Raw genomic sequence first — 57,671 nt, 5'->3', positions numbered from 1 at the left:
GAATCGGACCGAACCCTTCTGCCGGGTGTCGCCGCTGGTGGTACGCCAGGTGATCCGCTCGTCGGGAAGCTGGTCGACGATCTCGGTGTCGAACTCCCGCCGCACTCCGCCGATCTTGGTGGTCCAGTGGTTGTGGCGGTCGTCGAGCTGCGTGACCTCCTCGACTCCCTCCATGAAGTTCGGGAACTCCTCGAACTGCGTCCACTGGTTGTAGGCAGCGCGAACCGGAACCTCGACTTCGACCGTTTCCTTGACCGTGCTCATCTGCGCCTCCTTCTCACTGATCGACCGCGGCGGGGTGTCGGCCCGCCGCATGGATCTCGGCACATTGCGGCGGGTACCCAAGGTCCGTCCGTTTACAGCTGCGGGATGAGATCGGTACGCGGGGCGCGGTGAGCGGCATGCGGTGGCCGGCCCACCGGGGGCGAGGCAGGGTGGAAGTCATGGGTCCCCGCCTGGACCTCGCCGGCCTGCGGCAGCAGTGGCACTCGAGCCATGCGCTGCTGTTGCTCCCGATCGCGCTCATCGTGGTCATCACGGTGGCGGACATCCACTCACCCACAAACGTCCACCTGGGACCGGCACTGGTGATCGCCCCGGCGCTCACCCTGTCGTTCGCCGGCCCCCGGCTGACGGGCCTCGTCGGGGCGCTGGCGGTGGCTGCACAGTTCCTCATCGCCGTTCTGCACGGCGGGCTGACCACCACCAACCACATCGTGCAGCTGCTCACCCTCGCGGTGCTGTCCACGCTGACCGTGATCTACGGCGCGATCCGCGACCGGCGACGCGCGCAGCTGGCCCAGGTCAGATCCGTGGCCGAGGCGGCGCAGCACGTGCTGCTGTGGCCGCTGCCGGAGCAGATCGGCTCCCTGAGGGTCGCCTGCCTGTACCTGGCCGCCGAGGACGAGGCGCAGATCGGCGGCGACCTGTACGCGGCGACGCGCACCGACGCCGCGGTACGCCTCCTGATCGGCGATGTACGCGGCAAGGGCCTGTCGGCGATCGGCGAGGCCGCGCTGTTGCTCGGCGCGTTCCGGGAGGCCGCCCACCGGCAGGCCTCCCTGCTGGAGCTGGCCGCCTCCCTGGAACACAGCGTGACCCGGTACCTCGCCGACTTCGAACCCCCCGAGGAGTTCGGGGAACGGTTCGCCACCGCCCTGCTGATGGAGATCTCCGACACGGACCCGATGACGTGGATGACCAGCTGCGGGCACCCCCCGCCGCTGCTGCTCAGTCCCGGGCATGTCGTCACGGTGCCGAGCGTGCACCCCGCTCCCCCGATGGGCATCGGCGGGCGGCCGGCGGACTACACGCTGGACGTGTTCTCCTTCGAACCCGGTGACACCCTCCTGCTGTACACCGACGGCGTGATCGAGGCGCGGGATGCGCACAACCTCTTCTATCCGCTGGCGGAACGCGTCGCCCAGTGGACGCAGACCAGCCCCGAGACGCTGCTGCACCACGTCCGGCGCGACCTCCTCGCCCATGCCGGCGGACGCCTCGACGACGACGCCGCCCTCATCGCCCTGCAACGCGCCCCCGTCACCCACCGGGGCAACCGACAGGGGCGGATCGTCCATGCCGACGGCTTCCGTCACCGCCCGGGACCGCGGACGGACGGGTGAAGGGACGGGTGAAGGGACCGCGCGTCGCAGGGCCCACCCGGCAGCCCCCCTTCGCCTCTTTGCGCGCACCGATGCGTTTCTTGGGCTGGGCACGGTGCGGAAGCCCCCTTCTGTACACGTTCTCCCTCTCCGATATCGGTGCACGGTCCGCAGACTTCCCCGTGCTCCGTACAGCTCGAGGAGAACCCTTGTTCAGACGTCCTGCCCGTCCCGTCACGGCGGTCGCCGCCGCACTCGCCGCCGTCGGTGCGCTCACGGCCACGGCCACCGCACCCGCCTCGGCGCACACCCCCGTCGCCCGCGCGGGCGCCACGGCCCGGCATGTCCTGCTGCTGTCGGTCGACGGGCTGCACCAGTCCGACCTGGCCTGGTACGTCGCCCACCACCCCGACTCGGCACTCGCACGGCTCGCCACGGGCGGTGTGGAGTACACCCACGCGAGCACCACCGTCCCCTCCGACTCGTTCCCCGGCATGATCGGCCAGCTCACGGGCGGGAATCCCGGCACCACGGGCGTCTACTACGACGACACCTACAGCAACGCCCTCCTCCCTGCCGGGACCACCGGCTGCACGGGTGCCAAGCCCGGCGCCGAGGTGGACCTCACCGAGGACCTCGACCGGAACAAGGACTCCCTGGACGCCGGACAGGGGCTCTCAGGACTGCCCGGCAGCATCCTGAACATGACCGGTGACGCCAGCTCGCTGACAGACCCGTCGAAGCTGCCGGTCGACCCGAAGACGTGCAAGCCCGTCTACCCGCACAGCTATCTGAAGGTGAACACGGTCTTCGACGTGGCCCGCAAGGCCGGGCTGCGGACCGCCTGGTCGGACAAGCACGTGGCGTACGAGATTCTGGACGGGCCCTCCGGCACCGGTGTCCAGGACTTGTTCGCCCCCGAGATCAACAGCGCGGCGACCGGCTATCCGGCGGGCGACGACTGGACGAAGGACAACGCGGCGACCGAGCAGTACGACGGCTACAAGGTGCGGGCCGTCCTCAATGAGATCGACGGCTACGACCACAGCCGTACGCACGAGGTGGGCACCCCGGCGGTCTTCGGCATGAACTTCCAGTCCGTGTCGACCGCCCAGAAGCTGCCCGGATCCGACGGCCTGACGGGTGGTTACCTGGCGAAGGGGGTGCCCGGCCCGCTTCTGGTGAAGAACCTCGCGTTCGTCGACAAGGAGGTCGGGGCGTTCCTCGCGGAACTCCGCCGGCGGCATCTGGACGGCAGTACGACGGTCATCCTGTCGGCCAAGCACGGGCAGTCGCCGACCGACCCGAAGGCGCTGACGCGGATCGATGACGGCCCGCTCCTCGACGGCCTGAACGCCGCGTGGAAGGCCGCGCATCCGGGCGCCGGTGACCTGGTCGCGCACGCCGTGGACGACGACGCGATGCTCCTGTGGCTCACCGACCGGTCCACGGCCGCGACCGAATTCGCCAAGGCGTACCTGCTCGCCCGGTCCGGCACCGGCAACGGGATCGACGGCACGGCCAAGCCCTTCACCGCGAGCGGGCTGAAGACGCTGTACGCCGGTGCGGCGGCTGCCCGCTACTTCCACGTCCTGCCGGGCGACGCGCGTGTGCCGGACCTGTTCGGCGTGACTCAGTACGGCGTCGTGTACACCGGCGGCAAGGGCAAGATCGCCGAGCACGGGGGCGCCCACGCCGACGACCTGGACGTCCCGCTCGTCGTCTCCGGCGCCGGCGCACCGCGGGGTGTGCGGGTCGGCGGCTCGGTGGAGACCACGCAGATCGCGCCGACGATCCTGCGGCTGCTCGGGCTCAATCCCGAGGCCCTGGACGCGGTACGGGTGGAACACACCCGCGTGCTGCCGACGCGCTGACCTGAGCCGGATGGGGTCGTGGTGTCCGCGGCCCCACCCGGGGGCGTTCTCCGTTTGTTCACCCAAGCGACATCAGAAGTGCGCCTCTATGGCACCCATTGCGACGGAAGGGCCTGCATTGTCGGATATCGGACACCCGCACCCGAGCACAGAAAGTCGACCGACATGGGCCAGATTCTTGTAGCCGTGGCGACGAAGATCGGCGCCGCGCTGGCCGAGGCGCTCATCCTGCGCCTTGCATGGCAACTGTGGGCCGCATACGCACGGCACCAGCGCACGGCCACGGCACCGGCCGCCGCCTGACACACAACGACCACCACGGCCCACCGCCGACAAGCGTCGGTGCCCGGCGGTGCCACCGCCGGGCACCGTGGGCCGGGTCGTATCAGGCCGTCCTCCTCACCGAGGCACGGCTCCCACCGTTGTGCCCGGCCGCCGTTTCGGCGCCCCGTTCGCCCTTCCTGCCGCCGCGCAGCAGCCAGGTGGCTCCGCCGACGGCCAGCGCCACCGGCCATTCCAGCGCCCCCGCGACGGCCATCGCGGTCAGCCCCCCGTAGAACACGAGGTCCTTGCCGGACGGTGCGCCGGGCATCCGCGACGTCGCCTCCCTGGCGGTGCTGGTCAGGTCGTCCCTCGTGATGTACGGAATCCTCAGCGAGGGGTGCACCGTACGCGTGTGAAGGTGCAGGCCACCGCCCTCGTGCGCATGGGTCTCCGCCGGCTGCCTCCGGGTCTCTTCCTGCGGTGTCGTTGCCGCTGTTCTGGCCATCCCCCTGTCCTCCTCTCACGGAGTCGGTGTGGTGTGCCACTTCAATTCTCGCGCGCTCCATCCGGCGTGCGCTCTGCGATCTGGTGGAAATAGGAGGTTTATCAGCATTTCGGTTCAAGTAGGTGGTTTGTGGCTACTCGCGTCATTCGGAGCGGGTGTCGGGCCGCAGGGAGCGGGTGATGCACTGTGGCACTGCCGGGACGGCGACTGCTGCGGTCCGTCGTGTCCTCCGCCACCGCCTCGCTGTGGGACGGCACACGCAAACGGGTGCGCCGGTTCGAGGGGCGTCTCCACATCGCCGTACGCGGCCTGAGCCACGGTGAGCTGCCCCATGCCTCGGCGGCGAAGCTGGCCGAGGAGGTGGAGCGGCGGCTCACCGGGCTGCCGGGCGTGACCTGGGCCGTGGTGAACACCGTGCTGGGGCATGCCGTCGTCGGCACGGACGACTCCTTCGACCTCGAGGAACTGGTGCCGGCCCTGATCGACGCGGTCGAGGAGGTCGAGCAGGCCCACGGACTCGAGAACCCGCTGCCCGACCATCCGACCTCCGGCCGTACGACCCGGCGAGCGGCCCTGGCCGTGGCCGTGCAGGTGGCGGCCGCCCCGCTGGCCGCCGTAACGGGTCTGGCCCGCCGGGCGCCGCTCCCGTCGTCGGTCACGGCTCTCATCCCGCTCATCGACGTCCACCCGAGGCTTCGGGCGATGGTGGACCGGGCGATCGGCACCGACAACGCCAATCTGCTGCTGCCGCTGCTGGCGGCGGTGGGCCATGCGGGCTCCGGAGGTATGGTCGGGGTCGTCGTGGACACCGTCCGGCACACCCTGCGGGTGCTGGAGACGAACGCGGAAGCCGCCGCCTGGACCGCGGCCGAGCCCCGCCTGGCCGGCAGTTCCGCGGCCGGGTCCCACGGCCCGGTGCACGACCCACCTCCCCGTGAGGCACCGCTGCGGCCGGGACCGGTCGAGCGCTACGCCGACCAGTCCTCCCTGGTGGCGGCGGCGTCGTTCGCCGGATCGCTGCTGGTCACCCGACGCCCGGCCAGGGCCGCCGGCGGTGCGCTCGCGGCGATCCCCAAGGCACCCCTGCTGGCCCGCGAAGGCTTCGCCTGTGCCCTCGGCCGGGGGCTGGCCCGCAGGGGCGTTCTCGTGGCGGACTCCGGTGCGCTGCGCCGGCTGGACCGTATCGGCACCGTGCTCCTCGACACCGGCGTTCTGGCCACCGGGTCCCATGTGCTGGCCGATCTGGTGCCCCTTGACGACGACGCGCCCGTGGGCGACCTCGCCGCGCGGGCCCACCGGCTCTTCGACGGCTCCGCGCCCGAGAAGCCGGCTCGTGACGGCGATTGGGCCCTGGGCCCGGTCGAGCAGCTGTCCTTGCAGGGGCGCGCCGGAGCACGCGAGCGGGATCGGCTGCACCGCGGCGGGGCACGGCTCGTGCTGGGGCTGGCACACGGGCGGCGGCTGCTCGCCGTGATCAGTGCGGTGCCGCAGATGCACGACGTCGCCGGCACCTTCGTCCCCACGGCCCATGCCGCCAGGCTGCGCGTCGTGGCCGCCGGGGCGCACACCGCAGACCCGGCCCTACGCGAGGCCGACGCGGTGCGCGCGGCGGACGAACGACTGGTGGACTGCGTACGGGACCTCCAGCGTGAGGGAGAAGGGGTGCTGCTCATCTCCCGGGACCGGGCGGCCCTCGCCGCGGCCGATGTCGGGGTCGGTGTCGCCGGCCCGGACGGGACGCCGCCCTGGGGCGCGCATCTTTACGTGGGCGCCGATCCGGCGGCGGCCGTCGTCATCGTGCGGGCCTGCCGCGGTGCCCGCGACAGTGCGCGGCGCGGGGTCCGGATCGCCGAGGCGGCCGCCGCCGTCGGCGCGACGGCGGCGCTGGCGGGGCGGTCGGGGCGGCCCGCGGCGCGCGGCGTGACGGCGTTCAACGTGGCGGGCGCCCTCGCCACCTGCACCGGAGTCTGGTCGGCCGTACGCCTGCTGCGGCGCCCTCCACCGGTGACCGCCGCGTCCCGCGGCCCCTGGCACGCGATGGACCCGGGCACCGTGCTGGAGCGGACCGGGAGCGCCGAGGCCGGGCTGACGGACGAGGAGGCGCAGGCGCGGAGCACCGCACCCGGCGAGCGGGCCCCCACGTCGTCGCCCGTGCGGGCGTACCTCACCGAGATGGCCAACCCGCTCACGCCCGTGCTCGGTGCCGGGGCGGCCATGTCGGCGTCGGTGGGCGCCGTCCTCGACGCCGTCGTCATCGTGGCGGTCACCGCCGTGTCCGGCCTCGTCGGCGGGTTCCAGCGCTACCGGACCGACCGGGCGGTGGCCCGGCTGCGCCGCGAGTCGGGTGTGATGGCCCGGGTGCTGCGGGACGAGCGGGAGACCACTGTGCCCGCCCAGCAGCTGGTCGTGGGCGATGTCGTCGTCCTGAGCGCCGGCGACGTCGTACCCGCGGACGCGCGCCTGCTGGAGGCGCACCACCTGGAGACCGACGAGTCGGCGCTCACCGGCGAGTCGCTGCCCGTGGCCAAGGCCGTCGCGCCGGTGCTGGCCTCGGACGTCGCGGAGCGCACGTCCATGGTGTACGAGGGCACCACCGTCGCGGCCGGCCGCTGCCGCGCGGTCGTCGTCGCGACCGGCACGGCGACGGAGGCGAGCCGGGCCGCGGTGATGGGCCGGGGTGCGGCCGCGCCCGCCGTCGGGGTGGAGCGCAGGCTGGCACGGATCACCCGCGGCACACTGCCCGTGGCCCTCGGCTCGGCCGCCGCGGTGATGGTGGCCGGGACGCTGCGCGGGCGCTCGACACGGGAGACGGTGGGCGCGGGCGTGGGGCTGGCCGTGGCCAGCGTCCCGGAGGGACTGCCGTTCCTGGTGTCGGCGGCCCAACTCGCCTCCGCCCGCAGGCTTTCCGCACGGGGCGCCCTGGTCAGGGATCCCCGTACGATCGAGGCGGCCGGCCGTACGGACGTCCTGTGCTTCGACAAGACCGGAACCCTCACCTATGGACGGATCTCCCTCGTCGCCGTCTCGGCGGACGGCGACAGCCGGCCCCTGGAGTCGCTCGGCGACGAGCAACGCGCCGTTCTCGCCGCCGCGTTGCGGGCCACCCCTCACCCGCACGGCGGCGCCGGGTTCGAGCACGCCACGGACGGGGCCGTCACCGCCGGCGCCGAGGAGGCGGGCGTGCGACGGACGACGGACGTGCCCGGCTGGCGGCGTGTCTCCGGTCTGCCGTTCGAGCCGAGCCGGGGCTTCCACGCCACGATCGGCCGGTTCGGGGAACGCCGGATCCTGTCGGTGAAGGGTGCGCCGGAGGAGGTCGTCGAGCGCTGCGCCACCCGTGGCGGCCGACCGCTGGACCAGCGGGAACGCGCGGACGTGCTCGCCGCCGGCGAGAAACTGGCGGCCGAGGGCCATCGCATCCTCGCGGTCGCGGAGCTGCGGGGCGCGGCCGGCGAGGAGTTGAGGGACGAGACGGTGCGGGGGCTGGACTTCGTCGGGTTCCTCGCCTTCGCCGACCGGGTGCGCGGCACCGCCGCCGAGGCGGTGCGCCACCTGGTGGACGCCGGGGTGCACATCGTGATGATCACCGGGGACCACCCGGGCACGGCCGGCGCGATGGCCGCCGAACTGGGCGTCCTGGACGGCAGGCGGGTGGTGACCGGCACCGAACTCGACGACCTGGACGACCGGGCGCTCGATGCCCTGCTCCCCGAGGTCGGGGTCGTCGCGCGCGGTACCCCCGTGCACAAGGTGCGCGTGGTGCAGGCGTTCCAGCGACTGGGACGCACCGTCGCGATGACCGGGGACGGCGCCAACGACGCGCCCGCGATCCGGCTCGCGGACGTCGGCATCGCGTTCGGGACGCGCGCCACGCCGGCGGCGCGCGCGGCGGCCGACCTGGTGGTCACGGACGACCGGCTGGAGACGGTGCTCGCCGCGCTGGTGGAGGGCCGCGCCATGTGGGCGTCCGTGCGGCAGGCGCTGGCGATCCTGGTCGGCGGCAACCTGGGCGAGATCGCCTTCACCCTCCTCGGCGCGGCCGCGACCGGGACCTCCCCCCTGACAGCCCGTCAACTGCTGCTGGTGAACCTGTTCACGGACCTGGCGCCGGCCATGGCGGTCGCCCTGCGCCCGCCGCGCCCCGAGGCCGCCGAGCGGATGCTGCACGAGGGACCGGAGGTCTCGCTGGGCACGGCCCTGACCGAGGAGACCGTGTGCCGGGCCGTCGCCACCGCCCTCGGTGCGACCGCCGCCTGGATCGTCGCCCGGTTCACGGGCCGCGCGGTGCGCCGTACGGTCGCCCTCGTCGCGCTGGTGGGCACACAGCTCGGGCAGACGCTGCTGGCCGGCGGCCGGAGCGGGGCGATCGTCGGATCCTCCCTCGGCTCGCTGGCGGCGCTGGCGGCCGTGGTGCAGACACCGGTGCTCAGCCAGTTCTTCGGCTGCACGCCGCTCGGCCCGCTCGCCTGGGGCATCGCGCTGTCCACCGCGGCGGCGGCGACGGTGAGTTCGCTGTTCCTTCCGCCGCTGATCGGCCGGATCCGGACCGCGCTTCCGCTGCCGACCCTCGCCAGGGCGTAGACGGTAGCCGACAGAACACCTTCCGGAACGTCAAAACACTTTCTTGAAAGACAAGATGAAAATCACACTGACGTCTCGGACATTTCACAGCTCAATCTTCACGCGAGGCACACAAGTTGGCTAGGTTGTCCGACAGGCCGCACGACTCCCTCCGGCGAACCTCGCCGGGTCGCACGGCCTCCGCCGAGGGCACGGGCCACAGGGCACGCCTTCCGGAGCCTCCAGCCCGAACCCTCCCCCAGCGCCCCGAACGGCCTGGGGGCGCTGCACGGCCGACCCGGCAGGCGGAGCACGGAAGGAGTACGTCCCCATGGCGCAGCGCGACTCCGAGGGGCCGAGCCGCGACGAGGTCCAGCGGCGGATCCAGAGCCTCTACGACCGGGCCGAGACCGCCACCGGGAACTTCAATGCGACCCGCGCGATGTCGACGGGGACCCGCAGGCGCACCGACCCGGCCCTCGGCAGGCAGCGCAGGCGCAGCGATCCCGCGCTCGACGACGTCGCCCGGGAGTGGTTCGACGCGGCGCGCGCGAAGCTGGGTCCGACCGTCCCGGCGGTGCTGCCGACGGACAGGATGCCGGACGGGGCGGCCGGGGACCGGCCCGTGATCCCGGCGAGGCGGCCGGGGAAGGAACTGCCCGCCCTCGAGCGGGCGAACCCGGACCGGCCGGTGCGGGAACTGACCGCCGGGCCGGCTTCCGGGTCGGACCGTACGGTCCGGGAGTTGACCGCCGGGCCGGTGGCGGAGCTGACGGCCGGTCCCACGGCCACGTTGCCTGACGCGCCGGCGTCGTGGCAGGAGACGCCGCGGGCCCTGCCGGGGGCTCCCGCCGAGTCGGGACGCTCCACGCCGACCACCGCCAAGGAGCGGAGTCGGCGCAAGCTCGCCGCGGCCCGGGAGATGCTGGACCGGCATGCGGCGCAGCAGGGCCCGGCGGGTGGCGGCTGGGGCACGCCGCAAGCGCTCGGTGACGGCGGGCAGGCCTGGCAGCGGGGGCAGACGGCCGGTGTCGCGGCGGTCCTGCCGGGTACGTCCCCGGCCGCGGACCTCGCCCTCACCGCCGTTCCTTCTGCCGTGGGGCCGTCGCCCATCGCGCCGTCCCTGGACACGTCGACCGCGCTCGCCGTGCCGGCGCCCCCGGCCACCACGCCGAGCCCAGCCACATCCACGGCATTCGCCGTGCCGGCGCCGTCGGCCACCGAGCCCGTCCCGACCGCCACGAACGCCTTCGCCGTGCCGGCACCACCGGCCACCGAGCCCGTCCCGACCGCCACGACCGCCTTCGCCGTGCCGGCACCACCGGCCACCGAGCCCGCCTTCGCCATGCCCGCACCACCGGCCACCGAGCCCGCCTTCGCCATGCCCGCACCACCGGCCACCGCGCCCGTCCCGGCCGCCTCGATGCCGCTCAACGGTCCGGACGCCCTCGCCGCCACGACCCCGCTCGCCGCCACGGCACCCGGAGCAGTCCCGGCGCCCGTCGCGCCCACGCTTCCTGTCGCCGACGCCTTCGTCGGCCTGCCCGACACGGGGTACGGCACCAAGGCCGCGAAGGCGCTCGCCTTCGCCCGGGCGCAGATCGGCAAACCGTGTGTGTGGGGTGCCACCGGGCCCGACTCCTACGACGCCTCGGGCCTGATCCAGGCCGCCTGGAAGGCCGCCGGGGTCGTGCTCCCCCGCACCGCACCCGACCAGGCGGCCATGGGCACGCCGGTCTCCCTCACCGCTCTCCAGCCGGGGGACCTGGTCTTCTTCCATGACGGCGCCGGCCATGTCGGCATCTGCACCGGCAACGGCATGATGATCCACGCGCCGGGCCCGGGTGCCTACATCCGCGAGGAGTCCCTCCACTACGCCGACCAGTCGGCGATCCACGGGGCGGTACGGCCCGCCTGAGGCCGGGGCGCCCTGACCTCAGCGTGCCCGGCGTTGCCGTCGCCAGGTCTCGTAGTGGTCCAGCAGCGTCTCCTCGATCGGGCGGTAGGTGATGCCCAGTTCCCGCACGCTCCTGCTGTTGTCCACGCGGAAGCGGATGCCGAGGTGCTTGCGGATGTAGTCCTGGGTCAGGCCGAAGGCCGGGCCCAGGACGCGTACCGGCCAGTGCGGCAGCGCGGTGCGGGGCAGGCGCGGGTCGCGGGGGTACCGGGTGCGGATGATGCGGGACATCTCGTGGAAGGACGTCATCGTCTCGGCGCCGACGATGTACCGGCCCTTCGCCGCGGGGTGCTCCGCGGCTGCGATGTGCGCGTCGGCCACGTCGCGGACGTCGGCCGTGGTGAAACTGAAGTCGGGGGCGCCGTAGAAGAAGTAGCCCTTGAACAGCTCGTCGAGCAGGAACAGACTGCCGGATTCCGAGGCGGGGGTCAGTGACGGGCCGAGGATCAGGCCGGGGTTCACCGACACCATCCGCCAGCGGCTCTGGGCCGCCTCCGCCGCCCGGGCCTCGCGTTCGGCGAGCGTCTTCGCGTAGTGGTAGGGGTTGTTCTCCACGGTGCTGGTGGTGTTGACGTACTTCTCGGCGAGTGTCCGGTCGTCCATGGCCAGTACGTCGATGTAGTCGCCGAAGATCGCGCCCACGGTGGACGTGAGGACCAGCCTCTCGACGGTCGCGGCCCGCTCCACGCTCGCCAGCACGTTGCGGGTGCCGTCCACCGCCGGTTCGACCATGTCCTTGCGGCCGTCCTTGATCTTCTCCGGCATGCGGAACGGCGACGCGACGTGGAAGACCACACGGCAGCCGCTCATCGCCTCGTCGAAGGAGCCCGGCCGGAGCAGGTCCGCCTCGAAGAGGGTCAGCCGGCCGGGGAACTCCTGCTGGAGCCTGTGCAACGGCAGCACCTTGGCCGAGTGCGCGGCGCTGCGTACCGTGGCGTGCACCTGGTAGTCCCGCTCCAGCAGCCGTCGTACCAGATGGCTTCCGACGAATCCGCTGCCGCCGGTCACCACAGCCGTCCTCGCCCCGTCCGCGCTCACGCTGTCACCTCTCGACGCCTGCCCTGACGCATCGGACGGCGGAACGATACGCGCAGCCCGGCGCATCCACGAGACCCTGCGCCGACGTGCGGCGGGCCGCTCGGCGTAGGAGCGTTGGGGGTGTGCGAAGCGTGCGTGCCGTGCCGGGGCGCCGGGAGGCCGACAGCCGGAGCTGGCTGCGCGGGGCGCCGCCCCCGCGGTCGGTGCGGGCGCTGCCGCTGGTGCTGCTGGTCTTCGTGTGTGTCGTCACGCTCGTCGCCCCCGAGCCCCTGGACATCGGCTTCCTGCTCGGCGCCATTCCGCCGCTCGCCGTGCTGTCCTACGGGCCGTTGACGACCGCCGTGCTCGGCGTCCTGGTCATCGCCCTCCAGCACGTCCGGGTCTTCCATCTGGACCACCCCGGCAACACCGACCTGCTCACCATCAGCTTCGTGGCGCTGCTGAGCGTGTTCGTGTCGTATGTGCGCAGCCGCCGCGACGCCCAGCTCGACCTCGAACGCACCGTCGCGGAGGCCGCCCAGCGCGCCGTCGCGCCCCCGCTGCCGCCACGGGTCGGACCCGTCCGCTGCACCGGGCTGTACCGGGCCGCGCAGCGCGGGACGCTCGTCGGGGGCGACTTCTACGACGTACGCGCGGGCCGTGTCGGGATACGGGCGGTGATGGGCGATGTGCAGGGTCACGGACTGTCGGCCGTGGCGACGGTCGCGTCACTGCTCGGCGCGTTCCGGGAGGCCGTCCTCGACCAGCCCGACCTGCCGTCGGTCGCCGCGTGCCTCGACCGCAGGCTCCTGGTGGACTCGGGGGACGCCCGGCTCGGGGAGCTGTTCGCGACCGTGGTGCTGCTCGAGTTCGCCCCCGACGCCCGTACGGTGCGGATCATCGTCTGCGGCAGTCCCGCGCCGGTTCTGCTCCAGGACGGCAAGGCCACGGAGGTGCAGGTCACACCGGGAACACCACTGGGGCTCGGCCTGCCCCAGGGAGGCGGGTACGACGAGACCACCTGTCGACTCCAGCGGGGGGACCGGTTGTTCCTGGCCTCCGACGGCATCTGGGAGGCCCGGGACTCCACCGGCGCGTTCTATCCACTGGTCGACCGGCTTCCCCGTCTCGCCGACGACGACCCCGAGGTCATGACCGAGCGCGTGTGGACCGATCTCGTGGAACACTGCGGCAGTGTCCGGGACGATGTGACGATGCTCCTGCTGGCCCCGGAACCGAAGCCATAAGTCCGCCTTATGGGGTCATAGAGCGGACCCGCGTACCAAGTTAGGATTGCCTTAGCTTAGGGTTCCCGACGAGCCGTCCATCCCCGCTCGAAGGGAACCTGATCATGCCCCGCCCCCTGCGGGTAGCCATCGTCGGAGCCGGTCCCGCCGGCATCTACGCCGCCGACGCCCTGCTGAAGTCCGAGGTGGCCGCCGAACCCGGTGTGTCCATCGACCTCTTCGAGCGGATGCCCGCCCCGTTCGGCCTCATCCGGTACGGCGTCGCCCCCGACCACCCGCGCATCAAGGGCATCGTCACGGCCCTGCACCAGGTGCTCGACAAGCCGCAGATCCGCCTGTTCGGCAACGTCGCGTACCCGTCCGACATCAGCCTGGACGACCTGCGCGCCTTCTACGACGCCGTGATCTTCTCCACCGGCGCCATGGCCGACCGGCCCCTCGACATACCGGGCATCGACCTCGACGGCTCCTACGGAGCGGCGGACTTCGTCTCCTGGTACGACGGGCACCCGGACGTGCCGCGGACCTGGCCGCTCGAAGCCGAGAAGGTCGCCGTCCTCGGCGTCGGCAACGTCGCCCTGGACGTGGCCCGTGTCCTGGCCAAGACGGCGGACGAGCTGCTGCCGACCGAGATACCGCCGAACGTCCACGAGGGCCTGAAGGCCAACAAGGCCCTGGAGATCCACGTCTTCGGCCGCCGTGGCCCGGCCCAGGCGAAGTTCAGCCCGATGGAGCTGCGCGAGCTGGACCACTCCCCCAACATCGAGGTCGTCGTCGATCCCGAGGACATCGACTACGACGAGGGCTCGATCGAGACCCGGCGCGGCAACAAGCAGGCCGACATGGTCGCCAAGACGCTGGAGAACTGGGCCATCCGCGACGTCGGCGACCGGCCGCACAAGCTGTTCCTGCACTTCTTCGAGTCCCCGACCGAGATCCTCGGCGAGGACGGCCGGGTGGTCGGCCTGCGTACCGAGCGCACGGCCCTGGACGGCACCGGCAACGTCAAGGGGACCGGCACGTTCCGGGACTGGGACGTCACCGCCGTCTACCGTGCCGTGGGCTACCTCTCCGACCCCCTGCCGAAGCTGCCGTGGGACGTCGAGTCGGGCACGGTCCCGGACGAGGGCGGGCGGGTCATCGAGGACAGCGGCACGCATCTGCAGTCGACGTACGTGACCGGCTGGATCCGCCGCGGCCCCGTGGGCCTCATCGGCCACACCAAGGGCGACGCCAACGAGACGGTGGCCAACCTGCTCGACGACCACGCGAACGGGCGTCTGCACACGCCGGCTTCGCCCGCGCCCGAGGCCGTGGACGCGTTCCTCGCCGAGCGGAACGTCCGTTTCACCACCTGGGAGGGCTGGTACCGCCTGGACGCCGCGGAGAAGGCGCTCGGTGAACCCCAGGGCCGGGAACGAGTGAAGATCGTCGAGCGGGAGGACATGCTCCGCGAGAGCGGCGCATAGACGCACGCACCGACGGCGGAAGCGGCCCGGCATCCGGCCGGAGCAGTCCCGCGCGACAGCCGGGCGCGGTCGTACGAGGGTGGAGGGCATGATCGAGGCCCATTCCCTCACCAAGCGCTTCGGCGAGCGCACCGCCGTCGACGACCTGAGCTTCACCGTGCGGCCCGGCATCGTGACCGGGTTCCTCGGGCCGAACGGCGCCGGCAAGTCCACGACCATGCGGATGCTGCTCGGCCTGGACGCGCCCACCTCCGGCCGGGCCGTGGTCAACGGCAGGCACTACGCCGATCACCGGGCGCCCCTGCACGAGGTGGGGGCCATGCTGGAGGCGCGCTCGGTGCACACCGGGCGCAGTGCCCACCACCACTTGCTGGCGCTCGCCGCGACCCACGGGATCTCCCGGCGGCGGGTCGAGGAGGTGATCGACCTGGTGGGACTGCGCGCGGTGGCACGCAAACGGGTCGGCAGCTTCTCCCTCGGCATGGGGCAGCGGCTGGGCATCGCCGGGGCGCTGCTCGGCGACCCGGCGACGGTGATCCTCGACGAGCCGGTCAACGGCCTCGATCCGGAGGGGATCCGGTGGATCCGCGATCTGCTCAAGGCGCTGGCCGCCGAGGGGCGTACGGTCCTCGTCTCCTCACATCTGATGTCGGAGATGGCGCTCACGGCCGAGCATCTGATCGTGATCGGCCGGGGACGGCTGATCGCGGACACGTCGGTCGCGGAGTTCGTCGCGCGGGCCGCCGGTGAGGTGGTGCGGGTCCGCACCGAGGAGGCGGAGCGGCTGCACGGCCTGCTGGCCGGCCCGGACGTGTCCGTCACGACCGAGGAACCGGGCGTGCTGACGGTGACCGGGCTCGGCAGTGAGCGGATCGGCCGGATCGCGGCCGAGAACAGTATCGCGCTGGCCGAACTCACGCCGCAGCAGGCCTCGTTGGAGGAGGCGTTCATGCAACTCACGGGAGACGCCGTGGAGTACCGGACACCGGCGGCGCACCTGGTCGGCGCGGAAGGGCGTGCGGCATGACGACCGCATCGGTGATCCCCGCCACGGAGCGGGGCGAGGTCACCCAGCTGCGGGTGATCCGCTCGGAGTGGATCAAGCTGCGGTCGCTGCGGTCCACCCTGTTCACGCTCCTCGCGGCCGTCGTCGCGATGGTCGGACTCGGCTGTGTGTTCAGCTACTTCACCGCCCACCGGTGGGACGAGCTGCCGCCGCAGGAGCGGTTCGCCTTCGATCCGACGCTGGTCAGTCTGCGCGGCTTCTTCCTGGCCCAGCTGGCCGTCGGCGTGCTGGGGGTTCTGGTGATGAGCGGGGAGTACGCGACGGGCATGATCCGCGCCTCGCTGGCCGCGGTGCCGCGCCGCCTTCCGGTGCTGTGGGCGAAGGCCCTGGTGTACGCCGTGGTGGCGTGGGTGCTGATGACGGGGGCCGCATTGGCCGCCTTCCTGCTGGGTCAGGCCACGCTGTCCGGACGTCACCTGGGAACCTCGCTGAGCGCACCCGGAGTGCTGCGCGCGGTCCTCGGCGCGGGTCTGTATCTGACGGTGGTGGGTCTGATCGGGGTGGCGCTCGGTGCGCTGATCCGCAACACGGCGGGCGGGATCGCCACCCTCTTCGCCGTCCTGCTGGTGCTTCCCGTGCTCGCCCAGGCGCTGCCGTCGTCCTGGCTCGACGCGATCAACCCGTATCTGCCGAGCACGGCGGGCCAGGGTCTCGTCCACGTCCAGCAGCAGCCGCACACCCTGGCGCCGTGGGCCGGGTTCGCGGTGTTCTGCCTCTACGCGCTGGCGACGCTGGCCGGGGCGGCGGTGACGCTCCGGCGCCGCGACGCCTGATGCGATGTGCCCGGACCGCCCTCAGCTGCTCGTTCACGTGCGTGCAACGATCACCTGCGAGAATCGGACACAGCACCGGCGTACGGCAGACATGCCACGGACCCTGGAGGAAGCCCTGTGCCGCCGACCTCGCAACCGTTGCGGAAGCTGGGCTTCCTGACCATCGGCCTGTTCGACGAGGCGGATCCGGGCCGCGGGCACGATTCGACGCTGGAGATCATCGAACTGGGTGAGCGGCTGGGGTTCGACAGCGCGTGGGTGCGGCACCGGCATCTGCAGTACGGCATATCCTCGCCCGTCGCCGTGCTGGCGGCGGCCTCCCAGCGTACGAGCCGGATCGAGCTCGGCACCGCGGTCATCCCGCTCGGCTGGGAGAACCCGCTGCGCCTCGCCGAGGACCTGGCGACGGTCGACATCCTCTCCGGGGGCCGGCTGAACCCCGGTGTGAGCGTCGGCCCGCCGATGCACTACGAGCAGGTGAAGCAGGCGCTCTACCCGGACACCGCCGACGTCGAGGACTTCAGCCACGAGCGGGTGCAGCGGCTGCTGGACTTCGTGCGCGGCAAGCCCGCCAGCGACTTCAGCGGCGTCACGGGCTTCGAAGTGTTCTCGAACCGTGTGCAGCCCCACTCCCCCGGCCTGGGCAGGCGCCTGTGGTACGGCGGCGGGAGCCTGCGCTCGGCCCAGTGGGCGGGCGAGCACGGGATGAACCTGCTCACCTCCAGCGTCGTCAAGGCGGAGGAGTCGGAGGACTTCGCCGAGGTCCAGCTCTCCCACATCCGCACGTTCCGCGCCCACCACCCGGACGGTGAGCGTGCCCGCGTCTCACAGGGGCTGGTGGTCATCCCCACCGACAGCGCCACGGCGGAGCAGCGCGCCAAGTACGAGGCGTACGCGGCGAAGCGGCTGCCGCGCACGGCGACGCCGCAGGGCCCGGCGCGGATGATGTTCGCGCCGGACCTCGTGGGGCCGTCCGACCGGATCGCCGAACAGCTATACGCTCACGCCGCGTTCCGCGAGGTGGACGAGGTGGCGTTCGCGCTGCCGTTCACCTTCGAGCACGAGGACTACGTGCAGATCCTCAGCGACATGGCGACGCGCCTGGGGCCCGCGCTGGGCTGGCGGCCGGCCGGTTGACCACCCGGCGGCGGGGGCCGTCAGGCGGACATGAGCCCCCGCCCGAGCCAGTCCGAGGAGTCCTTCACACCGGGCAGGGCGAAGAAGTAGCCGCCGCCGGTCGGGGAGATGTAGTCCACGAGGGGCTCGTCGATCAGCCGGGTCTGGGTGGCCTCGAACTGGCGCTGCACGTCCTGCTGGTAGCAGCAGAAGACGAGCCCCATGTCGAGGTTGCCGATGCTGTCGACGCCCCGGTCGTAGTTGTAGCCGCGGCGCAGGATGCGGGAGTTGTCGGTCTTCGCGGTGCGGGGGTTGGCGAGCCGTATGTGGGCGTCGAGCGGGATCGCCGTGCCCTGCGGGTCCTTGGCGTAGTTGGGGACGTCGGTCTCCTGGGCGCCGTCCAGCGGGGCACCGGTGTCCTTGCGGCGGCCGAACATCTTCTCCTGCTCGGTCAGCGAGACCCGGTCCCAGAACTCCACGAGCATCCGGATGATGCGGATGACCTGGTAGCTGCCGCCGGTCGCCCAGGCGGGCTCGCCCAGTCCCTCGTCGACCCAGACGAGACGGCTCATCTCGCGGGACGACGTGACGTCGGGGTTGGCTATGCCGTCCTTGAAGCCGAGCAGGTTGCGCTGGGCGCCGCTCGGGCGCGGCGTGTTCTGGAAGCCGTCGATGCGCCACTTGATCTGCATGGCGCCGCGGGTGTGCCGGGCGATGTCGCGCAGCGCGTGCAGCACGGTGTCCTGCCGGTTGGCGCAGATCTGCAGCGACAGGTCACCGTGGCACTCGGCCGGCTGCAGGCTGTCGTTGGGGAACGTGCGCATGGGGGTGAGGCGGCGCGGTTTGGCCTTGGCGAGGCCGTAGCGGTCGTCGAACAGGGAGGCGCCGACCCCTACGGTGACGGTGAGCGCGTCGGCGGGGACCTCGGGGCCGAGGATGCCGTTGTCGGAGGGCGGCGCACCCACGCCGAGGTCCTCCGGTGTGCCGCCGGAGGTGAGGAAGCGGGCCCGCTCGGTGATCGTCCGCAGCAGGTCGGTGAGGCCCTTGCGGTCCTCGGCTATGACGTTGAAGGAGACGAAGGTGGCGGCGGCCGGGGCGGGGGTGATGATGCCCGCCTGGTGGGCCCCGTGGAAGGGGACCTTCGTGGTGTTCGTGTCGTCCGCCGCGTGCGCCTCGCCGGTGCCGGCCTGGCTGAGGGCGAGGCCGCCGCCGACCAGGACCGCGCCCGCGGCCCCTGCGCCCAGGGCCGTCTTCACGAAGGAGCGGCGACCGTGACCGGCGGGGCAGCCGCCCTGAGGGGCGGGCGTTTCGGCGGACGGCATGGAGCGGTTCCCTTCGGCGTGTGCGTTCTCGGCTTCGGTACGGGCGTTGGCGGCGCGCTCCCGCCCCATCAGGCGGACTTCCGGATCTCGAGCAGGTCCGGGATGGGGGCGAGGTCCTCCAGGAGCTGTCCGGTGGCCCCGTTCAGCCGGTCACGGGCGGTCTCGTCGAGCCGGTCGACGGGGGTCCAGGAGTCGCCGTGGTGGGCGGCGTCGAGCAGCTTCTGCACCCGGGCGACGTCCGCGTCCACGGTGGGCAGCAGCTTCGGGGCGCGGGTGGTCAGCAGCGGCTTGAGGACGGTGAGGAGCTCGCGCGTGCCGGCCAGGTTGGCGTCCGCGGTGGCCAGTTCGGTGCCGCTGCCCTGGTCGGCGTCGCCGCTCAGCTCGAACTGGAGCGTGTTCTCCAGGATCTCGTGGGCACGCAGGGGCAGGTCGCCCGGGTCGAAGGTCTGGGTGGGGAACGCCTTCCGCAGTCCGGCGGCATCGTCGGCGAGCTGCTGGGCGGGGGCCTTGAGCCGGTCCGCGGACTGGCCGTGCCACAGCCCGTACTCCAGGCGGTGGAAGCCTGTGAAGTCCTTGTCGTTCACCCCGCCGGGCAGGCCGTCGGGACGGCCGTTGATCTTCTGGTCGAAGTCCTCGAAGGTGCCGTAGGCGGCGCCCAGCGAGGAGTACGTGCGGTGGGCCGTCAGCCAGTCGGCGCGGGCCGCGTCGAGGTGGCCCGCGGAGACGTCGTCGCTGAGCTTGCGGGTCTGGGTGACGAGGGTGGCCAGGCCCTGTTCGACGTACGTCCGGTACGCGGCCAGGGGCGCGGCGAGGTCCTTCTCGGAGACGGGGACGACGGCCTTGGCGCCGGCGCCGCCGCTCACGCGGACCGCCTTGGAGGTGACGGCCTTGCCACCGGTGGGCACGCAGCGCCAGGCGTAGCTGCCGCCCGCGACGGTGGCGACGAGGTCGCGCGTGGTGCCGGGGGCAAGGCCCTCGATCTCGCCGTACACCGCGTTGGTGGCCGGGTCGACCAGGTACACCTCGGAGGTCTTGTCGCCGGTGTTGTGCATCTGGAAGGTCTGCCGGCCGGGCTCGGGCGGGGTGAAGCCCTTGCCGCACTCGGTCTCGGACACGGCGACGGTCTGGCTGCCGCCGGGCTCGGAGCCGCTGACGGCGACGATCAGCCCTGCCACGACGGAGGGGACGGCGACGACGGCGACGGGGACGGCCCAGACGGGGCGGCGGCGGGCCGGGGTGTCGGACGGGGTTTGCGGTGCCTTGGCGGCGGGCCCCGGCCGCCCTCCTCCGCCTTGAGGTCCTCCTTCGCCTTCACCGCGGGCTTCGCCCGGTCGGCCGGCGTGGGCTTCGCCCGGGTGGCCGTGGCCCCGGCCCCGCGCACGCCGCGTACGAACAGCGTCATCACCACGGCGAGGTATCCGGCGTAGGCGACGACCTGCAGCCACGTCATCGTCGGCGTCAGGTTGAACACGCCCTGGATCAGGGTGCTGTACCAGGAACCGGCGTCGACGCTGCCGCCGAGGTCCACGGCATAGGCGGTGCCGCCCGGCAGGACCCCGCCCTCCTGCAGATCGCGCAGGCCGTAGCCCAGCACCCCGGCGGCTATGACGATGAGGACGGCGCCGGTCGCGGTGAAGAACCTGGTCAGGTTGATCTTCAGGACGCGGCGGTACAGACCCCAGCACAGGCCGGCCGCGAGGACGAGGCCGATCCCGGCGCCCGCCATCGGACCCGCCGACTCCCCGGCCGCGCGCGCCGTGGTCCACAGGAACAGAGCCGTCTCCAGGCCCTCGCGGCCCACCGCGAGGAACGAGGTGAGGATCAGCATGCCGGCGCCCATCGCGAGCGCGCCGGTGACCTTCTCCTTGATCTCGCCGGAGAGACTGCGGGCCGAGCGGCGCATCCAGAAGACCATCGCGGTGACGAACGCGACGGCGATCACGCTGAGGGTGCCGCCGAACGCCTCCTGGGCGGTCGCGGACAGGGATGCCGCGGTGAACGTCAACACAGCGCCGAAGCTCATCGCGAGCGCGATCGCGGCGAGGACTCCGGTCCACACCTGGGGCAGCCGGGACTTCGCACCGGCTCTCACGAGGGTCGCGACGAGGATGGAGACGATGAGTCCGCCTTCGAGCCCTTCCCTCAGTCCGATGAGAAAGCTCGGAAACGCGTCATCCCACATGCGGCCCTCCCCGGCATGCCCCCCGCCGTCGGTCGTGCAGGTTAGCGAAGGCATGCCTTACCAATGCCGAACCATCATGACGACAGCCGTGTCGCCAATTGCCCATGGGACGGCAATGGGACGGCAAAAGGACCGACATGGCGAGGGCTGACGGGTCACTCGTACGCAGCCTGTGTGATCTTTCGCACGAGCCGGCGGCGGGCGATGCTTGCCCCGTGAGGTCCTGACCCACCACGGACGGAGCCCGTATGACGACGGACAGTGGTACCGCGGTCGAGGTGAGGCCCGTCGCGGGCCACATCGGTGCCGAGATCACCGGGGTCGACCTGGCCGGCGACCTGCCGGACGCGGCGGTCTCCACGATCAGGTCGGCCGTGCTGCGCTGGAAGGTGGTGTTCTTCCGGGACCAGAAACTGGACCACACGGCGCACGTCGCGCTCGCCCGGCGGTTCGGCGAGCCCGTCGTCCTGGGCAGGCGCGGCAGTGCCTCACCGCGGGACTTCCCGGAGGTGGAGACCACGGCCGACCGGCTGGAGCTGGGCGGGCGCTACGGCATGGACCACGACGAGTGGCTGCGGCGCAGGCGCCACTCGCTGTTGCGGGGCTGGCACTGCGACCACGGCGCCCGCGTCGATCCGCCCGCCGCGACCATCCTGCGCGCCGAGAGCGTGCCCCCGTACGGCGGGGACACCCAGTGGTCCAACCTCGCAGCCGCCTACGCGGGTCTGTCGGAGCCCGTCCGGCGTTTCGCCGACAGCCTGCGCGCCGAGCACCGGCTCGGCGTCGGATACCAGCCTCGGCCCGGCGACGACGCGTACCTGCGTCATCTGCTGGACCACCAGGTGGCCACGGAGCATCCACTGGTCCGGGTGCACCCGGAGACGGGCGAACGGGTGCTGTTCGTGAACGGCTACTACGTCGAGCAGATCCTCGGCCTGTCACGCGCGGAGAGCGCGCACATCCTGCAGATGCTCCTGGAGCAGGCCACGCGCCCGGAGTACACGGTCCGTTTCCGCTGGGAGGCCGGCAGCGTGGCCTTCTGGGACAACCGGGCCACCGTTCATCTGGCCCCGAGCGACCTCGTCGGCCCCGAGCATCCGCGGATCATGCACCGGGTGATGCTCGCCGGGGACGTCCCGGTCGGCCCGGACGGCCGGCCCTCGTCCCCGATCACCGGTACGTCACCCGGCCGCTGGTGACGCGACGGCGCCCGGAAACTCACCCGGCACGCCGCCCTCGGCGAGGACCCACCCCGGATACGGCGCGGGGAAACCCGGCGAGGACGCCCGCGTACGGCGCGGCGGGGACCCGCACGCCCTGCGGGTCCCCGCAGGCCTTCTCCCTGCGCCGCTATCCGCGGTCCGCCCTCGCGTACTCCTGTGCCATGGGACCCGCGAAGTCCAGGACCACGACGGGATCGTCGCCCTCGACCCACGCGTCGTGCCCGGCCGAGCAGACGAAGACGTCGCCGGGCCCGAGCTCCTCCTCGGCCCCGTCGTCCATGCGGATGTGCATCCGCCCCCGGACGACATAGCCGTTGTGGTGGAACTGGCAGCTCTGCGTGCCGGCGATCGGGGCGACGGACTCCGACCAGCGCCAGCCGGGCTCGAAGGTCCCGACCGCGAAGTCGAGTCCGGTCAGATGGACGGCCTCCAGGTGGCCCCGGGGGAAATCACGCCGCTCGTCAGGCTTGTCCGCTGCCTTCACTTCGAGCATGACCGCTCCCTCCGCAGTCAACGGCTCCTTCCACTTCATCGTCCGCCCGTCCATCCGGCACCGCCAGAGCGGGACCGGCGGGTTCGTCGCCGTTTCCGGCACGTCCGGCGGAAACCTGGGCTACATTCGAGCACCGCCGATGCCGCAACCATCGGCGATCAAGCAGGAAAGCCTCGGGGGGCGGCGCATGCGCGACTTTGGGAACGCCCGTCCGGCCGCCCCGGACCCGGTGTCAGGGCCGGTGATGACGGGCGGACTCGCCGACAGCGTCTTCGACACGGCAAGCCGGAACCCGGACCTTCCCCTGGTGGCACGCCGCAGCGACGACGGATCCTGGATCCCCATGACGGCGGCCGAACTGCGTGACGAAGTGGTCGATCTGGCGAGGGGACTCATCGCCTGCGGCATCCGCCCCGGCAACCGCGTGGCCATCATGGCGCGCACCCGCTACGAGTGGACTCTGCTCAGCTGCGCGCTGTGGGCGATCGGCGCCGAGGTGGTGCCGGTCCATCCCACGTCCTCGCACGAGCAGGTCGAGTGGATCCTGAGGGACGCCGGCTGCGTCGCCGTGGTCGTCGAGGACGAGCACGGCGTGATGACCGTGGGGTCGGTGTGCGGCTCGCTGCCCCGGCTGCGCCACGTCTGGCAACTGGACGTGGGCGCGCTGGACGATCTCGTGGAGCGCGGTCGTCCGGTCCCGGCCACGACCGTCGACTCGCTGCGCCGGATCGTGCTGCCGGAGTCGACCGCGATCGTCGCCTACACCTCCGGCACGAGCGGGCACCCCCGCGGATGCGCGCTCAGCCACCGCAACCTGGCGAGCCCCTGCGACACGCTGCTGGCCGGTTGGCGGCACACCGCGGCACCGCCCGGTGAGCAGCCCTCCATCCTCGTCTTCCTGCCCTTCTCGCATGTGTACGGGCTGATGCTCCAGGGGCTGTGTCTGCGCGGCGGCATCCTCATGGGCCACGAACCCGAGCTGTCCGCGGAGGCCCTGGCCTCGTCGTTGCTGACGTTCCGGCCCACGTACCTGTACGCGGTGCCGTACGTCTTCGAGAAGCTGTACAAGAAGTTCCTCCAAACCGCCCAGCAGGCGGGCCGGGGTGCCCTGTTCGAGCGGGCCGTCCGCACCGCGCAGGACTACGCGCTCGCGGCCGAACGGCAGCGGCTGGGCACCGGGCCCGGCCCCGGCTTCGACCTGAGGCTGCAGCACGCTCTCTACGACAAGGCCGTGTACCGCAAGCTGCGCGCCGCGCTGGGCGGGCGGGTGTGCGGGGCGGTGTCCGGGGGATCGCCCCTGAACCGCGAACTCGCCCTCTTCTTCGCGGGCATCGGCATCCTCGTCCACGACGGGTACGGGCTCACCGAGACGAGCGGAGGCATCACCGCGCAGCCGATCGGGCGGGAGAAGTCCGGCACGGTGGGGCGCCCGCTTCCGGGTGTCGACGTACGGGTGGCCGAGGACGGGGAGATCCTGGTGCGCGGCCCGTCGGTGTTCCAGGGGTATGTGGGCGACGACCACGGCACCCGCGCGGCGCTGCGCGACGGCTGGCTGGCCACGGGAGACATCGGGCGTCTGGACTCCGAGGGGTATCTGTCCATCACGGGCCGCAAGAAGGACGTCATCGTCACGAGCGGCGGCAAGAGCGTGGCCCCGGCGGCACTGGAGGAGCGCCTGCGGGTGCATCCGCTCATTCACCAGGCGGTCGTCGTGGGCGACAACCGGCCCTGCGTCGGCGCCCTGATCACCCTGGACCCGGAGTTCGTGGCGCACTGGCGCGGCGCACTGTTCACGCGCGGGGACACCCCGGGCCGGGAGGGCCGGGACGCCCGGGAGGAGAACGCGCTGCGGCAGGAGATCGCACGCGCCGTGGCCGCCGCCAACTGCACGGTGTCGCGGTCCGAGTCGATCCGGGTCTTCCGAGTACTGCCTGAGCCGTTCGACGTGGCGAACGGGCTGCTGACGCCGTCGATGAAGCTGCGCCGGGACGCCATCGCCCGCAGGTACGCGGTCGAGATCGACGCCATGTACCAGTCGGCGTCACGCGTTCCACGGGAGCGGCGGCCGGAGGAGCTGCCCACGTGGGACGACTCCGACGACGTGTTCCGGCGCGTGCGGTGACCGCTTCCGTGACCGCTTCCCGGGCCGCCGGTCCGCCGGGATGCGCGGGCACGACGGGGCGGCGCATGCTGACTGTGGTACGGACCCGACGGCCGGGGACGAGGGCAGACCGATGCGAGGGAGCATCGACGACACGGGCAGCGCACTCGGGACGCCGGCCACGGCGCTGATCCGCGCGGTGGTGGACGCGCTGCGTGCCGTGGGCGGTCTGGCGTGCGGCGTGTACCTGCGCTCCGGCACGCCGGGTGTGCTGCGCCTGGCCGTGCTCTCCGGGCTGCCCTCGAAACTCTTCCGGCCGTGGTCGCGGCTGCACCAGGACCGGCCGTTCCCCGTCGCGGACGCCTACCGCCGGGGCGTGCAGGTGGTGCTCAGCGACGCCACGGAGACGATGCGGCGCTATCCGCAACTGTCCGCCGGGCTGCCGTTCCGCTTCGGCTCGGTGTACGTGCCCGTGCGGGCCGGTGCCACTACGTACGGTGTGCTGACGGTGCTACGGCCCCCGGCGCCGTCCGCGACCGAGGCGCTGCCCGACCGGGGCCGGCTGACGGCCGTAGCGGACCGGCTGGGCCACACCCTGGCCGCCCTGGAGGCGGGCGGGGATCCGGTGGTGTGGGACGGGCCGTCGCTGTGCGTACGACCGCCCGCGGCAGGCCGGCCGCAGGGCCGCATCGGGCACTTCGTATGGGACACGGCCGACGGGACGGTCACCACGGACGACACCTTCAGGGGGCTGGCGGCGGGCTCCGCGTACGACGTCGTCCGGTCACCGGAGGCGCTCGCCCGGGCCGTCTCCCCCGACGACGCGCACCTGGTGCTGTCCGCGCTGCGCGAGACGGCAGCCGGCGGCTCGCCGGTGCGGCCGTTGCGGGTGCGGGCCGAGGACGGTGGAGAGCGGCTGCTGGAGTTCTGGACGGAGGGGGCGGAGCACGGCAGGCACCGGGTGGGCGGTCTCGTCATCGATCCGGGACCCGGCCCTGCGGCGGAGGGCGCCACGGACCTGCTCCCGGACGGGGTGTTCGCGTTCGACCGGCTGGGCCTGATCACCTACATCAACCCGCGGGCCGCCGACCTGCTGGGGCGGCCGCCGGCGGAACTGGTCGGCCGGCCGCTGCTGGAGGCCGTGCCATGGCTGGACCGGCCCGCCTACGAGGACCATCTGCGGGCGGCGCTGCTGTCGTCCGAGCCGGTGCACTTCCAGGTCGAGCGCCCCGCGACCGGGCCGCACGGGGAGCGGGACGGCGACTGGCTCACGTTGTCCGTCTATCCCGGCCCCGACGTCGTGACCTGCCGGGTGGTGCCGCTCGGGCACACGGCGGAGGCGGCCTCGGTGGAGGAGACGGCGGCGACGACCGCCGCGGGGACGCTCGGCGCGCAGGGTGCGCTGGCCCCGGTGTACCGCCCCATCGTGCTCGCGATCGCGCTGTCCGAGGCACTGACCGCCCGTCAGGTGTCCGAGGTGGTGATGCGGGAGCTGCTGCCCGCGTTCGGGGGGCGCCATCTCGCCATCTACCTGCTGCACGAGCGGCGTCTGTACCTGGCCTGGGAGACCGGCTTCCCACCGAGGTTCCTCGGGCAGTTCGAAGGGGTGGCACTGGACGCCAAACTGCCGGGCGTCGAGACCCTCACCACGGGCCGTCCCTTGTTCTTCGAGTCGATGCAACAGCTGGAGGCCGCCTATCCGGGCATCCCGCTGGACGCCGATGTCGGCTCGCGGGCCTTCCTGCCACTGATCGCCTCCGGCCGACCGGTCGGCTCGTGCATCCTCGGTTTCGAACGGCCGCGGTCCTTCAGCTCCGAGGAGCGCACGGTGCTCACCGCACTCGCCGGGCTGATCGCGCAGGCCCTGGAGCGGGCCCGCCGCTACGACTCCGAGGCGGCCCTGGCCCGCGGTCTGCAGGAGGCCCTGCTGCCGCAGCGGCTCTCCAGGCACCCCCAGGTGGAGACCGCGGGGCGCTATCTGCCGGGCACCCAGGGCATGGACGTGGGCGGCGACTGGTACGACGTGGTGGAGGCCGGGGACGGTCTCGCCCTGGTCATCGGCGATGTGCAGGGACACGGGGTGCAGGCGGCGGCCACCATGGGTCAACTGCGCAGCGCCGTAAGGGCGTTCGCACTGGGCGACCATTCTCCGGACCAGGTGATGAGCGGAACGAACCGGTTGCTCATCGGACTCGACCCGGGGCAGTTCGCGAGCTGCTGCTACATCCGTCTCGACCCGGTCACGGGGGCGGCGCGCGCCGCGCGGGCCGGGCATCCGCAGCCGCTGCTGGGCCATCCGGACGGGCGTGCGGACGTGCTGGACCTGCCCGGTGGGGTGGTGCTCGGGGTGGACCCGGAGGCCCGGTATCCGGTGACGTGGCTGCGGCTGGAACCGGGGGCCGTGCTGGCGCTCTACACGGACGGGCTGGTCGAGCGGCCGGGGGCGGACATCGACGAAGGGGTCGGTGAACTGCGTGCGGCGCTGTCGCACGAGTGGGAGGCGTCTCACCGGCGGGCGGGGCTCACCCTGGCGGAGCTCGCGGACCGGCTCACGGACCGGGCGCGGCGCGCGACGGACCGGCCGGACGACATCGCGTTGCTGCTGGCGGCGCGGCGGGGTGGGGGCGACGGTGCATCGTAGGCTCCGACCGGTCGTGGCCCTCGGCTCGCCGTGACCCCGGCGCGGGTGGTGCGGGGCTCAGTCCGTGCCGGTGGGCGCCGCGGTGATCTCGCCCCCACCACCCCTCCGGGGGGCCCGGACTGCGGCTGGGCCGCCACCGCATGTTCCCGTCCAAGATCCGGCCGCCTGTTGACTCCGGTGCCGTGCTGGTGCGGTGATGCTCCTTGGTACGTCGGCCGACCGTGAGGCGAGGACAGTTCATCGATGGCTCTGCAGATCAGCGCGACCAATCCGGAGCACCCCGCGCTCCTGCTCGAACTGCCGTGGCAGCTGCCCCTGGAGGAGTGGCCGGAGCATTACCTCGTGCCGCTGCCCCGCGGTATCTCCCGGCACGTGGTGCGCTACGCACGCGCCGGTACGGAGGTGGTGGCCGTCAAGGAGCTCGCCGAGCGGCCCGCGGTGCGCGAGTTCGAGCTGCTGCGGGACCTCGACCGGCTCGGCATCCCGGCGGTGGACCCGCTCGCCGTGGTCACCGGCCGTACCGGCAAGGACGGCGAGCCCCTCGAGCCGGTGCTGATCACCCGGCATCTGCGCGGCTCGATGCCGTACCGCTCGATGTTCGAGACGACCATGCGGCCCGCGACCATGCACCGGCTGATGGACGCGCTGGCCGTGCTGCTGGTCCGGCTGCATCTGGCGGGGTTCGCCTGGGGTGACTGCTCGCTGTCCAACACCCTGTTCCGGCGGGACGCGGGCGCCTACGCCGCGTACCTGGTGGACGCCGAGACCGGCGATCTGCACCCCCGGCTGAGCCCGGGGCAGCGGGAGTACGACCTCGATCTCGCGCGCGTCAACATCAGCGGTGAGCTGCTGGACCTGGAGGCTTCCGGGGCACTGCACCCGTCCGTCGATCCGATCGAGTTCGGCATGGAGATCTGCCAGCGGTACTCAGGCCTGTGGGACGAGCTGACCCGCACCTCCGTGTACCCGGCGGGCAAGCACCACTACATCGACCGCCGTGTCCGCCGCCTGAACGACCTCGGGTTCGACGTGGCGGAGATGCAGATCTCGCACTCCTCCAACGGCGACACCGTCACCTTCGTGCCGAAGGTCGTCGACGCCGGGCACCATCAGCGGCAGCTGCTCCGGCTGACCGGCCTCGACGCCGAGGAGAACCAGGCGCGGCGGCTGCTGAACGACCTGGAGAGCTGGATGGCCACCCAGGACGACTACGCGCCCGGCGACCCCCTCGCCGCCCGGCCCGAGGTGCTCGCCCACCGGTGGGTGCGGGACGTGTTCCGGCCCACCGTGCGCGCGGTGCCGCCGGAGCTGCGGGGGGCGATGGATCCGGCGGAGCTGTACCACGAGCTGCTGGAACACCGGTGGTATCTGTCGGAGCGGGCCCAGCACGACATCGGTCTGGACACCGCCGTGAAGGACTACGTGGACAACATCCTGCCCAAGGTCCGCGAGACGCTGACCGATCCGCAGGAAGAAGAAGACGGTCCCGTTCGGCCCTCCTGAGCGATCAGCCGGCCGGCGTTGCGATGATGATCGCAAGGCCCGGCCGGGGTCGTCGCCGGCCGGACGTCGACAGGCAGGAGAACCACATATGACCGCCACCCGTGGAACGTCCGTGGACATCCCCACCGAGGACGGCACGGCGGACGCCTACCTCACCCACCCGGACGACCACAGCCCCCACCCCGCGGTCCTGCTCTACATGGACGCCTTCGGACTGCGCCCGTCCCTGAAGAAGATGGCCGACCGCCTCGCCGGGCACGGCTACACGGTGCTGGTGCCCAACGTCTTCTACCGCCACGGCCGGGCGCCCGTCGTCGAGCTGCCCGACTTCATCGACACGGACGCACGTCCGGAGCTCTTCCAGAAGGTCATGCCGCTCATCCGGTCGGTGACGCCCGAGCGGGCCGAGCGCGACGCCGACGCCTATCTGCGCCGGCTCGCCGACTGCCCGCAGGCCGTCGACGGCCCGGTCGGTGTGACCGGCTACTGCATGGGCGCCCGGCTGGCCCTGCGCACCGCCGGGACGCATCCGGAGCGGGTCGCCGCCGTGGCCGGCTTCCACGGCGGGCAGCTGGCGACCGACAAGCCGGACAGCCCCCATCTTGCGGCCGACCGCATCACCGCGGAGGCGTACTTCGGACACGCCGACCACGACCACTCCCTGCCGCCCCAGCAGATCGAGCGGCTGGAGAAGGCACTCACCGACGCGGGTGTGCGCCACCGCTGCGAGGTCTACCCGGGCGCCCCGCACGGCTACACCCAGGAGGACACCTCCAGCTACCACGCCGAGGCGGCGGAAAGGCACTGGCGGGAGCTGCTGGCCCTCTTCGACCGGGCCCTGTGAGTCGGAACCTGTGTCAGGCGGGCGGTACGACCGCCACCGGGCAGGGCGCGTGGTGCAGCAGCGCGTGCGCCACCGATCCGATGCGGGGCCCCACGGCCCGGCTGGCACGGCGTCCCACCACCACGAGCTGCGCGTCACCGGCCGCGGAGAGCAGCACCTGGGCGGCGCTGCCCATCTCCACGTGCTCGGTCACCGGCACGTCGGGGTAGCGGTCCCGCCAGGGGCGCAGCGCCTCGTCGAGCGCCTTCCTCTCGAACTGTTCCAGCCCACCGGCCTCGTCGAGCAGCTTGAGCGAGCCCGGGCTGTAGGCGAACACGGGCGGCAGGCTCCAGGCCCGTACGACGCGGACGGCCGCGCCCCGGGCGGCGGCCGTCTCGAACGCGAAAGCGAGCGCGGGCGCACTGTCGTCCGGCCCTCCGTGCTGTCCCACGACGATGTCGCGGCCCGCCGCCTCGGCGGCGGGCCGGTCGCCCGCGCGGACCAGCACCACGGGCCGGGTGGACTCGGCGATCACCTGCTGGCCGACGGAGCCGATCAGGAACCCGACGACCGCGCCGTGCCCGCGTGAGCCCAGCACCAGCAGTTCGGCCGTGGCCGCCTCGGCGACCAGCGATTCGACGGGCGCTTGCCGGCGCGCCTCGGCGGTGACGGTCAGCTGCGGGTGCCGCTCGGTGAGCGTGCCCCGGGCCGCGTCCACGACCTCCCTGGCCCACCCGGCCTGGGCGTCCTCGTCGGCCGCCAGGGCGACGTCCAGGGCCTGCCACTGCCAGGCGTGGACGATCCTCAACGGCAGGCCCCGGCGCACGGCCTCCCGGCCCGCCCAGGCCGCCGCGGCGACGCTCTCCGGCGATCCGTCCACTCCCACGGTGATCGGGCGGGTCATGCTGCTGCCTTCCTGTCGCTGCTCCGGTGCAGGTGATCATGCCACCGGTCAGGTGCTCACCGGGTTCAGGAGCGAAACCGGACGAACGAACATACGATGGCCGGGACGTGGATGAGCTCGGGGCGGGAGACCTTATGGCACAGGCTGCGGGGGCAGCTGCACGGACCGTCATCCTGACCGTGGACGACGACCCCGGAGTGTCGCGTGCCGTGGCGCGCGACCTGCGCCGCAGGTACGGCGAGTCGTACCGCATCGTGCGAGCCGAGTCCGGTGAGAGCGGGCTCGAGGCGCTGCGGGAGCTCAAGCTGCGCGGCGACCTGGTGGCGGTGATCCTGGCCGACTACCGGATGCCGCAGATGAACGGCATCGAGTTCCTGGAACAGGCCCTGGACGTCTACCCGGGCGCGCGGCGGGTGCTGCTGACGGCGTACGCGGACACCAACGCGGCCATCGACGCGATCAACGTGATCGACCTCGACCACTATCTCCTCAAGCCGTGGGACCCGCCCGAGGAGAAGCTCTACCCGGTGCTGGACGATCTGCTGGAGGCATGGCGGACCTCCGACTACCGGCCGGTTCCGACTACGAAGGTGGTCGGCCACCGCTGGTCGGCGCGCTCGTCGGACGTACGCGAGTTCCTGGCCCGCAACCAGGTGCCCTACCGCTGGTACTCGGTCGAGACCCCGGAGGGGCAGCGGCTGCTGGCGGCGGCCGGGCAGGACGGGGAGCGGCTGCCGCTCGTCGTCACCCCGGACGGCACGCCGCTGGTCGAGCCGGAGGACCCGGAACTGGCCGCGCACGTGGGCCTGGCGACGACGCCGACCTCGGAGTTCTACGACCTGGTCGTGATCGGCGGCGGGCCCGCCGGCCTCGGGGCGGCGGTGTACGGGGCGTCGGAGGGGCTGCGGACGCTGCTCGTGGAGCGGTCCGCGACCGGTGGTCAGGCCGGGCAGAGTTCCCGCATAGAGAACTACCTCGGCTTTCCCGACGGTGTGTCGGGCGCGCAGCTGACGGACCGGGCTCGCCGGCAGGCGAAGAAGTTCGGCGCGGAGATCCTCACCGCGCGGGAGGTGTCCGCTCTCGAGGTCAACGGTGCCGCCCGGATCGTGCGGTTCTCGGACGGGACCGCGATCGGCGCGCACAGCGTGATCCTGGCGACCGGCGTGTCCTACCGGCAGCTCCAGGCGCCGGGGCTCGCCGAGCTGACGGGGTGCGGGGTGTTCTACGGTTCGGCGCTGACGGAGGCCCCCGCCTGTTCCGGGTACGACGTGTACATCGTGGGTGGCGCCAACTCGGCGGGCCAGGCGGCGATGTACCTGTCCCGGGGCTGCAAGTCGGTCAACATCCTGGTACGCGGCGAGTCGCTGTCGGCGTCGATGTCGCACTATCTGATCCAGCAGATCAACGACGCTCCGAACATTCACGTCCGCACCCGCACCGTGGTGGACGCGGCGCACGGCTCGGACCATCTGGAGAAGCTGACGCTGCGGGACGTGGCGACCGGGCAGACCGAACTCGTCGACGCGCAGTGGCTGTTCGTGTTCATCGGGGCGGCCCCGCTGACCGACTGGCTGGAGGGGACGGTGCTGCGGGACGAGAAGGGGTTCATCCCGACCGGCCCCGACATGACGAGCGACGGGCAGCCTCCGAAGGGCTGGGAGCTGGACCGGCCCCCGTACCACCTGGAGACCAACGTCCCGGGTGTGTTCGTGGCGGGCGACGCGCGCGCCGAGTCCGCCAAGCGGGTCGCCTCCGCGGTGGGCGAGGGAGCAATGGCCGTGATGCTCGTCCACCGGTATCTGGAGCAGTCATGAACCCACGACGCGGGGAGCGGTGATGAGCGGCCGGCCGATGGCGTGCGACCGGGCGGAGCTGAAGACGCTCTTCCTGTTCGAGAAGCTGGATGACGAGCAGCTGGCGCGGCTGTGCCGGGAAGGGCGGGTGGAGGAGTACGACCCCGGCCCGGTCTACACCGAGGGTGAGCCCGCCACCTGCTTCTTCGTCCTCCTCAAAGGTACGGTCGTGCTGTCGCGGCGGGTCGGCGCCGACGACGTGGAGGTCAACCGGACGTCGCAGCGCGGTGTGTACGCGGGCGCCTTCCAGGCGTACCTGGGCGACCGGGCCGCGGCGTCGTACGGCGGCTCGATGCGGGTCACCGAACCCTCGCGGTTCTTCATCCTGCCCGCGGAGACGTTCGCCTCGATCATGCGGGACTGGTTCCCGATGGCGGTGCACCTGCTGGAGGGGCTGTTCTTCGGCTCCAAGAACACCCAGCAGGTCATCAACCAGCGGGAGCGGCTGCTGGCGCTCGGATCGCTGTCCGCCGGTCTCACCCATGAGCTGAACAACCCGGCCGCGGCGGCCGTGCGCGCCACCTCGGCGCTGCGCGAGCGGGTCGCCGGGATGCGGCACAAGCTGGGCGTGATCGCCGCCGGACGCTACGAGCCGGACGCGCTGCTGACACTGGTCGAGATCCAGGAGCGGACGGCCGAACAGGTCGCCAAGGCCACGCCGGTCAGCCCGCTGGAGGCGTCCGACCGCGAGGACGCGATCACCGACTGGCTCGACGACCGCGGTATCGACGGCGGCTGGCAGCTCGCGCCGACGTTCGTGCAGGCCGGACTCGACACCGACTGGCTGGACCAGGTCGCGGCGGCCGTCGACGAGCGGACGCTGGAGGGCGCGGTCCGCTGGCTCAACTACACGGTCGAGACCGAGCTGCTGATGAACGAGATCGAGGACTCCACGACCCGGGTGTCCACGCTTGTCAACGCGGCACGGCAGTACTCCCAGCTCGACCGGGCGCCGTACCGGACGGCCGATGTGCACGAACTCCTCGACAGCACCCTGATGATGCTGTCCGGGAAGATCGGCAAGCGGATCACCGTCGTCAAGGACTACGACCGGTCCCTGCCGAACATCCCCGCCTATCCGGGCGAGTTGAACCAGGTGTGGACCAACCTCATCGACAACGCGGTGTCGGCCATGAACGAGGCGGGCGGGCAGGGCACGCTGACCGTGCGGACGGCCCTCGACCACGACCGGCTGCTCGTGGAGTTCCGCGACACGGGACCGGGTGTGCCGGAGGAGATCCGCGACCGTATCTTCGACCCGTTCTTCACCACGAAGCCGGTCGGCCAGGGAACCGGGCTCGGCCTGGACATCTCCTGGCGCATCGTCGTCAACAAGCACCACGGCAGCCTGAGCGTGCGGTCCGAACCGGGCGACACGCGGTTCCAGGTACGGCTGCCGCTGACCGCCGTGGATTCCGAGACAGCACCGGAGGCGTCGTCATGAGCACAGTGCAGGGCATCGACCCGAGCGTCCCGCCGAGCGGCACCGGGTGCGTGGAGTGCGACGCGGCGGGCGGATGGTGGTTCCATCTGCGACGGTGCGCGCAGTGCGGGCACATCGGGTGTTGCGACGACTCGCCCGCGAAGCACGCGACCGCGCACTTCCATGCCACCGGGCATCCCGTGATCCGCAGCTTCGAGCCGGGCGAGGACTGGTTCTGGAACTACGAGACGTCCGAGCTGTACGAGGCCGGGCCCGAGTTGGCTCCTCCTGCCTGTCACCCCGAGGACCAGCCCGCGCCGGGACCACGGGGGCGGGTCCCGGCCAACTGGATGGAGACGCTCGGCTAGGGCCTCTCGTTTGGATCATACCGGGCTCGAGGGGCCCTGTGCCGGCTCAGTGGCCCCACGTGGAGCGGCGTGGTGTGCCAGTGGGCCGTGAACGTGCCCGTGCCGGGCGTGCCCGTGATCGTCAGGCGGTGCGGGGTCTCCAGGAACAGGACGTCGGCGCTCAGGGTGTCCGGGGTCGTCCAGCCGCCGCTCGTCGCCGTGGGGAGCGGGTCCTCCTCGACCGCCCAGGCGGAGCCCGGAAGACGGAGCACGAGGCGGTCCTCGCCCTCGACCAGGGTCATGCTCCAGGTGCCGTCCTCGTGGGCGACCTCGACCGCCGTCAGCGTCGGCTGTTCCGGGCAGTGGCCGCCCTGCGGTGTCAGGCGGATCGCCGACCGGAGTCCGGGTGCGGCGTCTGCCGCGACCGGGGGCAGCGCGAGGCGTTCGAGGCGGTGCTGGAGTGCCTTGTCCTCGTCGTCGCGGCCGGTCAGCGGGGCCGGCCCGAGCGCGGGCAGCAAGTGGCCCCACATCGCGTCCAGCAGCTGCTGCATCTGCTCGGTCGCCGCGGTCGTGGCGATCACCGCGTCGTGCTCGGGCAGGACGACGCAGAACTGGCCGTACGCCCCGTCGCCCCGGTACCCGTGCCGTGACCCCCAGAACTGGTAACCGTATCCCTGCTGCCAGTCCGGCACGGGGTCCCCGGCCCTGAAGCCGACGGTGGCGATGTGCGGGCGTGTCGCCTGCGCCACCCAGGACGACGGCAGCACGCGCCTGCCCTCCCAGACGCCGTCCTGGAGATACAGCTGGCCGAGGCGGGCGACCGCGTCCGTGGCGGCGTGCAGCCCGGTGAATCCGAGGTCGCGGCCTCGCGGATGCTGGACCCAGACGGCCTCCCCGATGCCGAGCGGGTCGAAGAGCCTCGGGCGCAGGTACTGGGTCAGTGACTGTCCGGACTGCCGCTGCACGATCGCGGCGAGCGTGTACGTCGCGGGCTGGTTGTAGGCGAAGACCGTGCCGGGGTCCCGGTCCGGCGGGATCAGCAGGAAGCCGCGCACGGGCTCCGCACGGTCGTGTGCCAACGCCTCGGTCCAGGTCTCGGCGAGGTGTCCGCTCGCCATGGACGCGACGTGCCGGACCAGCATGCCTCGGCTGCTCGGGGCGGTGATGTCCGCCTCGAACTCGGGGAAGTACGAGATCACGGGCGCGTCGAGGTCGAGAAGGCCCTCGGCGACGGCCAGCCCGGCGGCGGTCGAGGTGAAACTCTTGCTGAGCGAGTACAGCAGGTGGGGGCGGTCGGCGGTGTAGGGCGCCCACCAGCCGGAGGCAACCAGTCGGCCGTGGCGCAGGATCATCAGGCTGTGCGGCTCGATGTTCGGCGCCGTCTCCACCGCGTCGAGGAACGCCTGGATGCCACGGGCGTCGACCCCTTGCTCCCCGGGTGTGCTGACGGGCAACGGGCGGGCACTCATCGGGCGGCCTCCTGCACGATCTCAGTGGCGATCGGACAACTGCCGGTCAGGACCGCTGAACACGCTTGCCGACCGGACGGCTGATCGTTGTATCCGCCATCCTTCCGCGTCCGCCCGGCGGGTGTCCACGGTGCCGTCGCACGGACCCCCATGGCCAGTTTTCGTCCCGTCCAACCGGGAACCCGCGCTTTATGGTGCGAATCGGATACACGATGATGACCGAACAGGCGGGCCCGCGCGAGCTCGTCGACCATGTGGTGCGGGCCGAGGAGGCCGGGTTCGACTTCTCCGTGACCTCCGACCACTACTTCCCGTGGCTGCGGGAGCAGGGCCACGCCCCTTACGCGTGGAGCGTGCTGGGCGCCGCCGCCCAGGCCACCTCGCGCATCCCGCTGATGACGTATGTGACCTGTCCGACCGTCCGCTACCACCCGGCGGTGGTGGCCCAGAAGGCGGCGACGATGCAGCTGCTGTCGCAGGGCCGCTTCCGACTGGGGCTCGGCGCCGGCGAGAACCTCAACGAACACGTGGTGGGCCGGGGTTGGCCCTCGGTCGAGGTGCGGCACGAGATGCTGGAAGAAGCGGTCGGCATCATCCGCGACCTGTTCGGCGGAGGCCACGTCAGCCGGCGGGGCAAGCACTTCAGTGTGGACTCGGCACGGCTGTGGGACCTGCCGGAGGAGCCGCCGCAGATCGGTGTCGCCGTCTCCGGCGAGCGCTCCTGTGCGCTCGCGGGCCGGCTCGCCGACCTGGTCATCGCCACGGAGCCGAAGCAGGAGCTGCTGACCGCTTTCGACCGGCACGGTGGCGAGGGCAAGCCGCGGGTCGGGCAGCTGCCCGTCTGCTACGACCGGGACCGGGACGCGGCGATCCAGCGGGCGCACGAGCAGTTCCGCTGGTTCGGCTGCGGCTGGAAGGTCAACTCCGAGCTGCCGCATCCGGATTCGTTCGCGTCGGCCACCCAGTTCGTCACGCCCGACGACGTGGCCGCCTCCATTCCGTGCGGCGACGACCCGGCGGACTTCGTGGAGGCCGTACGGCCCTATGCCGAGGCCGGGTTCACGGAGATCGCGCTGGTGCAGATCGGTGGCGAGTCGCAGCCGGAGTACATCGACTGGTCGAGCAAGGAGCTTCTGCCTGCCCTGCGGGAGGCCCTGGGCTGAGGCCGCGAGCGCGGGGGCGGGGGCCGGGGCGGGCAGGCGTAACGGCGCCTGCCCTGTGAAGGGTTGACGGTACGCCGCCATAATGACCCGGTGATCGACTTCTCCCCCGCCCCCGTTCCCCCGCCCGAGCCGCGCGTCGCGGTCGTCATCGTCGGCGCCGGTCCCGCAGGGCTGACACTCGCCAACCTCCTGCGGGACGCCTCCGTCGACTGTGTCGTCCTGGAGCAGGAGAGCAGGGAGTTCATCGAACAGCGGCCGCGGGCGGGGTTCCTCGAGGAGTGGGCCGTGCGGGCGCTGGAGCGGCACGGGCTGGCCGGGCGGCTGCTGGAGACGGCGCAGACGCACAGCGAGTGCGAGTTCCGCATCGACGGGGAGCGGCTCCGGTTCCCGTACACGGAGATCTCCGGCCACCACCACTTCGTCTACCCGCAGCCGCTGCTCGTCACCGACCTCGTACGGGAGTACGCGGACGTCAAGGGGGGCGACATACGGTTCGGCGTGCGGGACGTGGAGGTGCACGGAATCGACACCGACGAGCCGTCCGTGTCGTACACGGATCCGGACTCCGGTGAGCGTCGGCGCATCGCATGCGAGGTGATCGCCGGCTGCGACGGCGCCCGTGGTGTGACCCGGGCCGCTCTGCCGCCGGAGCGTGCGCACCTCGCGCGGCTCGACCACGGGGTCGGCTGGCTCGCGCTGCTCGCCGAGGCGCCGCCGTCGTCGGACTGCGTGGTCTTCGGGGTCCATCCGCGCGGTTTCGCCGCCCACATGGCGCGCAGTCCGCAGGTCACCCGCTACTACCTCGAGGTGCCGCCCGGCGAGGACCCGGAGAACTGGCCGCACGAGCGTGTCTGGTCCGAGCTGCGCGAACGGCTGTCCGTCGGCGGGGCGCCACCGCTGACCGAGGGGCGGCTGATCGAGAAGCGCGTCCTGGACATGCACAACTATGTGGTCCAACCGATGGCGTACGGGCGGCTGTTCCTCGCGGGCGACGCGGCGCACCTGGTGGCTCCGATCGCCGCGAAGGGCATGAACCTCGCCCTGCATGACGCGCTGCTGCTCGCGGACGCGCTCATCGCCTACCACCGCACGGGCGACACCGGCGGCCTGCGCGGCTACTCGGCGGCCAGCCTGCGGCGGGTGTGGCAGTACCAGGAGTTCTCCGAGTGGTTCGCGGAGCTGCTGCACGGGCCCTCGTCGGGCGATCCGTTCCGTGCGGGCAACGCCATCGCCCGGCTGCGACGGCTGTTCCACTCCCCCGCGGCGGCGGCCGCGTTCGCCGAGTCGTACATCGGCGCGACCGCGAAGGTAACCGACGGTAAACTACCGACCAGTAGCCAAGGGGGCGCGTTTTCGCACGTGTGAGCGGTGCATGGCGGGCCGGGAAAGCCGGTTCGTAGAAAATCGCCTTTCTTTGAACACCCACCGTCACGTCCGCCGTACATCCGGGAAAGGGAGAGTCCGGTGCGCTGCGAGGGATGACGATGGACCACGGGCAGGTCTCCACACGGGAGTTGATCGCCGGACGGTACCGGACGCTCGAAGTCGTCCACCGGGAGGAGGGGCGCACCGTCTGGCTCGGCGAGGACGCGGACTTCGCACGGCCGGTCACGCTCACCGGATCGCGGCTCGCACAGCTGCGGCCCGAGGTCGCCCCGCGCCGAACGATCGCCCGGATCCTGCGCGAGTCGGAGGCCATGGAGTCGCTGTGCCCCGGCCGGATCGCCACCGTCCTCGACGTGGTCGACGACAACGGTGTCCTGTGGACCGTGACGGAACGGATCGACGGCACGCCGCTCGGGGAGATCCTCGATCGCGGGCCCCTGAACCATGTCCGTGCCGCCCGCATCGGCCTCGGGATCCTCGACGTCCTGGAGGCCGCCCACCGGCGGGGCGTCACTCACGGGGACCTGAGTCCCGGGCAGGTGTTCGTGCAGGAGGGGGGCCAGGTCGTGGTGACCGGGTTCGGACTGATCGGATCGTCCGTCACCCAGCGGGTCACCGCGCCGTCGTACGCCTCCCCCGAACAGGCCCGCGGCTCGAGCGCCGGGCCGGCGGCGGACCAGTGGGCGCTCGGAGCGCTGCTGTACGCGATGGTGGAGGGCCGTCCGCCGGTCCGGGACCGCGGCCCGGCCGAGGCGACGCTGCGCGCCGTGGACCGGCTGCCGCTGCGCCCCCGCTGAGCGCCGGGCCGCTGGCCCCGGCCATCACGGGGCTGCTGCGCCGCGACGCCCTGGAGCGGGTCCCGGAGCCCGCGGTGCGTGCCTCCCTGGTGCGCATCGTGAACGACGACCTCGACGAGCCCACACAGGAGACACTGATGCCGCGCCTGAGGGGGGCGTGGCTGGTGGCCCACCGGACGGGGCGGGCCTGGAGCAGACCGGCCGTGCGCCGGTCGGTGCTCGTGGGCGCGGGGCTCGTGCTCGTGGCCTCCTCGGTCGCGATCCTCGTCGCGGCCGTCGGCTCGGAGGGGAGCGGGCCGTCGGCGGCCGGGACGGAGCCGTCGCGCTCCGTCGCGCCCTCGCGGCCGGCCGCGCCGACCGGGCACGACACCGACGGCACGACCCTCCCTCCCACGACGAGTGCGGCACCGGCACCGTCCACGCCCCCGTCGTCGTCGCCCACCACCGGGAAGCCGGCGACGACCTTCCGCCGCTACGACGCGCCCGAGGGCTTCTCCATCGACCTGCCCCAGGGATGGAAGCCCATTGACACCCTCAAGGCCGCCGAGGGCACCTACCGGGTGACGTTCGGCGCGAGCGGGGACCCTCGCACCCTGGCGGTCACCTACAGCGTGCGGCTCGGTACGGATCCGGTCGCCGTGTGGCGCAAGCTGGAGTCCTCCCTGAAGAGCACGTACGCCGACTACACGCGGGTGGGCGACATCCGCGCCGTGACCTACCAGGGCCACAAGGGCGCCGACATGGTGTGGCTGTCCACGGTGGACGGCGTCCGGGTGCGCACCTTCGGGCGGGGCTTCCTGCTCGGCGACGGCCGCGGCTGCTCCCTGCGCTGGACGACCCCGGCGGCGGACGCGCAGAGCACCGCCGACGAGCAGGCACTGGACGTGTTCCTGAGAACCTTCCGGCCGCCGGCGGAGTGAGCGGGAGTCGGGAGCCCGCAGGAGAACGGGGCGGCACGGCTGATCCGTGCGGATCCGCTCCGCCCCTCGGCTCCACGGCTACCAGCGGCTTTCCGAAGACCGCCGGTCGGGCGCGCGCCGGGCCAGCCAGTGGGCGATCGCCTCCGCTATCGGCTGGCCGGTCTCCAGTTCTATGAAGCCGAACTGGCCGCCCTGGTTGCACTCCAGGAACCACCACACGCCCTCATCGTCCTCCGCGAAGTCGAAGGCGGCGTAAGCGAGGCCGGCCAGCGCCAGGTACTCGCGGACCGACTTCACGATGCGGTCGGGCACCACGGTGGGCTCCCAGGAGTACTCGGTGTCGCCGTACCGGCCGTCCACCTGTCCGGGCGCCGTTCTCTTGCGGGCGCCGAACAGACGCGCGCCGACGCAGGTCAGCCGGATGTCGGCGCGCTTGGGGATGTAACGCTGGAGCAGGGCCGGTCCGGCCGCGACCGCGGAGAAGTCGGCGTCCGGGCCGATCAGCGTCGTCGGCAGGGCCAGTTCGGGGTCGTCCGGCGGCGGCCCCGACGCCGACTTCACCACCACGTCCCGGTACTCCTCGGCGAACTGCTGGGCCACACGCGGCGCCGTGGTGACGACGGTCGGCGGCACGGCGAAGCCGCTGAGGTGGGCGATCCGCAGCTGCCACGGCTTGTAGCGGGCCTGCTCGGCGTTGCGGGGATGGTTCATCCACCGTGTGGACGCCGAGTAGAGCATGCCGTACAGGGCCTGGCGGGTCTCCGCGGTGAGCCATGTCGAGGGCTCCGTGGCGTGGGCGGCCGGTTCGCCGGGCCGGCGGACCCACACCGAGCGCAGGCCGCCCATGCTCAGGACGTGCCCGCCCACCGAGAGGTGGCCGTCGAAGTCGCCGTGGGCGTAGTCGGCCGACAGCACCGCCCTGCCGGGGAGGTCGGCGGGGTCCAGGCGCATCACGGGCACAGCCCGCTCGTGCAGCTCGGCCACCACCATGTCGGCCGTCACGTCCTGCTCCGACGTGAGGATGAGAACCGTCATCCGGTCCGTGCCGTCAGTCGTCGAAGTGCGTCTGGGAACCCGCCGTCGACGTCGTCGTGCCGGCCGCCAGCAGCAGTGCACGGTCACTGACGGCGGGGCGACCGTCCGGAAGCACGTTCAACTGCCGCGAGGCGTCGAAGCGGTACGGCGTCACCGTGGCCTGAACCCCCCTGGGCACGGTGTAGTTGAGGGTGAACGGTCGCACGGGAAACCTCCACGGTCTTGGGTTGCCACTTCCCAAATCTTTACGTCTTCCCCCCGTAAGGAATTCATCACTTTCCGACACATGGGGGTGAAGGTCGTCACATACCCCAGACGCAACCGCGTGACGTCAAGGGGCGTCCCCCGGTACGCCGGATGCGCGCTGTCAGTGCCCTCGGCAACAATGCGGTGTAAAGATCATCTCGCCCGCCCGGCCAGATGATCACCGCCCTGCCCCGGAAAGGCTGACCGACCATGACGCGCCCTCGGCTCAGTTCCCGTGCTGCCGAAGTGCTGCGCCTGATCATGGACCAGCGTCTGGCGGTCTTCCTGACGGTGCATGGGAACGGACGCCACCGGTACGGCTATTGGCAGACCGACGGCCGTCCCATGGCCCTGCCGACCGAGGAGTGCGACGCGTTGCGCGCCGCGGGTCGGATCGTGCTCGGCGACCCGGTGGTCGACCGGTCGAAGACCGTCTACCGGATCCGGGCCGCCGCGCGCGGCGCATCCCGCGCGACCCGTTCCGCCCTGACGGCGTGAGGGCGTGAGGGCGTGAGGGCGTGAGGGCGGAACATGCCGACGCGGCGGGCGGCTACCAGCGGCCCTCGACCTGCTCCTTGATCCGCCGGTCGTACAGGTCCCGGATCGCGTCGAGCGTCTCGCGCGGCAGCGGGGGCAGTTTGGCGACCGCCGAGTTGGCGCGGGCCTGGTCCGCGGAGCGGGCGCCGGGGATGACCGTGGTCACGCCTGGCTGCTGGAGGATCCAGGCGAGCGCCAGCTGGGCCGGCGTGCAGCCCTCGGGCGCGAGCGCGGCGAACTCGGCCGCCGCCTCGACACCGGTGGCGAAGTCGACGCCGGAGAAGGTCTCGCCCTGGTCGAAGGCCTCACCGTGCCGGTTGAAGGAGCGGTGGTCGTTCGCGGCGAAGACGGTGTCCTTGGTGTACTTGCCGGACAGCAGGCCGGAGGCGAGCGGCACCCGGGCGATGATGCCCACGCCGGCCTCCCGCGCGGCCGGGAGGACCTCACGCAGCGGCTTCATGCGGAACGGGTTGAGGATGATCTGCACGCTCGCCACGTTCGGGCGGGCGATCGCGGTCAGCGCCTCCCCGCACGTCTCGACGCTCACTCCGTAGGCGGCGACGCGGCCTTCCTCGACCAGGGTGTCCAGGGCGTCGTACACCTCGTCACAGGAGTAGACCGGCGTCGGCGGGCAGTGCAGCTGCACCAGGTCGATGCGGTCGACGCCGAGGTTGCGGCGGGAGCGGTCGTTCCAGACCCGGAAGTTGTCGAGGACGTAGTTCTGCGGGATCTGGTCGACGCGGCGGCCCATCTTGGTCGCCACCAACACGTGCAGGTCCGGCCTGCCGAGGAGGAAGGCGGCGATGGCCTGTTCGCTGCGCCCGTCGCCGTACACATCGGCGGTGTCGAAGAAGGTCACCCCGGACTCGGCCGCCGCCTCCAGCACCTCGTGGGCGGCCTTGTCGTCGACGTCGCCCCAGTCGGCGCCCAGCTGCCAGGTGCCGAGGCCGATCACCGAGGCATGCTGCCCCGACCTGCGGAATTCTCGCTCTTCCATACGGTCAGTGTGTCATCCGCACCCCGCCACACCCGGGACGCCCCTCCCACACCGGATACAGCTCCATCACCCATACGGGTGATTTGATGTGACAGGAGGGAGACACGTGTCAACTGACGCCTACCGTGGGCGACATGACCGAACCACCGGCCGGTCCCCCTCCCGCCATAGGAGGAGCGGAAGCCTCCTGGACGCGCCGGGGCTTCCTGCTCACCGCCGCCTCGCTGGCCGCCGCCTCCCCCGCCCTGACGCAGGGCATCGCCGCAGCTGATGAGCTGCCCGGTTTCCCGCCCGACGTCGGCCTGTACCGCACGGCGTACCGCAACTGGGTCGGGGAGATCACCGCCGACGGACTGTGGGCCTGTGCGCCGGCGGACGCGCGACAGGTCGTGGACGTGGTCAACTGGGCCCGCCGACAGGGCTGGACGGTCCGCGCCCGCGGCTGCTCACACGGCTGGTCGCCCCTGACGATCCCCGCCGGCACGGGGGCCGGGTCGCCCGTACTGCTCCTGGACACCGCCGCCCATCTCACGGGGCTGTCGATGGAGTCCGCCGAACCCGCCGCCGTCCGGGCCGGCACCGGCGTCACTCTCGAGGCCCTGCTCGGCTTCCTGGAGGACCACGGCCTGGGCCTGACCGCGGCACCGGCGCCCGGCGACCTGACCCTCGGCGGTGCCCTGGCCGTCGACGCCCACGGCACCGCGGTCCCGGCCCACGGCGAGAACCGGCTGCCCGGGCACACCTACGGTTCGCTGAGCAACCTCGTACTGTCCCTGACCGCGGTGGTGTGGGACGAGAGCAGTGACGCCTACGTCCTGCGGACATACCGGCGCGACGAGGCCGAAGGTGCCGCGCTGCTCACCCATCTCGGCCGCGCCCTGGTCACCGAGGTGGTGCTGCGCGTGGGCGTCAACACCGATCTGCGCTGCGTCAGCCGCACCGACGTCCCGGCCGCCGAGCTCTTCGCGGCGCCCGGCAGCGACGGCCGGACGTTCGCGCGGTTCCTCGACGAGACGGGCCGGGCGGAGGCGATCTGGTTCGCCTTCACGGAGTTCCCCTGGTTGAAGGTGTGGAGCGTCGCCCCCCGGCGCCCGCTCACCTCACGGCCGGTGACGTCGCCGTACAACTATCCGTTCTCCGACCACGTGCCCACGCTCGTGGCGGATCTCGCGGGACGGATGGTGTCCGACGCCGCCTGGTACCTCGCGCCCGAGCTGGGCAACGCGCAACTGGACGCCGCCGTGCTCGGCCTGACCGCCACGCTCTCCGCGGACCTGTGGGGGCCGTCCAAGAACACGCTGCTGTACATCAGACCCACGACGCTGCGGGTCACCGCGAACGGCTACGCGGTCCTCACCTCGCGCGACGAGGTCCAGCGCGTCGTCCACGAGTTCACCTCCTTCTACCGGGAACGGCTCACCGCGTACGCCGCGCGCGGGCGCTTCCCGGTCAACGGCCAGGTCGAGATCCGCGTGACGGGCCTCGACGATCCCGCAGACGTCGGGCTCACCGGCGCCCGAGCCCCGTCGCTGTCGGCGTTGCGGCCGCGCGCCGATCACCCCGAGTGGGACACGGCGGTCTGGCTCGACGTGCTCACCCTGCCGGGCACGCCCTACGCGGAGGAGTTCTACCGGGAGCTGGAGCGGTTCCTGCTGGCCACCTACGACGGTGGGGTGGGCCTCGTGCGCGTGGAGTGGTCCAAGGGGTGGGGCTACACGGACCAGGCGGCGTGGTCCGACCCGGACGTGCTGCACGACGCCGTGCCGGACTCGTTCGGCGACGGGCCGTCCTGGGCCCGGACGTCCGAGGTGCTCTCCCGGCTCGACCCGCACCGCGTGTTCCGCAACGCCTTTCTGGACCGGCTGTTCGCCTAGGCGGTCAGCCGGCGGTCTCCGGCGTGGAGCGCCGCAGTCTCCGTACCGCCAGGGCGAGTTGGAGGCGCAGTCGGCCGTGCGGGGCGTGCACGTCCCAGCCGAGGACATGCTCCAACTGGGCCAGGCGTTCCTGCAGCGTGGAGTGGTGCACCGTCAGCTCCGCTGCGGCGGACCGCAGGCTGGGCGCGGACGCCACGGCATGCAGGGTCACCGCGGCCCACGGGGCCTCGGCGACGGCGCGCTCCAGCGCCAGCAGGTCCGGGATCGGCGGGGTGTCCGGGCCGACCGCCCCGGCGAGCAGGGCGAGTCCGCCGAGGTCGTCCGCGTGGACGGTGCGCGGGCCGGGGTCGTGCGCGGTGCCCTCGGCGGTGAAGCGGAGCGCGGTGCGGGCCGCAGCCCAGGACTCGGGCAGCCGTACGGGCGCAACGGCGGGACCTATGCCGCCCGCGGCTCCTCCCCGCCGGTCCTCGCACGGTGTCGGCGGGCTCGACGCGGGCGCCGCCGCCGTACAGTGCGACGGCCCGTACCCGCTGTTCGGCGTGGAGTCCCAGCCGGGCCGCCGCGCTCAGCCGTACGGCGGGCGGCGCGGAGGCGTCAAGCAGCGTCTCCAGGAGCGCCGGGTCGTCGGCGGGTGCCCGGCCCCGGGTGCGGTCCAGGACCAGGCGGACGGCTGCCACGGCCCGCTCCAAAATCATGGCGTGGACGCCGTCGGCCGGGCCGGGGTGCTCCAGCCACAGCCCGGCTTGCTCCGGGCCGTCCGCAGGGACATCGGTGCCCGTCGCCAGGCGCGCCCACGGCCAGGCGGGGTCGGGCGGGTCCGCCGTGTCGTGGCGGCGCCCGTCGGGTTCGACACGGACGCGGACGCCGCGCCGTTCGTCGACCAGCCGGGCCGGGCTGCCGGACAGGACCGCGGCGCCGCGCACCAGGGCCTCGAGACCCGCACGCTCCTCCGTCAGGCGGTCGAAGTACGCGATGACGCGCAGCGCGGCGCCCGCGTCGGGATCGAGCGCCGCGAGCCGTCCTGCCAGCTCTTTCACGGACACCATCCTGCGGGCGAGCACGGCGTCTGCCAAGCTCCGGGGCCGGATACGCCGCCGCCTCCCCGGCGCGGCGGACCGCTCGCCCGCCGGGGAGGGGCAATGGCCCCGGTCAGGTGCTCAGCAGCCGCCGCAGCCAGCGCAACCGGGCCGCTCGGGCCTCCTGGGAGAGCAGCGCCTGCGGGGCGAAGCCGTCGAAGCCGTGGAACCCGCCGGGCCACACATGGAGTTCGGCGCGTCCGCCCGCCTGCCAGATACGGGTGGCGTAGCTGACGTCCTCGTCGCGGAAGGTCTCCGCGGAGCCGACGTCGATGAAGGCGGGCGGCAGGCCGGACAGATCGGTGGCGCGGGCGGGGGCGGCGTACGGGGAGACGTCCGGGCCGCCGCGCGCGTCGCCGAGGAGCGCGCCCCAGCCGGTGGCGTTCGCGGTGCGGTCCCATACGCCGCGCCCTGCCATCTGGTGGGCGGAGACCGAGTCGTTGCGGTCGTCCAGCATGGGGCACATCAGCATCTGGCCCAGCAGGGCGGGGCCACCGCGGTCCCGTGCGAGCAGGGCCAGGGCCGCGGTGAGGCCGCCGCCCGCGCTGCCGCCGGCGACGATGATGCGCTCGGGGTCGACGCCGAGTTCCTTGGCGTTCTCGGCGGTCCACTTCAGGCCCGCGTAGCAGTCCTCGACCGGGGCCGGGTGCGGGTGCTCGGGGGCCAGCCGGTACTCGACGGAGACCACGACCAGCCCCAGCTCCTCGGCCCAGTCGAGCGCCTCGTCCACGCCGAACCGGTTGGTGCCGAGGATCATCCCGCCCCCGTGCGCGTGGTAGATCGCCGGCAGGGGGCCGGTCGCACCGGTGGGCCGGCAGATGAGCAGGGAGATCTCGGGCGCGCCGGGCGGTCCCGGCACCGCACGCTCCTCCACCTCGAAGGCGCCGCCGCGGCGCAGCTCGTCGTCGGAGGGCGGCGGGATGACCATGCCGGCGCGCACCTCGGGGATGGCCTCGGGCGGGAAGCCCGGGGACAACTGCTCGCCGATCAGTTCGAGCGCGGCCGCCAGCTCCGGGTCGAAGGGCGGCGGCGGAAAGACGGGCTCGGCGTCTGCGGGTGCCGGGGAGGTCGTCGGCTCGGCGGTCATGGCTGCTCCTCGCGTCGTGGCCACGCCCCTGTGGCCAGTGCGGTTCATGGTGCCCGCCGCCCCGCCGCCGCGGCACGCGCCGTTCGGCGGGAATCCCCGCCGAACGGCGGGGCGGCACCTGGAACGAGCCGTCGGCGCCGAGCACGGAGGCGGCGCCGCGGACGGGGGCAGCCGCGGACGGGGGCGGCAGCCGCGGACGGGGCGGCCGCGGACAGGGGCGAGCCGCGGACGGTCCTCTTCCGTCCGCGCCCGCCCTGCTGGTGCCCTGCGGCGGCGCCGGCACGGCACCCGGATGTGACACTCAGAGCCGCATCCGGCTCTCCGTGGCGCTCGGATGTGACGCTCAGGGCCGCATCCGGCTCTCCGTGGCGCTCGGATATGACGCTCAGGGCCGCGTCCGGCTCTCCAGCCGCAGCTCGACGTCGATCTCCTGGTCCCCGGCGACGACGCCGAGCTGGTGGACGGCGTACAGCTCGTCCAGGGCACGGCGCAGTCGCTCCACCGCCCTGGGCTCGCCCTGCAGCTCGGCCTTGACCGGACCGGACAGCGGCGCTGGCGGCGACGGGCGCTCGGCCGTCCCGCGCGTGGCCGACGTGTCGAACGTCCCGGTCCATATCGTGGGCCGGGAGGTGTGCGCCTCGTGGGGCGCCTCCTCGGCGGCGCGGTCCGAGCCGAACTGCCGGCACAGTTCGGCGAACAGGTTCCCGGCGTCCGTCGCCGAGCAGTCGCTGACCACTACTTCGACCTGTGGTGCGTGCGTTTCGGACGCGTTCACGGCCGCTCCTCTCTTCGCGATGGCAGACCGATGGGCCGACCGGACGGCCGACGCGGGTACCCCGCCCCAAGGGGCCCATGCACGACGGTACGGCGCGTGTCCCCGGCCCGCCTGTCGGGGAGCAGTCCGCGATATGGGCGGTAAGCCCCCTGGTCAGCGCTGTCCGTGAGCTATGTTGAAGGCCTCGGGACACGACGGAGGAGGTCCGGTGCCATCGCCGCAGCAGGCACGCGCGCAGTCATCTGCGATCACTGCGGGCAAGACGGCCCCGGAAGCGGGTGCCAGCCCGACGTCCCAGCTCAGAGAGTTGTTCGACGGTCCCCGGCTGTCCCCGGGGCACCGCCGGATCGCCCAGTACCTGATCGAGCACATCACCGAGGCCGCGTTCCTGTCGATCACGGATCTGGCCGAGCGGGTGGGTGTGAGCCAGCCTTCGGTGACCCGTTTCGCCGGGGCCGTCGGCTTCAGCGGCTACCCGGCGCTGCGGGAGAAGTTGCAGTCCATCGCCCTGGGCACCCTGGGCAGCCCAAGCACTCCGGCGGAGCAGCGCGCCAACGAGTTGCAGGCGGCCGTGGACGCCGAGATCGAGAACCTGGAGAACCTGCGCCGGGACTTCGCCGACCCGGACCAGGTGATCCGGATCGGGCGGGCGCTGTCCGAGTCGACTCCCCTGACCGTGATGGGCCTGAGGATCTCCGCCTCCCTCGCCGAGTACTTCGCCTACGGGGCCCGGCGCATCCACCCCGACGTACGGCTGGTGACGCGCGGGGGGACCGTCGCCTACGACGCGATGTTGCAGTCGCGGGAGGCCGGCGGCACCTGGGTGCTGGCCTTCGGGATGCCCCGGCACGCCCAGGAGAGCCTCACCGCGGTGCGGGTGGCGCGCACCGCGGGGCTCAAGGTGGCTCTGATCACGGATCTTGGACTCGGTCCGCTCGCGGACGAGGCCGACGTCGTGTTCGCCACCGGCACGGGCTCCCGGCTGGTGTTCGACTCCTATGCCGCCCCCGGTCTGATGGCCGCGGCGCTCCTGCAGGCGATGACCGACGCCGATCCGGAGCGGACGCAGGCCCGCCTGGAGGAGTACGAGCAGATCGCCGACCAGCACCAGTTCTTCCTCAAGGACTGACCGGCCCGGGCGCCGGACCGAGGGCGCCGAAACAAGGGATCCGGCCAAACAGGATCTCTTATCCCAAACAGAACATGAATTTTTTCATGTCCTTGCGTATCCGCAGGTATATATAAATACTTCTCGCGGATCGCGGACCGGGACAGCCGGGACGCGCCGTACGGACAACCGGAGTCGTCCGCTCCTACCCACGGGCTCCGGGTGTCCGGCCGGGCCCCGCTGCGCGGGCATCCCTGGTGGCGGCTCCGGTCCTCCCCTAGGCCGGAGCCGCCCCCGAAGTCGCCGCAGCACCCTGAGCCGACGTGACCCGGAAGCGAACCATCATGGCCTTGACGACGTACTCGCCGATCAGCTCGGACTGGCCGTGCCAGGTCAAAACCCCCGGCAGCTACGACTGGGAGCGGTCGGCGGCCAAGTGGCTGCGGGAACTCGTGCCCGCGCGCTACGCCAGCTACCCGGCCCTGATCCGCCACCCGGTCCTGCTCGCCCGGCACGCCCAGATCCAGGTGCAGAACGAGGTGCGGGTGGCCCGCACCGCGCTGCAGACGGCCCGCGCGGAGCTGCCGGCTCTCGGCCTGCCGGAGTCGGTCATCGAGCACACGATCAGGATGTACGCCGCCGAGGTCATGCAGTTGCAGCACATCGCGCGCAGCGTCCGCGCCGTCAGCCAGGCCCTGATGGAGAGCAACCTGGCACGCCCCGGACACTGACGCACCGTCACGACCGCCTGCGCCGCCGTCCGGGGCGTTCGGCCCGGCACGCGCACAGTCCACCGCGAAGCGGGCATCCGTAGGAGAGGACGACTCCTACGGATGCCCGGAGCTGCGCATGGACTCCACGACCTGGGCCGCGCTCGCCGTCGCCGCCGTACTCGCGGCGGCCCTGCTCGGCGTGGCCCTCACCCTGCTGCGACGGCTGGTCCGCACGCGCCGCGACCTGCGCCGCGCCGGGCTGCCCACCGGCCCGCGCTGGCTGTTCTGGGGTGCGGTCCTGTACCTGGTGCTCCCCGCCGACCTGCTGCCGGATCCCGTGTACCTGGACGACATCGGCGTCCTGCTGCTGGCGCTGAGGTCGATGCGGGCCGCTGTACCGGCACACGAACCCTGGCGCGACGACGGCACGTTGCCCGACTGACGGGGCGACGGGGTGGCCATCCGCGCCGTGGCGGCGGTAGGACGAGCGGGTCGCAGGACGTGCGACTTGGCCCCCCGGGGGCGATCCGCGCTGGGCGACTCCTGGAACGCGGCGCCTCATGTCATACAGATCGGCGATACGGACCACCCGGTCAAGAATTGGTACGGTAACCGTATGGCACGCCCTCGAAGCTTCGACGAGACCAAGGTCCTGAGTTCCGCGCGTGAGGAGTTCTGGAACCGCGGCTACGCGGCGACGAGGCTGGAGGACCTGGTTTCCGCGACGGGCCTCGGCAAGGGAAGCCTCTACGGCGCGTTCGGCGACAAGCGCCGGCTCTTCCTGAATCTGCTGAACAGCTACTGCCACCAGCAGCTCAGCGATGTTCAACGGACACTCACGGCACCGGGCACAGCCATGGAGCGCCTGACGCGACTCTTCGAGCATGTGGTACACGGCTACACCGGAGATGCCGGGCGCCGCGGCTGCTTCATGGTCAACAGCACATCCGAACTCCACGGGCAGGACCCCGACGTGGCCGCCCTGGCCCGGGCGACCTGTCAGCGCATGGAAGACCTCTTGGTCACCTGCGTGAAGGACGCGCAACGAGAGGGGGAGGTGGACGCGAGCGCCGACCCGCAGGAGCTCGGCCGCCTGCTGCTCGCAGCCCTGCAGGGCATCGAGTTCCTCGCGAAGACCGGCATGGACGACTCGGCCCTTCGGCAGATCGGTCACGCCACGCTACGCCAACTCCCCGGAGCCTGACATGCACGAGTCGGGGCCGACCCCGGGGCGGCCCCGACGGTGTGCGCTAGTTTTTGACTGACCGGTCCATATCTGTTCTACTCGACCCGGCGCAAGAATTCGCCCCGGAAGTATCAATAGCCGCTTTTGTCCCGCATGCCACGAGAGGCGTGCAGATCCGGGGGGCGTACACCCGTCTCTGGCCTTGGAACGACACTCCCAGGCCTCCCGTTTTTCGGAAGGTTCTTGATCATGGCAACGCGTGAGGTTGTGGAGAAGTTCTTCGAGCTGCTGGCCGCCGGGGACCCGGATGCGGTCGCCGAGGCGTTCGCGGATGACATCGATTGGTATGTTCCCGGCTCGCCGTCGCTGCCGTGGACGGGGCATCGCGCCAAGGCCGGTGAGGTGGCCGACTACCTCCGGACCCTCATGGCGAACATCGTCCCGGAGAAGAACGTCGACGAAGTGCAGGCCCTCTTGGTCGACGGCGATCACGCGGTCATGCTGGGACGCTTCACTCGTGTCGCCAGGAACACGGGCCGAACCTATGAGATGCCCATCGCCATGCACCTCCAGGTGGCAGGCGACAAGATCGTCAAGATGTACCTCTACGAGGACACCCTCAAGGTGTCCGAGGCCTACGCCGGCTGAGGAACCGGGCCCTTGCCGGTCACAGGTCCAGGACCAGGTCCACGGGAGGCCGAGAGCAGCAGATGAGCGCATTGCCCTCTGCGCATCTCCCTCGGCGGGTCCTCGCTCCCTGCCACGCCGGCCCGGCACCTGCGCTTCGCGATCCGGATGGCGACCGAGGTCGTCGCAGCAGCGGTTCGGAGGCGGCCGACGCCCTTTCAGGAGCGGCAGTCCCGACCTTCCCCTGTGATCCGACCCACGGTGGCCCCGTCCGGCTCGGGCACGCCGATCAGGAGCAGCGTCACGTCGTCGTCATGGGCGGCCGCGTCCGGAATGAGGGTCTCGATCAACCGGGCCGCGGCCTCGTCGAGGATTTCCGGGTCGGCCGGAGCGTCCCTCAGCGCTGTGCCGAGGGTGTGGGCGAGGACGTCGATCTGGGCGTCGATGTCGGTGCCTGGCCTCTCGACCAGTCCGTCGGTGTAAAGGGCGAGTGTGCTGCCCGGCGACAGCCGATGGGTCGTCTCCTGGAACGACAGCCCGCTGCCACACAAATCGTTGACGCCCAGCGGCACGCTGACCGGTGCCTGCAGTCGGCGGGGGAAGCCTTCCGGGTCCACTGCGACGACCGGCAGGTGCCCGGCCGAACAAAGGCTGACTTCCCGGGCGCGCTGGTCGATCACGAGGTAGCAGCACGTGACGAGCTGGTCCGCAAGGTCGTTGACGAACGCGTCCAGCCCGGTCATGAGCCGCCAGGGCGGTATACCCGTGCGGGCCAAGGCATGGGCGGCGGCGCGCAACTGGCCCATGACGGCCGCCGCGTCCAGGCCCCGGCCCATCACGTCGCCGATGACGACGCCGGTCCGGTTCTGGTCCAGGGGAATGACGTCGAACCAGTCGCCGCCGACCCCGGGGTCCTGGACGGACGCCAGATACCGGTGCGCGCTGGGCAGATGCGGCAGGCGGGGCGGCTCGCCCATGAGGCTGTGCTGCAGCGTGTAGGCGATGCGTCGTTGCTGCTCGTAGCGCTCGGTGCGTTCGGCCTCGGCCTGCCTTCGTTCGGTGATGTTCCGAACGGTGAGGAAGACCAGGGTCTCCTGTTCGGCCTGGAAGGTGCTGATGCTCACTTCCACGGGGAACTCACTGCCGTCGCTGTGCAGCCCGTACAGGCCCCGGTCCACCACCATCGGCTTCGGGTCGGGCAGCTGCAGATACCGGTGCAGGAGCGCTCTGTGCAGTGGACGCTGCGGGCCGGGCACGAGGTCCTCGACCTCGGTGCCGACGACGCCGGCCGGCGCACGGCCGAACAGTGGCTCGACCTGGGCGTTGGCCATGACGATGACGCCGTCGCCGTCCGTGATCAGGGTGGCGTCGGGTGCGGATTCCAGCAGCGCGAGGAAGCGCCGGTTGGCCCGCTCCACCTCGCGCTGGGCCGCGACTCGTTCGGTGATGTCGGTGAGCACGCCCGCCATGGCGTAGGGCGCGCCGTGCGGATCGTTGAGCGGGAACACAGTGGCGAGGAAGTCCCGTGGACCTGCCGGCAGGTCGAAATGCTCCTGGCGCTGGACCGGGGTGCCCCGTGCCAGCATGTCGAGGTCGGCAGCCCGCAGGTGACGGGCTATGTCCGGCGGCAGGACCTCCTGGTCCCGCCGGCCCAGTATCCGTTCGCGGGACAGTCCCGTGCTCTCCTCGAACCTCGTGTTGAGCGCCAGCAAGCGCCCGTCCAGGTCCTTGATGAACATCACCGCGGGCGTGTGGTCCATGAACGCCTGGAGCAGTTCGTTCTGCCGCACCTGATATTCGGCACGCGCGTGCGCCACCTCGATACGCCGCCCCACGGCCAGGGCGCCGAAGATGACCACGGCGAACACGATCACGTGGCCGCACACCAGCAGTGCTGTGCCCAGACGCCTCCCGTACAGACCTGCGTCCTCACCGGTCAGGACGCCCCAGCCCAGCAGCGGCGGCGCGATCAGGATGGTGGCGAGCAGGCGGCGGCCCAGCGCGCCCGTGGTGCCCGCGTTCATCAGCAGTCCCGCAGGGCCTTCGTCCGGCCGGGCCAGGAAGACGGCGATGCCGAGCAGCACGAGGGCCAGCGCGGTGTGCAGGGCCATGCCGGTGTAACCGCCGAACCGCTCCAGCTGAGGCACGGCGTAGGCGAAGCCGTAGAGCCGCAGCATGCCCAGGGTGAGAACGGCCAGTGCCGGGATCTGACTCGTCCAGGCGGGCAGTCGGAAGGTGCTCGCGCACAGTGCCGCCACGCTCCCGAGCGTCAGTGCCACGGCCGTGTTCGGTGCCATGCGTCCGGGCGCCCCGGTCGCCACCCGCGCGGTGTCATCCCTGAAGAGGAGCTGATCGACGCCTGTGTTCGCCTTGGTCAGGTACTCGAGAAGGGTGAGCCCGCCGATCACGGCGGCCAGGACCGCGGCCGCACGGGCCGCGTCGGCCTTCCGCGGAGTGAGGGGTCGGCGAGCCACCACGAACACGGAGAGGCCCAGCGCCAGCAGGGCCACGGCGGTGTTCGGCTTCATGGACGCTGCGACGCCGGGCAGCACGCTCTTCAGCACGCCGATGCCGAGGACCCAGCCGGACAGGCCCACCACGCCGAACGCGGCCGTCATCAGGGCCGCTCCCTGGGCCACGGCGCGGGCACCGGCCACGCCGGGCTCGTGGAACGGCAGTCCCTCGTCCTGCTCTCCGCCTGTCACCGAATCATCACCTTATGGATACACGGCCCAATCTGCTCAATTGGCCCAAGTATCGCAAAAGGAGCGAGTTTGGTTCAGTGCCGCACAGGCGCCCTGGGGACAGGCCTACATGGCTCGTCTGCGCAGGTCAGCGGTCACTGCTGGGCAGCCAGTGGCTCTCAGCTGGACTCGCGCACCACCAGGCGGCACGGCACGGTGTGCAGGCCCGGTGCCGGTTCCGCATCGATGGCCTCCAGCAGACGCAGGGCGGCGATCCTGCCGATCTCGGCGAGGTTCATGTCGATGGTGGTCAGGGGCGGGCGGCTGGCCAGGGCCATGGTGTCCCAGTTGTCGTAGCCCACGACCGCGATGTCACCGGGCACGCTCACCCCGCGTTCGCGCAGCGTGTCGGTGACACCCCGGGCGATCTGGTCGTTTCCGCAGAAGAAGGCGTCGGTGTCCGGTGCCGTGCGCAGTACGGCGTCGGCGGCGCGGCGGCCCCATGCCTCGCTCCACTCGCCGAAGTGGACCCGCCCGGTCGCGAGTGGCAGCGAGGAGCGCTCCAGGTGCTCGATGGTGTGGCGGGCCCGGTCGCGGGCCGCCGCGTGGTGTTCCGGGCCGGTGACGTGCGCGATCCGGGTGCGCCCGGTGGCCAGGAGATGGTCGACGGCGAGGTGTGCCCCGCCCTGGTCGTCGGAGACCACCGAGGTGTCGGCCGGGTCGGTCGAGGGCGAGAGCGCGTAGACGATGGGGACCGACTCGATGCCGGTCAGCGGGGGGCGGGGGTCCGTGCGGCGGCCGGTGACGATGATGCCGTCGACCCGGCGGTCCATCAGGTTGCGCAGATGGTGCTGCTCCCGGATGGCGTCGCCGCGCGTGTCGCACAGCAGCACCGAGATCTTCCCGGCCCCGAGGGCGTCCTCAGCGCCGAGCAGCACCGGAGTGCTGAACCGGCCGATGCCGTCCGTCGTCATCAGTCCGACCGTCCAACTGCGGCCGGTGTGCAGGCTTTGGGCGTGCTGGTTGGGCCGGAACCCCAGCGCTTCCACCGCGTCCAGCACGCGCTGCCTGGTCTCCGGACGCATCCTGCCGCCGCCGTTCAGCGCCTTCGACGCCGTGCCGACGCTGACACCCGCCATGGCGGCGACATCGGCGAGCTTGGCCCGGCCGGCGGAGGGGATGCCTGCAGCAGAGGTCACGGGCAAACCTTTTCCTCGGGGGTAACGGTGCGCATCATCCTGACAGCAGCGCGGGCCTCTGCGCCAGCCCGTGAGCAAACGGAAAAATATCGCGTCATCCCTCTTGACCTCCGCCTGCTTCCGTCCACTACTTTCACGGCAGAAAAACGGTTGCTCAAACAGGCACCGCTTCGCTTCTTCGTCTCCTTGTCTCCTCGCAGCCGAAGCGACCGCGTCGGCTGCTCCCGTCCCGCGACGCACCCCGGAGAACCATGCCCCGCACACGCACAACCCCGCCCTCCCCGGGCCCGGTCCGCCCAGGTCCGGGGGCCCACACCGCGCTGCGGCCCGCCGCCGTCGGCATCCGCGAGGGCTTCTGGCAGGCCCGGCGCGAGGTCAACGCACGCACCTCCATCCCGCAGGGCCCCCACCTGCTGGAGTCGGCGGGAAACCTGCACAACCTGCGGGTGGTGGCGGGCACCGCCGAGGGCGAGTTCCAGGGCACGTACCCGTTCCAGGACTCCGACGTCTACAAGTGGCTGGAGGCCGCCTCCTGGCAGCTCGCCCAGCGGACGACGCCCGAGGACGACGGTGAACTCGCCGACGCGGTGGGCCGGATCGCCGCGCTGGTCGCCGATGCCCAGCAGCCCGACGGCTACCTCAACACCTGGTTCCAGCTCCGCGAGGGCGGCAAGCGCTACGAGGACCTGCGCTGGGGCCACGAGCTGTACTGCGCCGGCCATCTGATCCAGGCCGCGGTGGCCCACCACCGGGCGACCGGAGGGACCGAACTGCTCGATGTGGGCCGTCGTTTCGCCGACCACATCGACTCGGTCTTCGGTCCGCCCGGCAGCGGCAAGCCCATCGACGGCATCGACGGCCACCCCGAGGTGGAGACCGCCCTGGTGGAGCTCTACCGGGAGACCGGTGAACGCCGCTACCTGGACCTCGCCGGCTACTTCGTCGACCGCCACGGCCACGGCCTCCTCGGCAACGAGGCGTACTGCCAGGACCGCGTCCCGCTGCGCGACGCCACGAACGTCGAGGGGCACGCGGTACGCCAGCTCTACCTGCTCGCCGCCGCGGCCGACCTGGCGACCGAGACCGGGGAGGCCGAACTGCGCGCCGCCGCCGAGCGGTTGTGGCAGGCGATGACCGCCACCAAGACCCATGTGACCGGCGGTCTCGGCGCCCACCACGACAAGGAGGACTTCGGCGACCCGTACGAGCTGCCCAACGAGCGCGCCTACTGCGAGACCTGCGCCGCCATCGCCTCCGTCCAGTGGAGCTGGCGCATGGCCCTGCTCACCGGCGAGGCCCGCTACTCCGACCTGATCGAGCGCACCCTGTACAACGGTTTCCTCGCCGGTGTCTCCCTGGACGGCGAGCGCTGGCTGTACGTCAACCCGCTCCAGGTGCGCGACGGCCACACCGACACCGGCGGCGACCAGTCGGCCCGCCGCACCCGCTGGTTCCGCTGCGCCTGCTGCCCGCCGAACGTCATGCGGCTGCTGGCCTCCCTGGAGCACTACCTCGCCTCGACGGACGCGGACGGCCTGCAGATCCACCAGTACGTCACCGGACGCTACGCGGGCGACGTCGACGGCACCCCGGTCGCCGTGAGCGCCGTGACGGACTACCCCTGGCACGGTGCGATCGCCCTCACCGTCGAGGAGGCCCCCGAGGAGCGGCCCTGGACGCTGTCCCTGCGCATCCCCCAGTGGTGCCGCGAGTACCGGGTCAGGGTCGGGGACACGGCGTACGACCAGACCGACGCGCCCGTGAGCGACGGCTGGCTGCGGCTGGAGCGCACCTGGGCATCCGGCGACCAGGTGGTCCTCGAACTCGCCCTCGACCCCCGCCTCACCGCGGCCGACCCGCGCGTGGACGCCCTACGCGGCTGTGTGGCGATCGAACGCGGGCCGCTCGTGTACTGCCTGGAGCAGGTCGACCACCCCGGCGGCGGCCTGGACGACATCGTCCTCGACACCACCCGCCCGCTCGCCGTGAAGCACCGCCCGGACCTGCTCGGCGGAGTCACCACCGTCGTGGCCGCCGGGCACCGCCGGCACATCCCCGACGCCGGCTGGTGGCCGTACCGGGCCGCGGAGGGCGCCGGGACCCCCTCGGCCGGTGAGCCCCTCGAGCTGACCGCGATCCCCTACTACGCCTGGGCCAACCGCCAGGACGGCAGCATGCGCGTCTGGCTGCCGACCTCCTGAGCACGCGCCTCCTCCCCTCCCCGAGCCCCGCCACACCCCAAGACATCGAGGTCACCCGTGAGACACACCCGCCGCACCCTGCTCGCCGCCGTCGCCGTGATCGGTACCCTCGCCTCCGCCACCGCCTGCGGCGGTGGTTCGGGCTCCTCCTCGTCCTCGTCCGGCAAATCGGGCGCGACCTACACCTTCTGGGACCCGTACCCGCAGTTCGACGCCTCCTCGGCGTGGGGCAAGCTCGTCACCAAGTGCGGTACCGACGCCGGGGTCAAGGTCAAGCGCACCGGCATGGACACCACGGACCTCGGCAACAAGGCGCTGCTGGCC

47 protein-coding genes and 1 pseudogene (2 of these 48 running past the window's edge) are annotated in these 57,671 nt (G+C 72.1%); 31 read left to right on the top strand and 17 right to left on the bottom strand.

All coding sequences use genetic code 11. The features are described 5' to 3' along the window. On the bottom strand, window positions 1-264 hold the 5' portion of the coding sequence (locus N8I84_RS37980) for an SRPBCC family protein (RefSeq protein ID WP_263234057.1). Its footprint begins 216 nt before the window's first position; only the first 264 of its 480 coding nucleotides appear in the window; the start codon lies at window positions 262-264; its stop codon lies off the left edge, out of view. Between the two features lie 179 nt (window positions 265-443). Between N8I84_RS37980 and N8I84_RS37975 the strand changes: the two genes are divergently transcribed. From N8I84_RS37975 to N8I84_RS37965, 3 genes are all read left to right on the top strand, one after another. Beyond that, complete coding sequence (locus tag N8I84_RS37975; protein ID WP_263234056.1) at window positions 444-1,625, top strand: PP2C family protein-serine/threonine phosphatase; 1,182 nt, start codon at window positions 444-446, stop codon at window positions 1,623-1,625. 188 nt (window positions 1,626-1,813) lie between these two features. Continuing rightward, window positions 1,814-3,478 carry an alkaline phosphatase family protein gene (locus tag N8I84_RS37970; protein ID WP_263234055.1) on the top strand — a complete coding sequence of 555 codons (1,665 nt, stop codon included), beginning with the start codon at window positions 1,814-1,816 and terminating at the stop codon, window positions 3,476-3,478. A 165-nt stretch (window positions 3,479-3,643) separates the two neighbouring features. Then, entirely contained in the window at window positions 3,644-3,781 is a 138-nt protein-coding gene (locus N8I84_RS37965) for a hypothetical protein (protein ID WP_263234054.1), read from the top strand. 82 nt (window positions 3,782-3,863) lie between these two features. Here N8I84_RS37965 and N8I84_RS37960 read toward each other — a convergent pair whose 3' ends face one another. Continuing rightward, complete coding sequence (locus N8I84_RS37960) at window positions 3,864-4,247, bottom strand: hypothetical protein (protein ID WP_263234052.1); 384 nt, start codon at window positions 4,245-4,247, stop codon at window positions 3,864-3,866. A gap of 186 nt (window positions 4,248-4,433) precedes the next feature. On the opposite strand from N8I84_RS37960, the gene N8I84_RS37955 reads away from it, so the two are divergent. Continuing rightward, window positions 4,434-8,828, top strand: a complete 4,395-nt coding sequence (locus N8I84_RS37955; protein ID WP_263234051.1) for a cation-translocating P-type ATPase — start codon at window positions 4,434-4,436, stop codon at window positions 8,826-8,828. A 310-nt stretch (window positions 8,829-9,138) separates the two neighbouring features. After that, window positions 9,139-10,725, top strand: a complete 1,587-nt coding sequence (locus N8I84_RS37950) for a C40 family peptidase (RefSeq protein ID WP_263234050.1) — start codon at window positions 9,139-9,141, stop codon at window positions 10,723-10,725. A gap of 18 nt (window positions 10,726-10,743) precedes the next feature. On the opposite strand, the gene N8I84_RS37945 is transcribed toward N8I84_RS37950, so the two are convergent. Beyond that, complete coding sequence (locus N8I84_RS37945) at window positions 10,744-11,802, bottom strand: NAD-dependent epimerase/dehydratase family protein (protein ID WP_263234049.1); 1,059 nt, start codon at window positions 11,800-11,802, stop codon at window positions 10,744-10,746. A 122-nt stretch (window positions 11,803-11,924) separates the two neighbouring features. On the opposite strand from N8I84_RS37945, the gene N8I84_RS37940 reads away from it, so the two are divergent. From N8I84_RS37940 to N8I84_RS37920, 5 genes are all read left to right on the top strand, one after another. Beyond that, window positions 11,925-13,028 (top strand): PP2C family protein-serine/threonine phosphatase, encoded by a 1,104-nt coding sequence (locus N8I84_RS37940; protein WP_263234048.1) that lies wholly within the window; start codon window positions 11,925-11,927, stop codon window positions 13,026-13,028. Window positions 13,029-13,132: 104 nt separating this feature from the next. Next, window positions 13,133-14,497, top strand: a complete 1,365-nt coding sequence (locus tag N8I84_RS37935; RefSeq protein ID WP_263234047.1) for an FAD-dependent oxidoreductase — start codon at window positions 13,133-13,135, stop codon at window positions 14,495-14,497. Window positions 14,498-14,585: 88 nt separating this feature from the next. Then, complete coding sequence (locus tag N8I84_RS37930) at window positions 14,586-15,524, top strand: ABC transporter ATP-binding protein (RefSeq protein ID WP_263234046.1); 939 nt, start codon at window positions 14,586-14,588, stop codon at window positions 15,522-15,524. Next, window positions 15,521-16,336: an ABC transporter permease gene (locus N8I84_RS37925; protein ID WP_263234044.1), complete on the top strand. Its 816-nt coding sequence runs from the start codon at window positions 15,521-15,523 to the stop codon at window positions 16,334-16,336. The genes N8I84_RS37930 and N8I84_RS37925 overlap by 4 nt, the downstream gene beginning before the upstream one ends. A gap of 117 nt (window positions 16,337-16,453) precedes the next feature. Continuing rightward, complete coding sequence (locus N8I84_RS37920) at window positions 16,454-17,473, top strand: LLM class flavin-dependent oxidoreductase (RefSeq protein ID WP_263234043.1); 1,020 nt, start codon at window positions 16,454-16,456, stop codon at window positions 17,471-17,473. Window positions 17,474-17,493: 20 nt separating this feature from the next. On the opposite strand, the gene efeB is transcribed toward N8I84_RS37920, so the two are convergent. The 3 genes from efeB to efeU all read right to left on the bottom strand — a co-directional run bounded on the left by efeB (window position 17,494) and on the right by efeU (window position 20,956). Then, window positions 17,494-18,774, bottom strand: a complete 1,281-nt coding sequence (gene efeB / locus N8I84_RS37915; RefSeq protein ID WP_263234042.1) for an iron uptake transporter deferrochelatase/peroxidase subunit — start codon at window positions 18,772-18,774, stop codon at window positions 17,494-17,496. 68 nt (window positions 18,775-18,842) lie between these two features. Then, window positions 18,843-19,949 carry an EfeM/EfeO family lipoprotein gene (locus N8I84_RS37910; RefSeq protein WP_263234041.1) on the bottom strand — a complete coding sequence of 369 codons (1,107 nt, stop codon included), beginning with the start codon at window positions 19,947-19,949 and terminating at the stop codon, window positions 18,843-18,845. Beyond that, a complete protein-coding gene (efeU, locus tag N8I84_RS37905; RefSeq protein ID WP_263234039.1) occupies window positions 19,937-20,956 on the bottom strand; it encodes an iron uptake transporter permease EfeU in 1,020 nt (339 codons plus the stop codon). Before efeU ends, N8I84_RS37910 begins: the two co-directional genes overlap by 13 nt. A 248-nt stretch (window positions 20,957-21,204) precedes the next feature. On the opposite strand from efeU, the gene N8I84_RS37900 reads away from it, so the two are divergent. After that, complete coding sequence (locus N8I84_RS37900) at window positions 21,205-22,155, top strand: TauD/TfdA dioxygenase family protein (protein ID WP_263234038.1); 951 nt, start codon at window positions 21,205-21,207, stop codon at window positions 22,153-22,155. A 151-nt stretch (window positions 22,156-22,306) separates the two neighbouring features. On the opposite strand, the gene N8I84_RS37895 is transcribed toward N8I84_RS37900, so the two are convergent. Continuing rightward, window positions 22,307-22,672 (bottom strand): cupin domain-containing protein, encoded by a 366-nt coding sequence (locus N8I84_RS37895; protein ID WP_263234037.1) that lies wholly within the window; start codon window positions 22,670-22,672, stop codon window positions 22,307-22,309. A 187-nt stretch (window positions 22,673-22,859) separates the two neighbouring features. Here N8I84_RS37895 and N8I84_RS37890 point away from each other — a divergent pair, with 187 nt between their 5' ends. From N8I84_RS37890 to N8I84_RS37875, 4 genes are all read left to right on the top strand, one after another. Beyond that, the gene (locus N8I84_RS37890; protein WP_263235016.1) at window positions 22,860-24,794 is read left to right on the top strand and encodes an AMP-dependent synthetase/ligase; all 1,935 of its coding nucleotides are present in this window, start codon (window positions 22,860-22,862) and stop codon (window positions 24,792-24,794) included. 112 nt (window positions 24,795-24,906) lie between these two features. Further along, window positions 24,907-27,414, top strand: coding sequence for a SpoIIE family protein phosphatase (locus N8I84_RS37885; protein WP_263234036.1), 2,508 nt, complete (start codon window positions 24,907-24,909; stop codon window positions 27,412-27,414). Between the two features lie 243 nt (window positions 27,415-27,657). Continuing rightward, complete coding sequence (locus N8I84_RS37880; RefSeq protein ID WP_263234035.1) at window positions 27,658-28,917, top strand: DUF4032 domain-containing protein; 1,260 nt, start codon at window positions 27,658-27,660, stop codon at window positions 28,915-28,917. Between the two features lie 88 nt (window positions 28,918-29,005). Further along, window positions 29,006-29,761, top strand: a complete 756-nt coding sequence (locus N8I84_RS37875; protein ID WP_263234034.1) for a dienelactone hydrolase family protein — start codon at window positions 29,006-29,008, stop codon at window positions 29,759-29,761. Between the two features lie 13 nt (window positions 29,762-29,774). Here the strand turns inward: N8I84_RS37875 and N8I84_RS37870 are convergent, their stop codons facing one another. After that, window positions 29,775-30,644 (bottom strand): universal stress protein, encoded by an 870-nt coding sequence (locus tag N8I84_RS37870; protein WP_263234033.1) that lies wholly within the window; start codon window positions 30,642-30,644, stop codon window positions 29,775-29,777. 134 nt (window positions 30,645-30,778) lie between these two features. On the opposite strand from N8I84_RS37870, the gene N8I84_RS37865 reads away from it, so the two are divergent. From N8I84_RS37865 to N8I84_RS37855, 3 genes are read left to right on the top strand one after another with little or no spacing between them, the layout of a single operon-like run. Continuing rightward, the gene (locus tag N8I84_RS37865; RefSeq protein ID WP_263234032.1) at window positions 30,779-32,458 is read left to right on the top strand and encodes an FAD-dependent oxidoreductase; all 1,680 of its coding nucleotides are present in this window, start codon (window positions 30,779-30,781) and stop codon (window positions 32,456-32,458) included. A gap of 22 nt (window positions 32,459-32,480) precedes the next feature. Continuing rightward, window positions 32,481-33,941 (top strand): ATP-binding protein, encoded by a 1,461-nt coding sequence (locus N8I84_RS37860; RefSeq protein WP_263234031.1) that lies wholly within the window; start codon window positions 32,481-32,483, stop codon window positions 33,939-33,941. Further along, entirely contained in the window at window positions 33,938-34,288 is a 351-nt protein-coding gene (locus N8I84_RS37855; RefSeq protein WP_263234030.1) for a UBP-type zinc finger domain-containing protein, read from the top strand. The genes N8I84_RS37860 and N8I84_RS37855 overlap by 4 nt, the downstream gene beginning before the upstream one ends. Here N8I84_RS37855 and N8I84_RS37850 read toward each other — a convergent pair. Continuing rightward, window positions 34,285-35,736, bottom strand: coding sequence for a serine hydrolase domain-containing protein (locus N8I84_RS37850; RefSeq protein ID WP_263234029.1), 1,452 nt, complete (start codon window positions 35,734-35,736; stop codon window positions 34,285-34,287). The genes N8I84_RS37855 and N8I84_RS37850 overlap by 4 nt on opposite strands. Before the next feature lie 191 nt (window positions 35,737-35,927). Between N8I84_RS37850 and N8I84_RS37845 the strand changes: the two genes are divergently transcribed. The 4 genes from N8I84_RS37845 (at window position 35,928) to N8I84_RS42900 (ending at window position 40,002) form a co-directional block, all read left to right on the top strand. Then, the gene (locus N8I84_RS37845; protein ID WP_263234028.1) at window positions 35,928-36,899 is read left to right on the top strand and encodes an LLM class F420-dependent oxidoreductase; all 972 of its coding nucleotides are present in this window, start codon (window positions 35,928-35,930) and stop codon (window positions 36,897-36,899) included. A gap of 90 nt (window positions 36,900-36,989) precedes the next feature. After that, window positions 36,990-38,264, top strand: a complete 1,275-nt coding sequence (locus tag N8I84_RS37840; protein WP_263234027.1) for a 4-hydroxybenzoate 3-monooxygenase — start codon at window positions 36,990-36,992, stop codon at window positions 38,262-38,264. Window positions 38,265-38,377: 113 nt separating this feature from the next. Continuing rightward, complete coding sequence (locus N8I84_RS42905) at window positions 38,378-39,082, top strand: serine/threonine-protein kinase (protein ID WP_313884322.1); 705 nt, start codon at window positions 38,378-38,380, stop codon at window positions 39,080-39,082. 74 nt (window positions 39,083-39,156) lie between these two features. Then, entirely contained in the window at window positions 39,157-40,002 is an 846-nt protein-coding gene (locus N8I84_RS42900; protein ID WP_313884321.1) for a hypothetical protein, read from the top strand. Window positions 40,003-40,080: 78 nt separating this feature from the next. On the opposite strand, the gene tgmB is transcribed toward N8I84_RS42900, so the two are convergent. Both tgmB and tgmA read right to left on the bottom strand, forming a co-directional pair. Further along, on the bottom strand, window positions 40,081-41,037 hold the full coding sequence (gene tgmB, locus N8I84_RS37830) for an ATP-grasp ribosomal peptide maturase (protein ID WP_263234026.1): 957 nt from the start codon (window positions 41,035-41,037) through the stop codon (window positions 40,081-40,083). Window positions 41,038-41,050: 13 nt separating this feature from the next. After that, window positions 41,051-41,242 carry a putative ATP-grasp-modified RiPP gene (tgmA, locus tag N8I84_RS37825; RefSeq protein WP_263234025.1) on the bottom strand — a complete coding sequence of 64 codons (192 nt, stop codon included), beginning with the start codon at window positions 41,240-41,242 and terminating at the stop codon, window positions 41,051-41,053. Window positions 41,243-41,493: 251 nt separating this feature from the next. On the opposite strand from tgmA, the gene N8I84_RS37820 reads away from it, so the two are divergent. Beyond that, on the top strand, window positions 41,494-41,781 hold the full coding sequence (locus tag N8I84_RS37820; RefSeq protein WP_263234024.1) for a hypothetical protein: 288 nt from the start codon (window positions 41,494-41,496) through the stop codon (window positions 41,779-41,781). A gap of 52 nt (window positions 41,782-41,833) precedes the next feature. Here N8I84_RS37820 and N8I84_RS37815 read toward each other — a convergent pair whose 3' ends face one another. Then, window positions 41,834-42,817 (bottom strand): aldo/keto reductase, encoded by a 984-nt coding sequence (locus N8I84_RS37815; RefSeq protein WP_263234023.1) that lies wholly within the window; start codon window positions 42,815-42,817, stop codon window positions 41,834-41,836. A gap of 134 nt (window positions 42,818-42,951) precedes the next feature. Here N8I84_RS37815 and N8I84_RS37810 point away from each other — a divergent pair, with 134 nt between their 5' ends. Continuing rightward, window positions 42,952-44,691: a cholesterol oxidase substrate-binding domain-containing protein gene (locus N8I84_RS37810; protein ID WP_263234022.1), complete on the top strand. Its 1,740-nt coding sequence runs from the start codon at window positions 42,952-42,954 to the stop codon at window positions 44,689-44,691. A 4-nt stretch (window positions 44,692-44,695) separates the two neighbouring features. On the opposite strand, the pseudogene N8I84_RS43270 reads toward N8I84_RS37810, so the two are convergent. The 3 genes and pseudogenes from N8I84_RS43270 to N8I84_RS37795 form a co-directional block, all read right to left on the bottom strand. After that, a pseudogene (locus tag N8I84_RS43270) lies at window positions 44,696-45,728 on the bottom strand (helix-turn-helix domain-containing protein). Window positions 45,729-45,840: 112 nt separating this feature from the next. Then, window positions 45,841-46,854 (bottom strand): alpha/beta hydrolase, encoded by a 1,014-nt coding sequence (locus N8I84_RS37800; RefSeq protein ID WP_263234021.1) that lies wholly within the window; start codon window positions 46,852-46,854, stop codon window positions 45,841-45,843. A 385-nt stretch (window positions 46,855-47,239) separates the two neighbouring features. Next, window positions 47,240-47,629, bottom strand: coding sequence for a hypothetical protein (locus tag N8I84_RS37795; protein ID WP_263234020.1), 390 nt, complete (start codon window positions 47,627-47,629; stop codon window positions 47,240-47,242). Between the two features lie 208 nt (window positions 47,630-47,837). Between N8I84_RS37795 and N8I84_RS37790 the strand changes: the two genes are divergently transcribed. From N8I84_RS37790 to N8I84_RS37770, 5 genes are all read left to right on the top strand, one after another. After that, window positions 47,838-48,758, top strand: a complete 921-nt coding sequence (locus N8I84_RS37790) for a MurR/RpiR family transcriptional regulator (protein WP_263234019.1) — start codon at window positions 47,838-47,840, stop codon at window positions 48,756-48,758. A gap of 323 nt (window positions 48,759-49,081) precedes the next feature. Beyond that, window positions 49,082-49,468 (top strand): hypothetical protein, encoded by a 387-nt coding sequence (locus tag N8I84_RS37785; RefSeq protein WP_103843473.1) that lies wholly within the window; start codon window positions 49,082-49,084, stop codon window positions 49,466-49,468. Between the two features lie 118 nt (window positions 49,469-49,586). Continuing rightward, window positions 49,587-49,892, top strand: coding sequence for a DUF1232 domain-containing protein (locus N8I84_RS37780; RefSeq protein ID WP_263234018.1), 306 nt, complete (start codon window positions 49,587-49,589; stop codon window positions 49,890-49,892). A 174-nt stretch (window positions 49,893-50,066) separates the two neighbouring features. Further along, window positions 50,067-50,654, top strand: coding sequence for a TetR/AcrR family transcriptional regulator (locus N8I84_RS37775; RefSeq protein ID WP_263234017.1), 588 nt, complete (start codon window positions 50,067-50,069; stop codon window positions 50,652-50,654). A 231-nt stretch (window positions 50,655-50,885) separates the two neighbouring features. Beyond that, entirely contained in the window at window positions 50,886-51,284 is a 399-nt protein-coding gene (locus N8I84_RS37770) for a nuclear transport factor 2 family protein (RefSeq protein WP_263234016.1), read from the top strand. Between the two features lie 197 nt (window positions 51,285-51,481). Here the strand turns inward: N8I84_RS37770 and N8I84_RS37765 are convergent, their stop codons facing one another. Further along, window positions 51,482-53,968, bottom strand: coding sequence for a PP2C family protein-serine/threonine phosphatase (locus tag N8I84_RS37765; RefSeq protein ID WP_263234015.1), 2,487 nt, complete (start codon window positions 53,966-53,968; stop codon window positions 51,482-51,484). Between the two features lie 158 nt (window positions 53,969-54,126). Further along, the gene (locus N8I84_RS37760) at window positions 54,127-55,146 is read right to left on the bottom strand and encodes a LacI family DNA-binding transcriptional regulator (protein WP_263234014.1); all 1,020 of its coding nucleotides are present in this window, start codon (window positions 55,144-55,146) and stop codon (window positions 54,127-54,129) included. A 251-nt stretch (window positions 55,147-55,397) separates the two neighbouring features. On the opposite strand from N8I84_RS37760, the gene N8I84_RS37755 reads away from it, so the two are divergent. Together N8I84_RS37755 and N8I84_RS37750 are read left to right on the top strand one after the other, a co-directional pair. Beyond that, window positions 55,398-57,347: a glycoside hydrolase family 127 protein gene (locus N8I84_RS37755; RefSeq protein WP_263234013.1), complete on the top strand. Its 1,950-nt coding sequence runs from the start codon at window positions 55,398-55,400 to the stop codon at window positions 57,345-57,347. Window positions 57,348-57,404: 57 nt separating this feature from the next. Further along, window positions 57,405-57,671: the 5' portion of a sugar ABC transporter substrate-binding protein gene (locus N8I84_RS37750; protein ID WP_263234012.1), read on the top strand. It continues 987 nt past the right edge of the window; only the first 267 of its 1,254 coding nucleotides appear in the window; it begins with the start codon at window positions 57,405-57,407; its stop codon lies off the right edge, out of view.

This window comes from Streptomyces cynarae, assembly GCF_025642135.1.
In the GTDB taxonomy this organism is placed as follows: Bacteria; Actinomycetota; Actinomycetes; order Streptomycetales; family Streptomycetaceae; genus Streptomyces; species Streptomyces cynarae.
This window is presented reverse-complemented; position numbering and strand designations above follow the sequence as displayed.

Bases quoted from the DNA above. Each gene is read 5' to 3' on its own strand.
- tgmB (WP_263234026.1), bottom strand. From the start codon at position 41,037: ATGACGGTTCTCATCCTCACGTCGGAGCAGGACGTGACGGCCGACATG.
- N8I84_RS37900 (WP_263234038.1), top strand. From the start codon at position 21,205: ATGACGACGGACAGTGGTACCGCGGTCGAGGTGAGGCCCGTCGCGGGC.
- N8I84_RS37815 (WP_263234023.1), bottom strand. From the start codon at position 42,817: ATGGAAGAGCGAGAATTCCGCAGGTCGGGGCAGCATGCCTCGGTGATC.
- N8I84_RS37755 (WP_263234013.1), top strand. From the start codon at position 55,398: ATGCCCCGCACACGCACAACCCCGCCCTCCCCGGGCCCGGTCCGCCCA.
- N8I84_RS37870 (WP_263234033.1), bottom strand. From the start codon at position 30,644: ATGACCCGCCCGATCACCGTGGGAGTGGACGGATCGCCGGAGAGCGTC.
- N8I84_RS37975 (WP_263234056.1), top strand. From the start codon at position 444: ATGGGTCCCCGCCTGGACCTCGCCGGCCTGCGGCAGCAGTGGCACTCG.
- N8I84_RS37935 (WP_263234047.1), top strand. From the start codon at position 13,133: ATGCCCCGCCCCCTGCGGGTAGCCATCGTCGGAGCCGGTCCCGCCGGC.
- N8I84_RS37930 (WP_263234046.1), top strand. From the start codon at position 14,586: ATGATCGAGGCCCATTCCCTCACCAAGCGCTTCGGCGAGCGCACCGCC.
- N8I84_RS37885 (WP_263234036.1), top strand. From the start codon at position 24,907: ATGCGAGGGAGCATCGACGACACGGGCAGCGCACTCGGGACGCCGGCC.
- N8I84_RS37845 (WP_263234028.1), top strand. From the start codon at position 35,928: ATGGTGCGAATCGGATACACGATGATGACCGAACAGGCGGGCCCGCGC.
- N8I84_RS37855 (WP_263234030.1), top strand. From the start codon at position 33,938: ATGAGCACAGTGCAGGGCATCGACCCGAGCGTCCCGCCGAGCGGCACC.
- N8I84_RS37890 (WP_263235016.1), top strand. From the start codon at position 22,860: ATGCGCGACTTTGGGAACGCCCGTCCGGCCGCCCCGGACCCGGTGTCA.
- N8I84_RS37770 (WP_263234016.1), top strand. From the start codon at position 50,886: ATGGCAACGCGTGAGGTTGTGGAGAAGTTCTTCGAGCTGCTGGCCGCC.
- N8I84_RS37960 (WP_263234052.1), bottom strand. From the start codon at position 4,247: ATGGCCAGAACAGCGGCAACGACACCGCAGGAAGAGACCCGGAGGCAG.
- N8I84_RS37800 (WP_263234021.1), bottom strand. From the start codon at position 46,854: ATGACCGCCGAGCCGACGACCTCCCCGGCACCCGCAGACGCCGAGCCC.
- N8I84_RS37810 (WP_263234022.1), top strand. From the start codon at position 42,952: ATGACCGAACCACCGGCCGGTCCCCCTCCCGCCATAGGAGGAGCGGAA.
- N8I84_RS37925 (WP_263234044.1), top strand. From the start codon at position 15,521: ATGACGACCGCATCGGTGATCCCCGCCACGGAGCGGGGCGAGGTCACC.
- efeB (WP_263234042.1), bottom strand. From the start codon at position 18,774: ATGCCGTCCGCCGAAACGCCCGCCCCTCAGGGCGGCTGCCCCGCCGGT.
- N8I84_RS37965 (WP_263234054.1), top strand. From the start codon at position 3,644: ATGGGCCAGATTCTTGTAGCCGTGGCGACGAAGATCGGCGCCGCGCTG.
- efeU (WP_263234039.1), bottom strand. From the start codon at position 20,956: ATGTGGGATGACGCGTTTCCGAGCTTTCTCATCGGACTGAGGGAAGGG.
- N8I84_RS37880 (WP_263234035.1), top strand. From the start codon at position 27,658: ATGGCTCTGCAGATCAGCGCGACCAATCCGGAGCACCCCGCGCTCCTG.
- N8I84_RS37875 (WP_263234034.1), top strand. From the start codon at position 29,006: ATGACCGCCACCCGTGGAACGTCCGTGGACATCCCCACCGAGGACGGC.
- N8I84_RS37950 (WP_263234050.1), top strand. From the start codon at position 9,139: ATGGCGCAGCGCGACTCCGAGGGGCCGAGCCGCGACGAGGTCCAGCGG.
- N8I84_RS37780 (WP_263234018.1), top strand. From the start codon at position 49,587: ATGGACTCCACGACCTGGGCCGCGCTCGCCGTCGCCGCCGTACTCGCG.
- N8I84_RS37895 (WP_263234037.1), bottom strand. From the start codon at position 22,672: ATGCTCGAAGTGAAGGCAGCGGACAAGCCTGACGAGCGGCGTGATTTC.
- N8I84_RS37785 (WP_103843473.1), top strand. From the start codon at position 49,082: ATGGCCTTGACGACGTACTCGCCGATCAGCTCGGACTGGCCGTGCCAG.
- N8I84_RS37850 (WP_263234029.1), bottom strand. From the start codon at position 35,736: ATGAGTGCCCGCCCGTTGCCCGTCAGCACACCCGGGGAGCAAGGGGTC.
- N8I84_RS37865 (WP_263234032.1), top strand. From the start codon at position 30,779: ATGGCACAGGCTGCGGGGGCAGCTGCACGGACCGTCATCCTGACCGTG.
- N8I84_RS37860 (WP_263234031.1), top strand. From the start codon at position 32,481: ATGAGCGGCCGGCCGATGGCGTGCGACCGGGCGGAGCTGAAGACGCTC.
- N8I84_RS37775 (WP_263234017.1), top strand. From the start codon at position 50,067: ATGGCACGCCCTCGAAGCTTCGACGAGACCAAGGTCCTGAGTTCCGCG.
- N8I84_RS42905 (WP_313884322.1), top strand. From the start codon at position 38,378: ATGACGATGGACCACGGGCAGGTCTCCACACGGGAGTTGATCGCCGGA.
- N8I84_RS37820 (WP_263234024.1), top strand. From the start codon at position 41,494: ATGACGCGCCCTCGGCTCAGTTCCCGTGCTGCCGAAGTGCTGCGCCTG.